Below are 57,671 nucleotides of genomic sequence, written 5' to 3'. Positions count from 1 at the left end.
GAGCGGCAGTGCAGCGGTTGCAGGCGGTATGGCCGGTGTCGGCCGCGCTGCAGGAGGCGCAGCCATGTCGCCGCTTCGAAAGGCGGCAGACAGCGCCAAAAGCAATTTCCGCGAAGGTGCACGGGCGTCGGTCGGCAATATGGGCGGACGCATCGTGCCTACACCGGGCAGCACGCCGTCCGATCCACAGCCCGAAAACGCCCCGCCCGCCTGGGCCAAATCCATGAAGCAGCGCCAGAGCCTCGGCCACTCGGCTTCACTCGCCGCTCACACTGTGCGCTCCGGTGACGGCCACGGCGCAGGCTCCTCCATCGACACCAAAGAGAAGGACTGACCTCTCATGTTCAAACGCCCCTCGATCCGATATGGCAAAACACCACAACCCGAGACGCCCTATCAGCGCGCGGCACAGGTCTGGGACGAGCGCATCGGTTCGGCCCGCGTACAGGCGAAGAGCTGGCGTTATGCCTTTTTCGGCGCCCTCGGCCTGTCGGCAACGCTGACAGGCGGTCTTATCTGGCAGAATGCGCGCGGCACCATCGTCCCTTGGGTGGTCGAGGTCGACAAGCTTGGCGAAGCGCGCAGCGTTGCGCCTGCCGATGCCGAGTTTGCACCCACCGATCCGCAGATCGCCTTCCACCTTGCCCGTTTTATCGAGCATGTCCGCGCCATTCCCGATGATGCCATTGTTGTGCGGGAAAACTGGCTCAGAGCCTATGACTTCGCGAGCGACAAGGGCGCGCTGGCGCTCAATGACTATGCGCGGGCCAATGATCCTTTTTCCGTGATTGGACGCGAGCAGGTGGCGGTCGATGTCACCAGCGTGATCCGTGCGTCGCCGCGCAGTTTCCGGGTGGCCTGGGTCGAGCGCCGCTACCGTGACGGTGCGCTCGCTGAAACGAGCCGCTGGACCGCGATCCTCGGTATCACCGTGCAGCCGCCCAATAATCCCGATGCGCTCACCAAGAACCCGCTCGGCATTTTCGTCACATCCATCAACTGGTCAAAGGAGCTCGGCTGATGTCCCGCTCGCATACTCTGTCTCGCAAAATCTGCGTCAGCCTGCTTGGTGCCGCTTCGCTGTCGCTGGCTTCCTCCGCGTCGGCTACCCCGGCACCTTCGGCGTCAGCCATGCAGGCGGCTTTTGTCGCGCTGGCAAAGTTGCGTCCGGCCACGGCAATCCGAGCACTTGAGCACATCAACACCCTTTCGCGGCAGACCTCCCCCACTGCCGCGCGCCGCTCCCCTGGCTCTGGAACTGCCCCTGATCCCGAGAGCCAAGTGGGAGCGGCAAACGATGCTGCCCGGATCCAACCCGAGGATGCAGGGTTCCAGAACGCGATCCAGCGCTATGCCTTTAGCGAAGGAGCGCTGTTCCATATCTATGCCAAGCCAGGGCAAGTGACCGATATCGCGCTGCAGGAAGGCGAGCAGCTGGTCGGCCCCGGCCCAGTTGCGGCAGGCGATACGGTACGCTGGATGATTGGCGATACGCTCAGCGGATCGGGCGCCACACAGCGGGTGCATATCCTCGTCAAGCCGACCCGGCCTGACATCACCACCAATCTCGTGATCAACACCGACCGGCGCACCTATCATGTCGAACTGCGCGCAAATGCGCGCGTCTACATGGCCTCGGTCAGCTGGTCCTATCCCGAAGACGAGCTGATCGCATTGCGCCAGTCCGAAGCGGAAGCCGTGCGCGCGGCGCCGATTGTGGATGGGTTCACGATCGAAAACCTCAATTTTGATTACCGGATATCGGGCGACAAACCCGATTGGCGGCCGCTGCGCGTTTTCGATGATGGTCAGCGCACGCTCGTGGAGTTCCCGCCCAATATTGCCCAAGGCGAAATGCCGCCCTTCTTTGTCATTGGCGAGGAGGGCGAGGCCGAACTGGTCAATTACCGGGTGAACGGGCGCTACCTGATCGTCGACCGGCTGTTCCATAAGGCAGAATTGCGGCTTGGCGCGGGACGCAGGCAGGTTCGCGTCAAAATTTCCAATCGGGCGCGGAGCGAGTGATGGGCAGCGAGCCTGATCCCGAACGGCCCGTCGACGCCGAATCCATCACCAGCCTGCGCGGCGAGGGCCCGCGCGTCGTGCGGCTGTCACGAAAGGCAATTGGTATCGCCAGCGCCGTCGGACTATCGCTGGTGGGCGGAGCCTTGCTCTATGCACTGCAGCCTGCCTCGCAAGGGGGCGAGGAGGAGCTGTTCAACACCGATGGTGTCGCGGTGGCCGATGGTCTGGCATCGGCCCCGAGGGATTATTCGCAGGTACCAAGGCTTGGACCGCCGCTTCCCGGCGATCTCGGCAAGCCGATCCTCGATGCGCAGGAGCGCGGCGCTGTTGCTGCATTACCGCCTGTCGGCGCGCAACCGCCCCCACCGCCGCCGCAGGGCATCAGCCCAGAGGAAGCGGCGCGTCAGCGGATTGAACAGGAACGCGAAGCCGCACGCGGTAGCCGCCTGTTTTTTGGCGGCGGAGCGCCCGCTGCCAGTCTAGCGCAGGCGCTCCCGCCCCCCGATCCATTGCCTGCATCAGCTCAGGCTTCGATTTCTGCCGCACAGCCTGCTTTTCTTGATCGCCCGGCCGAGCGCCGCACGGTTTCGCTCGAGCGGCTCGATGCCGCACCATTGGGGGCGCTGTTGCAGGCCGGTTCAGTCATTCCCGCTGCGCTCATCACCGGTATCCGCTCCGACCAGCCCGGGCTTGTAACCGCGCAAGTGACTCAAAACGTCTATGACAGCCTGACCGGACGCCGCTTGCTGATCCCGCAGGGCGCGCGCCTGATCGGCGAGTACGAATCCGATGTCGGCTTTGGCCAGCGGCGCGTGCTGCTCGCCTGGAACCGGCTTATCCTGCCCGATGGCCGTTCAATTGTGCTCGAACGCCAGCCTGCGGCCGACCCCTCCGGCTATGCTGGATTGGAAGACGGGGTCGATTACCACTGGGGCGGCGTCCTCAAGGCCGCGCTGGTCTCGACCTTGCTGGGCATCGGTAGCGAACTGGGTTCCGGCAGTGACAGTGATTTGGCGCGGGCGCTACGGCGCGGCAGTCAGGACAGCGTCAACCGTGCAGGTGAGCAGATCATCTCGCGCGAGCTCAATATCCGCCCGACGCTGACGATTCGTCCGGGCTTTCCTGTGCGGGTGCTGGTCACCCGCGATATCGTGCTGGAGAGTGGGTCGTGACTAGGCTCAAGCTATCTGACATCACCGACGAGAAGCCGGTCAAGCTGACCATCGAGATATCCGCACGGCTGCATCGCGATATGGTCGCCTATGGCGTGGTGCTGAATGGCGGGGAAGGACGCGATGCGCCCGCGCCAGAGCAGCTTATCGCGCCAATGCTTGAGCGGTTCATTGCGACCGATCGGGCCTTCGTGAAGGCGCGGCGCGCAGCTCAGCCTGCTGCGGTTAGCGGATAGCGTTCATCGAGCAGCTTGAAGAAGCGGGCGAGTGCGGGATTGTCGTTGTCCTCGCGCCACCAGGCTGCAAAATCGAGATGCGCAGCCCCGGTTGGGTCGGTTATCTCGCGGAACACGACATCGGGCCGGGCAGCACCGGTCGCGCTTTCGGGCACAACGGTAATGAACTTGCCGAAGGGCACTATCGCGGCGATGGTCTCCGCGCTCGCTTCCTGGGTGATGATGTTGGCCTTGAAGCCATTGCTCCCAAGCCGTTGACGGATCACTTCGGCGATCCTCGGTCCGCTTCGCTCCTGCGGCATCACGAAGACCGACTTGCGCAAATCGGTCCAGAACAGGCTTTCACTCTTGGCCAAGCGATCTTCCTTGGGCAAAACGACCATCAGCCGTTCGGACCACAGCCAGCGCTTGGTGACTCCGGGTTCCTCGATCTGGCTGGCATGGATGGCGATGTCGACGATGCGGGTTTGCAGCCCTGATAGCATGCGTTCCGGACTGGCTTCGAGTGCATCGAGTTGCACATCGGGAAAGCGTTCAAGCAGATCGCCAAGCAGAAGGCGTAAATTGCCTGTGCTGAGCGAGCCGGAAAAGCCGACCATCAGACGCCCGACCTCCCCGTATCTCACGGCCTTCGCCGTCGTCAGCAGATTGTCGGCATCGGTGACGATCCGCCGCGCGACTTCCAGGAAGGCCCTGCCGGTCTCTGTCGGCACAACGCCTCGGGTCGAGCGCTCGAACAGAGTGATCCCAAGGCGATGTTCGAGCGCCGATACCTTCTTGCTCAACGTGGACTGTTTCACATTTAGCTGCTTGGCCGCGCGCAGGAAGCTGGCAGTATCAGCTGCGGTTACAGCGAAGCGAAGCTGGCGCAGGTCGAGGGTCATCAGGTCCTATCTCCTCGCCTTTACAGTATTAAATCTGAGATTTGATCTGGGAGGGGATTGTTGGATTCCTCGGCTCCGCACATGATGATCCAGGTTTTTCGGAACGGGAGATGTCCATAAAGCCTGAGCCCCTCAATCTACATAGCGGCCCTCTGCTCTTGCAGCCGCATCTTGATCACGCCGAACACTGCGGTGTTGACGATCGTTGATCGTCGGATCGTCGGACATGAAAGTCCAAAGTTGGACCGTCCCGTCTTGATGAGCTGTTGTCAGAAGTGCGCCTGTTGCGTTGAAATCCATATATTCAAGCGCATCGGTCACAGTAACGCGCAATGCAAAGGGCACCTGCTCGGAGTTTCTGTAGTCGACATTTAGGAGATCGGCCGTTCTAAAGAAATCAATCGTCATACCGTTGCCCGCGACAAGCAGATAATTTCCGTCCGAAGTCCAAGCTACTGTTTCTGTTTTCTCGACAGACTTTTGCAAAGTACGAAGCAACTCGCCGCTTGAGGTATCGAACAGATAAACGAAACCGAAGGCGCCACCTACAGCCAGATACCGACCGTCAGGGCTAAACTTCGTGTTGATGTAGATGTTGTCTCGGCCGTAGGGTCCCGCTTCTGTGGGAAGTGTCCACTCATGGGCTACAACCCAATTCTGGGGATCGTCACTGTCAGTGCGATAGATGCGCGCTGTGTAATCACCCACTGCAGCCATTATGCGGTCGTCGGAACTGAAATCGACCTCGTTCACTGTGCCGGGGAATGAAAGAGTAGTCAAAAGCATGTCCGCCCGGCCATCGAAAACACGCACAACTCCTTCATCTTGAACACGTTCTTGGCCCGAGACAACGAAACGACCGTCATGGCTAACCGTCAGGCCGTCTATTCCATTCTGGTGTTGATGCCGAGCGATGAGATCCCCAGTTTCCGCATCGAACACTCTTAAGAATCCGTCCTCACTTACTGAGATGACGCGTGTGCCATCATGTGACCATGCAACGCGCTCTATCTCCTGAGGCACAGTGCGTGACCACAATTCAAAGCCATCAGAAACGCGGAAGACGCGAACTGTGTTGTCGAACTTCGTCCCCGTAGCGATGCGTGTCGATGCAGGATCAAATTCAGCACTCTCGACCGAACCATATTCCCCATTTACGTCAGCTAGCCTCGACCAGACATGGTTGAGAGCAAGCGGCCCGTCGCTTGCTACTGCAGATTGTGCGCACAGCGCTAACAGTGCTGCGACCCCGGCTGTCGCAAATTTCAAATCAAATTCCCTTCATAGAATTTATCAAACCTATCTTACCAATATTTGCCACCTGCAAAGCTTGCGGTCAAGCTGCCTTGAGTCAGTGCAAGGGGTCGATCTTGGATGAACCGTTGGCGAGGTGCATTCACATCATAAATTCATTAGATAAAACATGAAGTTCTTGTGACCTTAAAGCTGCTAACCGATGCTCAAAGCTCCTCTGGACCTTACTGTCCAATAGCGCTATCTGGTAAAGCCAATTGAGGCGTGGTGATGTCTTCATGAAATTGGCTGGAAAGCCTCAGGACCAGCATCAGTCGTAAAGGAGAGGCGTTTGATAGTCCCGCAAGTTTCAATTTTGCATTCTTCATGGTCGTCAGCGTCGAAACAGCGCGACATTTTGGAAGGTGCATTTTCTGACGCGATACATGCTGTCGACCCGGCAAATTGTCTTCGGAACTACCTTCAGCCACGGTCTGTAACAGGCAGGACAGTTGTGCTCGCTATAGGTAAGGCTGCCGTTTCCATGTCCGTAGCTGCTTACCAAATACTGGGAAATGAGGTCGAGGGGCTCGCACTCACCCGCTACGGTCACATCGGCACTGCCAGTCTTCCTCCATCATTAGAGGTAGTCGAAGCCGGACACCCGCTACCTGACCTGAACGGCGAGCGGGCCGCTGCACGCATTTTCGATCTGGCAAAGGGCCTTACTGAGAATGATCGCTGCATTGCGCTCATCTCGGGCGGTGGTTCTGCACTTTGTGCACTTCCAGGGCATGGCGTGACCTTAGCGGATAAGAGGGCTCTCGCAAAACTGTTGCTCGCTAGCGGAGCGTCTGTGCGTGAAATCAATTGCGTCAGGAAACACCTTTCGGCGTGCAAGGGGGGAAGACTGGCGCTCGCCGCCGCACCGTCTAGGGTCGAAACATACTGCATTTCTGACGTGGTTGGAGACGATCCTGCCCAAATCGCCTCTGGCCCGACGGTTCCGGACACGACATCTCAATCCGATGCAATCGCGATCCTGCGCAAAAACAAAATCGCGGCAACCGATACCGTCTACGCCGCGCTGAACGATCCTCGAAACGCCTTGCCTGCAAAGGACCATCCAGCTTTCGTCGCGGGAAAGGTGTCAGTTATCGCGGGTTCGTGCAACGCTCTTGATGCTGCCGCGCGCTTCGTGGCCAACCAAGGCTATAAGCCAATAGTTCTGGGAGGCGATATCGAGGGCGAAGCGCGCGAAGTTGGCCTGGTGCATGCCGGCCGCGCGCTGGAACTTAGTAAAAGCTCACAACGCTATGCCTTAATCTCCGGTGGAGAGTGCACTGTGACGTTGCAGGATCGCAATGGACACGGCGGGCCAAATCTCGAGTATCTCCTTGCGCTTGCCCTTGCTCTTGGTGGAGCGCCGGGTGTTTCCGCACTCGCAGCAGATACCGACGGTATCGATGGAAATAGTGAGGCGGCCGGGGCTTTCATCGACTTCAGTACGCTGGCTCGTGCCCGAGACATCGGGTTGGATTTGGGGCAAGTGCTCGAGCGGAACGCGTCATACTCTGCTTTTGCTAAGCTGGGTGACCTTCTGATCACCGGCCCCACCCTAACCAACGTTAACGACCTGAGGATCATCTTGATCGATGGCAAGATTACCTAAAATCGAGAGGAATGCCGGCAATGGCTATTGAAGAAACCGCGCGATCGCCGCGCCAGCTCGTTGGCTTGTGGGCAGGCCCGTTGGTCTTTGCTGCAATACTTTTCATTCCTCTGCCGATCGAGCTGCTTACACAGTTTACTGATGAGCAGATGCCGCCCGATCAGTCCGCCGCAGCCGCGCGTTCGGCGTGGGTCGTGCTCGCCCTCTTGGCTTTCATGGCTATCTGGTGGGTGACAGAAGCGGTGCCGATCCCAGTGGCCTCCTTGCTGCCGATGGTCGTCTTGCCGCTTTGGAACGTCGCAGGGCTTGGTGATGTTGCGGGAGAATACCTCCACCCTGTTGTCGTCTTGCTCCTTGCAGGCTTCATTCTCGCGCGTTCAATCGAGCGCTGGAACCTGCACGAGCGAATTGCGCTCAATGTGGTAGTGCGTTTCGGCAAGAGCCGGGCAGGCCTCATCGGCGGGTTCATGATGGCTTCTGCGGTCCTTTCCATGTGGATTTCCAACACCGCAACCGCCATCATGATGGTTCCCATTGCACTATCTGTTGCCGCCGCACTGTCTTCTCCCGAAGATGAGCGCGAGCAGTTCACTCTTGCGCTGCTCCTCGGCATTGCATTTGCTTGCTCTATTGGCGGGCTGGGCACCTACATTGGAACACCGACTAATCTCCTCATCAAGGATGCAATAGAGAGAAGCACTGGACAACAAATTACCTTCGTCGACTGGATGCTCTTCGGGCTCCCGGCGGTGATCGTTCTGGTGCCGCTGGCATGGGTGGTCCTCACGCGGATGGCGTTCAAGATCGACAGCGACAAATCTGAAAGCGGTAAGGCCACAGTGAAGAAGCGCCTCGAAATACTCGGTACATTGACCGTGCCCGAGCGGCGCGTACTGACTGTGTTTGCGCTGGTCGCCAGTCTCTGGGTTCTTGGCAGACCAATTTCTGAACTAGTCATTTTGGGCACTCAACCCTTTGCCGGATTAAGCGACCAGGTGACCGCGCTTCTCGGAGTTTTCCTGTGCTTTATTATTCCCGCCGGTTCGGCAAGCCAGCAAAATACTACTTTGCTCGACTGGCGCACAGCAGAATCGATTCCTTGGGGAGTAGTGCTGCTCTTTGGAGGAGGCATGGCTCTTGCGGCCTTCATTCGCTCTAGTGGGCTGGGCGATTGGATAGGCGGAGAACTCGAAATATTTGCTACACTTCCCGTGATTCTTTTGATCGCAATCGTCACCACCGTGATCATTTTCGTCACCGAAATCACATCGAACGTCGCCACGGCTGCAGCTTCCATGCCGGTTCTTGTGGCGCTGGCCGAGCGAACCGGCCTTGATGTCGTAATGCTGGCGGCACCGGTCGCGCTTGCGGCCAGCTGCGCCTTCATGCTGCCGATGGCGACTGGCCCAAATGCGGTGATCCACGCAACCGATCGCGTTCCGCTGCCGACGATGGCACGCGCAGGATTGCGACTCAATCTTGCCGCGATACCTGTCATCACCATCCTCGCCTATTTCTTGGCGCCGGTCACATTTTAGGTTTGGACAGGCGCACCACGCCCGTGTTGCAGAAACGTTACAAAAAGCGCCATGGAACAAAAAACGGTAAGTCAGGACTTTTCAAACCCGCCTTACCAATATAACAAGTGGTCAGATAGGTTCCGAAAAACGGGACGTGAATGGGAGAGTGTTATGTTTCGCAGCTTGCGTGCGCCTTTGTTTGCATCGGTATCGGGAGCGGCGATTGCCGTGCTCGCATCGCCATCTACTGTGATGGCGCAGGACAATCAGGAAGCGGCAACCTCTGAGGATCCGAACGTTATCGTGGTTGAGGGGCGTCGCGCCGCAATCGAGAGTGCCATCGACGCGGAGCGCGATGCGGATCAGTTGGTGTCGGTGGTTACTTCAGACGACGTTGGTCAGTTTGGTGATCCAACGGTTGCTGAATCCTTGCAGCGCATCCCTGGCGTATCGATTAACCGGTCCGGCGGCGAAGGTCAGCAAGTTTCCATTCGTGGTTTGCCGACCGAATTTGCAACCGTGACGCTTGATGGAGCGCGGCTTGGTTCGACCGACCCAGACGTAAACTCGACGAGCCTCGACTTTTTCTCTGCCGACAATCTGTCGCGCATTGAAGTGGTGAAGACCTTGCTCCCTGAAATGGAAGCAGACGCCATCGCAGGCACCGTCAATCTTAGGACAATTTCTGCCCTTGATCGTGGGCGCAACTCGTTTGGTGGGCGAGCTGAGGTAGCATATGGTGAAAAGGCCGAGGCGTGGAACCCAGAGTTTGCTGCCGAATTTACCAGAATAATCGATGCCGGAGACAACCGAATCGGGATCGCGGCGGCGGCCAATTGGTCACGCCGAGAGACGATTACCGATTCTCAAGAGGTTGGCGACGGTCTGAACTTCTTCCTCCTTAACGATGACGATGGCGATCTGGAATATATTCAGGGAGGCGATGCCGACAATTGCCAAGATGGTGATGTCGTGCTGGAATGCTATCTGATCCCGGTGGAGGCCGATCTGCGATCAGAAGAACTCGACCGCGAGCGTTTCTCGATCAGCGGACAGCTCGAATTCGAGATGGTCAACCATCTGTTTCAGGTTCGGGGCAGCTATGCCCGTGTCGACGAATCCTCATATACAAACCGCGCCACTTTCGATTTCTCACGCTCGGATGGCGATGTAGCAGAGGGCCTTGGTACAGACGATCCCGATGTCGATGAAATCGTGAGCTTTGGCCTTGAGGACGACGGTGAAGTCTTCGGTGTCTTTGAAGATGGGCGTGCAGAACGCCGCCTGCGCCCCGGCGATCAGACACAGGAAGTTTGGACTATCGGGCTTGAAGGTACGAGCACATTTGGCGATGTCTGGACGGCCAATTACGGTGCCAATTTCTCGCGCAACAACGAGGATGAGGATCGTATTGAGGGGCGTTTTAGATCTGATAACATCACGATGGCTTTCGCCAATCTGGGTCCGAATGGTGTTGATATCGATCTCAGTCGAGAGCAGTTCGATTTCGACGACGACGATCTCGACCCTACCGTGGGTGCAGGCTTCCCAATTCGGACGTCAAATATTGGAGGCGAAAACTTTGGCACACCTAATGAGACGTTCACGCGCTCACGCGATTCGTTCAATTCGTATTACCTGAATCTTGAACGCGAGTTTACGATGTTTGGGCGTGAATCGGCGATAAAGATCGGTGGACGATACAGGGAACGCACGCGTGAATATGATTTCACACGTATAGAATATCTGGTTGATCCGGATGTAACTCTTGCCGATTTTCCCAATTCGCCATCCGCCGACAGATCTAATCTCAATATTCCCATCGACGTTGAGCGCGGTGATGTTGAGGCGACCCTCAGGCAGCTAATCGAAAATGGGCGTGTCGCTACGGTTGCCGATCGCGGCGTTTTTATCACTATCCAGGATCTTCAAGACGATTTCATCGCAAATGAAGATGTCCTGGCGGGTTATGTTCAGTGGACCTTTAATCCGTTTGATCGGTTTCAAGTGATCGCTGGTGTCCGGGTCGAGAACACCGATTATTCCACCTCTGGTTCAGCCGTACGCCAGCTCGAATACGATGACGGAATTACCGACGCACTGCAGGCAGCACTGGAAAACGGGGGTGTGGCAGACGCTGCGATTGATCAATTCCTGGCAGGCCGTGAGCCACGCTCGGTCATCGAAGACAGAAGCGGCGGTAACTCATACACAGACTTCTTTCCTAGCGTGAACATTCGTTGGGAGCCGACCGATACGACGCAGGTCCGGGCGTCGTTCACGACCGGCATCAAGCGCCCTGAGTATCGTGAAGCGGCAGCGATTCAGTTTCTCAGCACAAGTGAACAACTTGACGATGATCTGTTTTGCGGTTTCGTGATCCAGAACTTCGGCGGCACCGGATCGCTCGATGAGTGCCCGGCAGATCCCTCCTCCTTTGGCGGAGTTCTTACAAGCGTTGCGCAGGCGCAAGCTGCACTGTCGGGCGCACGTGCCGAGGAGCTTGCTGACACTGGCCAACTGGCATTCGAAACAGAGGCTGATCCGGCACGAAATCCATTCCTTGAGCCTCTGACGTCGATGAACTGGGATGTTTCTTTCGGCTGGTATCCCAATGACAATACGGCGTTGTCGGCGGCAGTCTTCCACAAGCGGATCGAGAACTTCATCGTTCCTATCTCGCTGGCAGGGCAGGATGTGACACGGCTCGGATTTGACGTCGACGACGGCACCGAGAGCGGGCTGGGTATTTCAAGGATCACAACTTTCGCAAACGGCGACAGCGCGACGATCACGGGCCTAGAACTGAGCTATTACCAGGCTTACACTTTCCTGCCGGGTATCCTTGGCGGTCTCTTCACACAGGCCAATGTCACCTTTGCGGAGAGTTCGGCTTCGAGCGATCTCGTGGACCGTGACTTCCGCTTCCCCGACCAGTCCGATGTGATTGGCAATTTGTCCGTGGGCTGGGAGAACGAAGTTTTCTCGATCCGCGGTGCTGTTGCCTATCAGGGCGACAGGCTTCGCGGTGTCAATCTCGGCGGGCTGGATGACGGAAATGATACAGCTGGTGATGTGCTGGAAGACTCGCGCACACAGGTCGATATCAACGTGCGCTATGAAGTTTTCGATGGCGTGCAGCTGTATTTCGATGCTCAAAACATTACGGATGCTGGCGATCGCCGCTTCTTCCGTGGCAGCGACCAGACGCTGAACGGGCCGATTTTTTCGGCCTTGGAAGATTACGGACCGACATATCAATTTGGCGTTCGCGCTCGGTTTTAACGCGTCCCTCCCAGAACCGCGCGACTGACACTGTCAGTCGCGCGGTTCACTCCATGCATGCAGAACGTTTTCAGCCCATTGCTGAAATCAGAATGAGCGACGATGAACGAAGAATACTTAACAATCAGTCGTCGTACGCTTCTTGCTTCGTCTTTGCTAGCTGGTGGCTCGGTGATAGCAGCAGGCTGCGTCGCCAATCCCGTTCTTTTGGATGATCCGTCATGGCTTGATAATCCGTGGTCCCGTGCAGACCGTATCGTCGGCGAAATCGGCCAAGTTGAAATTCCCGCTCGGCAATTTGCTATCACCGAATTCGGTGCACTCGATAATGATGGCAGCGACGCGCGGCCCGCTATCCAATCGGCAATTGCAGCCGCTCATGCCGCTGGCGGTGGTCGTGTAATCATTCCCTCCGGGCTTTGGCTTAGTGACGGTCCCATCCACTACCGCTCGAATGTCGAACTGCACCTGGCAGAAGGAGCGCATTTGCGCTTTCTTCCGAACGTCGAGCAATATCTTCCTCCAGTCCGGACACGATGGGAGGGCACCGAGCTCTACACATATTCACCAATGCTCTATGCCGAAAACTGCGAGAATATCGCGCTTACCGGTTCAGGCACTGTGGATGGTCAAGGTGAGCAATACTGGCTTCCCTGGCGCGATACGCAGCGACCGATCCAGCGGCTCTTGCGCGATATGGGACGTGACGGTGTCCCGGTCGAAGAGCGGCTGTTCGTTGGAGAGCGCCGATTGCGCCCGTATTTCGTGCAGTTCAACCGGTGCCGGAGAGTTCTGGTCGATGGGCCGCGCCTGATCGATTCCCCTTTCTGGATGGTGCATCCGCTGTTTTGCGAGGATGTCATCATCCGCAATATCCGTTGCAAGTCCGATCACGTGAACAGCGACGGTGTCGATCCGGACAGCTCGCGCCGCGTCCTGATCGAGAACTGCGATTTCGATGTCGGTGATGACGGGGTGTCGCTCAAATCCGGTCGCGACCAAGATGGTTGGCGCGTCGGGATCCCCACCGAAAATGTCGTCGTGCGCAATTGCACATATAGTGGAAGCGCGGGCGGCGGAATGGCCATCGGATCGGAAATGTCCGGCGGGGTGCGCAATATCTTCGTCGATGGATACGACCTGCCGCGTGCCGTGCACACGCTCTATTTCAAAGCCAATCTCGATCGCGGTGGTCTGATTAGTGATATCTACATCCGCAACATAAATGCCGGAGAGACGCAATCCTTGCTCGTCTTTACGAATGACTATCATTCTTACAGAGGTGGTAACTATCCACCTCAGTTTGAGCGTGTTCTGATCGAATCAGTACAAGTCGATAGGACTGTTGTCGGAATCTCCATCGATGGTCACGAAAACGCTCCGGTTCGTGATGTCGTCATTCGCAATCTTACAATGGGCGAAGCGGAGTTTCCGCTCAAGGTTAGCAATGCTGAACGCATCACTCTTGACCGCGTGCTAGTCGGTGGCCGCGCGCTGACGATGGCCGACGCTATACCGGTCGATAGTGGACAGCTCGGGGGCTACTAAACCGTGAGAGTATCTGCGCGCACCAAGTCGGTTTTCTTGGGCAAGATCGCCGACCCGTCCTACAAACCGCAAATTGGTAAAAATTGGTCATACAAGTTATTGACCCTCCTCGACCAATGCGGCAGTAGAGCAGCAAGAGGCCAGACCAAAAATAGATAATGGAGCTAGCGAGATGGCAGGAAAGCGTCTTTACGAACGGATCGTCGAAGCGTTATCCGGCGAGATACTCGGCGGACAATATGAGATTGGCCAGCGACTGCCATCTGAGCGGGACTTGTCGGATCGTTTTGAGGTCAGCCGACCGACCATACGAGAGGCGCTGATTGCGCTGGAAATTGACGGATTGGTCGAAGTTGTCACTGGCTCGGGCGTCTATGTTCGGTCGCTTAGGCGCCGCGCGGGAGGCGCGTCCCCTCGTGATGTAGGCCCATTTGAATTGCTTGAGGCGCGCGCGTTCATTGAGGGGGAAGCAGCTGCGCTTGCAGCGCAGCATATCACCGACGAAGAATTGAACACGCTTCAAGCTCTTGTTGCCGAGATGGAGGCGGAGAACTTGCGCGATGTCGTGATGTCGGAGGATGCCGACCGGCGTTTTCATATGACTATTGCCGCTGCCACCAAAAATTCAGCGATGGAGCAAGCGGTCGAAGCGCTGTGGGCGGCGCGAAACCAGTCGCTTCAGAACGTGCGCTTTCTCGAGAAGGTGCGGGCAGAAGGCGTGAAGCCCCGGATAAACGAACATATGGCAATTGTGAGCGCCCTCAAGCTGCGCGATGCTGGTGCTGCGCGCGCGGCCATGCGGACGCATCTTCGCGGCGTGGCCGATATGGTTTTCGAGGCGACCGAAGCCGAAGCGCTTGAGCGCGTGCGCACAGAAATCGCCGGTGAGCGGCGCAGATTCCAGCTTGGAGAGTAACAGACGTGGCACAGCTTAAGCTACATGCAGATCGCCTTTTTCCGTCTGATCCAGAAACGCGCAAGATCGCGCGCCGACTCTATGAGAAGGTCAGCGAATTGCCGATTATCAGCCCGCATGGCCATACGGATCCGTCCTGGTTTGCCGGCAATGAAGCCTTTCCCAATCCCGCAGACCTGCTGATTACGCCAGACCACTACGTGTTCCGGATGCTGTACAGCCAAGGCATTCGGATGGAGGATTTGGGCGTGCCGCAGATCGACGGTGGCGACCCTGTTGATCCGCGCACAGTCTGGCGTATTTTTGCCGACAATTACCACCTGTTCGATGGCACGCCTTCGCGCATATGGCACGACTGGGTTTATTCTCAGGTGTTCGGATTGACAGAAACGCTGTCTGCCGAGACGGCCGATCATTACTACGATGTCATTGATCACAAGCTGCGGCAGGATGATTTTCGACCGCGTGCCTTGTTCGACCGGTTTAACATTGAAGTGATCGCCACCACAGAAGACCCCCTCGATCCTCTGGTGCATCATGCCAAATTGCAGGACGATGGATGGGGTAAGAAGGTCATTACCGCCTTCCGTCCCGACAATGTTCTCGATCCCGATTATGAAGGGTTTGCCGAGAACATCGCGCGGCTTGGCGAGATCACCGGCTGCGATACCACTGACTATCAAGGATATATCGATGCGCTGATGGATCGCCGCGCCTTCTTCAAGCGTCACGGCGCGACGTCAAGCGATCACGGTCATCCCACTGCGACGACAGCTGACCTCACACGCGCCGGGGCAGAAGCTCTGTTTACGAAAGCCCGTAAAGGCGAGTGCTCGCCAGTCGAGGCCGAGACTTTTCGCGGACACATGCTGGTGGAGATGGCGCGCATGAGCCTGGAGGACGGGCTCGTGATGCAGATTCATCCCGGAAGTCATCGCAATCACAACCGACAGGTTTTCGAACGCTTCGGGCGCGACAAGGGTGCCGATATCCCGACGAAGACGGATTACGTAACTGCGCTGGGGCCGCTGCTTGACCGGTTTGGCAATGAGCCGGGCCTCACCATCATCCTGTTTACTCTGGACGAAACGGTCTATTCGCGCGAACTGGCTCCGCTGGCAGGGCATTATCCGGTGCTCAAGCTGGGGCCGCCATGGTGGTTCCATGACAGCCCTGAAGGCATGCGCCGCTTCCGCGAGCAGGCGACCGAGACTGCCGGCTTCTACAATACGGTCGGCTTTAACGATGACACTCGCGCGTTTCTGTCCATACCCGCCCGGCATGATGTTGCGCGGCGCATGGATTGCGGATTTCTGGCCCGTCTCGTCGCTGAACACCGGATGCGCGAAGAGGACGCAGAACGGGTCGCGTACGACCTGACCTACAATCTCGCCAAGGCAGCTTACCGCCTGTGATCGCGCTCGACCGCCGTTCCCTGTTGCGCGGACTTGGCGGCGCCATTGGCGGCGCCAGTGTGGCCCTGGCGGCGGGCTGTGCGCCGATGGAGGGTCAGTTGCTGCGCGCGGTCGATACCCATCCGGATGGCTACCCTACGGTCGAGGCAGTGAAATATATGGGGCAATTGCTTCGCGAAAGGAGCGGGGGTCGACTCGGTATTGAGCATTATGCTGGCGGAGTCCTCGGTCAGGAGCGTGACGCACTTGAGATTACGATCTTTGGCGGGATCGATCTCAACCGGGTCAGTCTTGCGCCGCTCAATCCGATTGTACCGGAGACTCTGGTGCCTGGCCTTCCGTTCCTGTTTAGTTCGACGCAGCATATGCGCGCAGCGATGGACGGCGAGCCTGGACGGGCGATCCTTGATGCGCTTGAGCCGCACGGCCTGATCGGCCTATGTTTCTACGACAGTGGCGGGCGCAGTTTTTACACCACGAAGCGACTGATCGAGCGCCCAGAAGATCTGCGCGGGCTGAAGATACGGGTGCAGAGTTCCGACCTCTTCGTGGAGATGGTGCGGGCTTTGGGCGGCAATCCGACGCCGATGGACTTTGGCGAGGTCTATCAGGGGCTGATGCAGGGCACAGTGGATGGCGCGGAGAACAACTGGCCGTCCTACGAAAGCACACGGCATTTCGAGGTTGCCCCGTTCTATAGCGAGACGCGCCATGTCATGGCGCCTGAAGTGCTGACCATGTCGGCGATTACGTGGAAAAGAATATCTGCCGCTGATCGAGCGCTCATTCGCCAGTGCGCGCAGGAAAGCATTCCTGTCATGCGCGAGCTCTGGGATGCGAAGGTCGAGCAGTCGCGGGCTGCAATCGTCGCCAGCGGTGTGCGCATTGCCGCTCCCGATCCCGCTCCCTTTCAGGCTCTGGTGCAACCCGTTTGGGACCGGTTCGTCACCACGCCGACCATGCGCAAGCTGGTTGACGATATCCGCGCAATGGACCCGGCATAATGACGGCGCTTTCCATTCTGCTTAGCCGCCTATCCTTGTGGTTCTCCGCATTTGGGCTGGTGTCGATGACCGTTATCATCGGCTGGCAGGTGATCGGCCGCTATTTGCTGGCCAGTGCCCCTGCCTGGGCCGAGCAGGCCGCGTTGTTTCTCATGTTGTGGTTCATACTGTTTGCCGCTGCTGCCGGGGTGCGCGAGGGTTTTCATATCCGGCTGTCGCTAATGCAGGACAGCCTGTCCGAGCCACGCCGCCGGTTTCTGGCTATTGTGTGTCATGCCGTTGTCGGCGCCTTTGGGCTGGCGATGACTTATGGCGGCGGCCAGTTGGTGATCGAGACCTGGCAACACATGATCCCTACGCTGGGCCTTCCCAGAGGCCTTGGCTATGTACCGCTTGCCATTGCTGGCTTGCTGATTGCGTTTTTTGCCTTGGAGCACATTCTGGCCGAACGTTCGGACAGGAAGGTAGAACCGCTGTGGAGCTGACTTTCCTTCTTGTCCTGCTGGCCATCCTGCTCGCGATCGGCGTCCCCGTTGCCTTTGCCCTCGGAGCTGCGTCGCTAGCCACTTTCGTGCTGCTCGATATCCCCGTGGTCGTGTCCTTTCAGCGTATGGCTGGGAGCATGAATGTCTTCACCTTGATGGCTATTCCCTTCTTCGTTTTTGCAGGCGATCTGATGGCGCGAACGGGCATCGCAGAGCGGCTAGTGCAGGTAGCTGAGGGCGCATTCGGGCGGGCACGCGGCGGGTTGGGACAGGTAGATGTCGGGGCCAGCATGATGTTCGGCGCGGTTTCTGGCTCTGCTGTCGCAAGCGTTTCTGCGATGGGCTCAACCCTCATGCCGATGATGAAGGAAAAAGGATACGACGCTGACTATGCCGTCAATGTGACGATTACCGCAGCGATCCTGGGGATTTTGATCCCGCCTTCGCATAATATGATCATCTACGCCGCAGCATCACCTGTCAGTGTCAGTGTGGGCGATCTCTTTCTCGCGGGCATCCTTCCCGGAGTGCTGGCCGGGGCAGCGTTGATGCTGGTCGCCTGGCGGGTGGCCATAAAGCGCGGCTATCCTTCGGGCACGTTCCCCGGGTGGAAGAAGTTCACGCGGGCGTTTGTCGCTGCGCTGCCCGGTTTGATGACTGCGCTCATCATCGTCTTCGGCATCTTGCTAGGCATTTTCACGCCCACAGAAAGCTCCGCCATCGCGGTCATCTACACAGTTCTGGTGGGCGTGTTCGTCTATCGCTCGCTGGGCTTTGCTGGCTTTGTCGAAGCGGCCAGCGGGGCTGTGCGAACTACCGCGATGGTGATGCTCATCATCGGCACGGCAGGGATGTTCGGCTGGCTTTTCGCCGTGCTGCACGGGCCGGAAATGCTTTCGGGCGGCCTTACTGCGATCTCGCAGGAGCCTGCCATTATAATGTTGATGATTTTGCTTGTCCTGCTGGTCCTTGGTGCTTTCATGGACATGGCGCCGCTGATCATCATCACCACGCCGATCTTCCTGCCAGTCGCCATGGCCACCGGCGTGGACCCGGTCCATTTCGGCATCATCATGATGCTCAATCTGGGCATTGGCCTGGTGACACCGCCTGTCGGCTCTGTCCTCTTCGTCGGCTGCGCAGTGGGCAAAGCGAGGCCCGAGGATGTCGTGCGGACGATCTGGCCCTTCTATCTCGCGCTCATCGGCGTGCTGCTGCTCGTCGCCTATTTCCCACCCCTCACTCTATGGCTCCCGGAGCAGTTCCAATGACTCGCCTCGCTTCCGCAACGCTTGACCGCCTTCCGGCGAACGCGCGTGTTCATGCTTACGACCGCGCGCAGCCCTGCGGCGTTGTCCACCTTGGCACCGGCGCGTTTCACAGGGCGCATCAGGCTGCCTATTTCGACAGGCTGCTGGCACACGGTCACAGTGGCTGGATGATCCGCGGGGCGAGCCTGCGTTCTCCCGGCGTTGCCGACCAAATGAATCCGCAGGACGGTCTTTTCACTGTTCTGGTCCGAGAGGGCGGGAATGAGCGGATGGAAGTGGTTGGTTCCATTGCCGAAGTGCTGGTTGCAAGACATGACCCGGCTGCACTGGTTCGCGCGCTTGCCGACCCCGATGTGGCGCTCGTCACGCTGACGGTGACAGAAAAGGGCTATTGCCTTGATCCTGCAACGGGCGATCTGAAACTCGACGATCCTGCTGTTGCGGCGGATATCGCTGATCTGAGCGCGCCTGCTACCGCTCCCGGTTTTCTGGTCGCGGGTCTGGCCGCGCGGTGGAAAGCGGGGGGCGAGCCCTTCACCGTGCTTTCCTGCGACAATCTTCCCGAGAACGGCCAGCGTACGAAAGCGGCGGTTCTGGCATTCGCGCGCGAGATCGATGCCGATCTGGCTGATTGGATTGCGCAGATGGTCGCCTTTCCATCTTCGATGGTCGACCGCATCGTTCCCGCGACCACGCAAGAAGATATCGACAATTTTGAAAGCGCCACAGGGCTTCGTGATGAGGCATTGGTAAAGACAGAGCCTTTCACCCAGTGGGTGGTGGAGGACAGCTTTTGCAATCGGCGTCCCCCGCTTGAGGATGTCGGGGTGCAATTGACTGACGATGTGGCAGCATGGGAGATGGCCAAGTTGCGGCTGCTCAATGGCGCCCATTCCGCCATTGCCTATCTGGGCGGATTGGCCGGGCATCGCTATGTGCATCAGGCCATTGCCGCTCCCGGTTTTGACCGGCTGATAAACAGACTCTGGGACGAGGCCCAGGCAACGCTGTCTCCCATTGAAGGGTTCGACCCGGCAGCATATCGGGCGCAGCTTGGCGAACGATTTGCCAACGGCGCTCTGGGGCATTTGACGCACCAGATCGCGATGGATGGCAGCCAGAAAATACCGCAACGCTGGCTCAATACGATCCGCGCTTATCGCACTTTTGGCCTGGGTATTCCGGCAGCGCTGACGATGGCGGTGGCTGGCTGGATGCATTGGCAGTCCGGCAGCGGTGACAATGGAATATCGCATAAGGTTGACGATCCGCTTGCAGAGGCGACCGCTAATGTCTTGAAAGAAGCTGGCGGCGACCGAGAAGCGGAGGTGCACAACCTGCTCGGCATGGCCGCGATTTTCGGCAAGGACCTGCCCCTTGACCCGCCCTTCGTGCAGCAGCTTGTGCAGGACTATATCCAGATCGCCGAAACATCCGCAGCGAGTACAGTTGCCGCATTTAGCGATCCCGCAAGCGCGGAGGACTGAGCGGTGCCAGAGACCCGAATCCTGCGTATGCACGCTGAGGACAACGTTGCACTTGCCCTTTCTGGCATCAGTGCCGGGGACACTATGCCCGACGGCACGCGTGCCAAAGAAGCGGTTGCGTCCGGGCACAAGATTGCGATCGCGCCCATCGCGGCAGGCGACCCTGTGCTAAAATACGGTCAGGTGATCGGCGTAGCCAGCGCGGATGTGGCCAAAGGCGCGCATGTTCATGTCCACAACGTGAGCGCGGATGTTGCGAATGTGCGGCGTTCGGTGAAAACTGACACCTCGCGCCATGCCGAAAAGCGTGCAGCTTCCTTCCGAGGGTATCGCCGCGCATCAGGCAAGGTCGGCACACGCAACTACATCGGTATTCTGACCAGCGTGAACTGCTCGGCCACGGTCGCGCGCGCCATTGCCAACAGCTTTCCCGCCGCCTTGTTCGAAGGCAATTCAGCCATCGATGGCGTCGTAGCGCTGACGCACACAACGGGATGCGGGATGACGCCATCGAGCGAAGGCACAGAGAATCTGCGCCGCACGCTTGCAGGCTATCTGCACCATCCAAACTTTGCCGCCGTGCTGGTTGTCGGCCTCGGCTGCGAAATGATGCAAATGTCCGGTTTTGCTGATGAAGCGCAGGCGGCACGCGACGGCGTTGTCGTCCGTACACTGACGATCCAGGATGAAGGCGGCACGCTTAAGACGATCGAGGCCGGGCGCGCCATCGTGCAGGAGATGATCGAAAGCAATGCGGGCCTTGAGCGGGAGGAGTTTCCCGCCGAGCATCTCGTGCTCGGACTTCAGTGCGGGGGTTCGGATGGCTGGTCAGGCGTTACGGCAAATCCTGCATTGGGCAGGGCGGTTGACTTGCTGGTCGCTGCGGGAGGGACGGCCATCCTTTCCGAAACGCCGGAAATCTATGGTGCCGAACAATTGCTGTTTGCCCGCGCCAAGACAGAGGAGGTGCGCCAGACGTTGCAAAGCCGGCTGGACTGGTGGGCCGAATATGTGGCGCGCAATGGCGCGGAGCTGAATAACAATCCTTCACCGGGAAACATCGAGGGCGGGCTGACCACGATTCTCGAAAAGTCGCTCGGTGCCGTGGCCAAATCTGGCTCTATGCCGTTGCAAGCTGTCTATCGCTATGCCGAACCGATTGCGGCGCACGGCTTCGTGTTCATGGATAGCCCCGGCTATGATCCGTGTTCGGCAACTGGCCAGATGGCGTCTGGCGCCAATATCCTCGCTTTTACCACCGGACGCGGATCGGTGTTCGGATCGAAACCGGCACCTTGCGTAAAGCTCGCCACCAATCGCGTCATGGCGCAGCGCATGTCAGAAGATATGGATCTCGATTGCTCGCCGGTGCTCGAAGGCACCAGCCTCGATGACATGGGCGAGCAGATCCTCGATCTAATCCTGCGGGTCGCATCGGGCGAGAAATCAAAATCGGAAATGCTGGGGCTGGGTGATCTTGAATTCGTGCCTTGGCAAATGGGAGCTGTAGTATGATGAAAGCCAAACCACTCCTTGTGGCCCTGGCGCTGGGCGCATGTGCGACCGGTCCCAATGCGCCATCTTTGGCGCAGGAGCAGGCACCCTCGTCTGAACGCAGCGCCGAAATCACACGTGCGATAGAGGAAATGTCTGTCTTTGCAGGAGATACGCTGCTTGCCGAGGATGGCAGCGGGCGCGCTGACTACTCCGTGATCGACAGCGAGTGGATTACTTATGAGACACATTGGCATACCGGACAGCTCATATGGGGCCTGCTGGAGGCGGGGCTTGTGCTGGATCGTCCCGATCTGGTCGACAAGGCCCGGCGCGGCGGCGATTGGTGGGTTTCGACCGAATTCACCGGCGATCATCCGCTTGCCGGACTGGTCTGGGCCGCGCACGGTGATCATTTGGGCGATCTTATCAACTGGACAACAATCTCCGATGGTACGCCCGGATTGTTTGCCCTGTCGCGCGCAACCGGCGATGCGCGCTATGCCGACAGCGCCGCTCGCTCAGGCCAATGGTTGTGGGACAACACCCGCGTTCCTGACGAGATTCCGGGGGGCGAATGGCTCTTCTACAACATCATCGAGCCGGAGACCGGTCTGGTTTATCGTGACTGGGACGTGCACACGCAGGGCGTGCCACGCGATCCCGAACGCGCCGCGCGCGAGACACCACCGATCAACCGCATGGCCCGGCCCAATATCGAGGGATTCCTGTTCGAAGATATGTGCCGCCACACAGCGGAGGAGGTCTGGTGCGAGCGCTTCCTGGCGCAGGCTGACAGCGTTCTCGAACGGCAGCATGAAAGCGGACTGTGGCTGCAATTCGAACCTAACAACGAAGATGGGAGCCAAATCCATCCTCGCTTCAATGTGTGGAATGCCGAAGCGCTGCTGCAGGCTTACGAGATTTCCGGTGACCGCAAATACCTCGAAGGAGCAGCGCGCACTGCGCGCTGGGCGCAAAGCGTGATGCGCGACGACGGCACTCTATATTACCGAACCAGTATCGATGGGGAATCCAACCGCGCCGAAGTGACCGGTTCTTCGGTAGCCTTCAACGGCCTGCTGATGCTGCGTTTGAAGGATTATGGCTACAGCGAGTTCGACGAGACCATCGATACTTTGGCGGACTGGATCATTCGCAATCGCTTCGCCAGCGATCATCCCGATCCCAATCTTGCTGGCGCAGTGATCAACACCAGACAAAAGCAGCGCGATGGCGGGCTCGAATTGCTCAACCGCGATGTCGGGACAACATTCGCATTGCGTTTTCTCTCACTCTATCTGCGCGACCTGCGGGGCGAGGACGTGAACGCCTATCTGAACGGACGTACACCATGAAGACACTGACCCGCCGAAACGCCCTGAAAAGCGGCATTGCCGGAGCGGGTGTAGCCGCAATCCTGCCGGTAGCCGGGCAAGCTTTCGCACAGGAGCCGGATCCTATTGCCGCAAGCCTCCCCGGAAACCTTCCCGGTCGCGAGCGGCGCGCTCTCGATGGGACGTGGAGATACATTCTCGACCCCTTTGATGTCGCAGGTCGCAAGCCGACCGGGCGGCGGTCGTTTTGGCAGAACCGGATTGAGACGGCGGAAACCGGTCTGATCGAATACGAATGGTCATCCAGCGATCAAATGACCATTCCTGGCGACTGGAACACGGCTGAGCCCGAATTGCATTATTATGAAGGGCCGGTGTATTTCCAGCGCGAGATCAATGCCGGGCCGCGACCTGGCTTGCGCCAGTTTCTTTATTTCGAGGCGGTAAACTATGCCGCGACCGTGTGGTTGGACGGTGCCGAAATTGCCCGTCATGAGGGCGGCTTCACACCCTTCGCGGTTGACATCACCGACATCCTTGCGCGAACCGGCGCCGGCACGCACAGTCTGGTCGTGCGTGCGGATAGCCGCCATGGCCCGGAAACCGTGCCCGGCCTCGATTTCGACTGGAAGAACTGGGGCGGGATCACGCGGTCAGTATGGCTGGTCGAAGTGCCGGTCACTTTCATTCAGGATGTCTATTCAAGGCTGGAAGGCGATCACCTGCTGGTGGACGTCCAGCTTGATGGTCCCTCCAGCGCCAACGCCGAGGTTTCGATTGCACTCACCGGCGATGGCAATGCGTCCAGCGTATCGACCGATGGCGAGGGGCGTGCGCAATTGCAGTTCGACGTAACCGGGCTGCAACGCTGGTCGCCCGACAATCCGCAGCTCTATGAACTAACGGTCTCCACCGCATCTGACCGATTGGTCGAGCGCATCGGCCTGCGCAAGATTGAGACACGGGGCCGCGAAGTATTGCTCAATGGCGAACCAGTTTATCTGCGTGGCATATCGATGCACGAAGAGGCTTTTGGACCCGAAGCGACGCGCGAAGTCAGCCAGGCCGAGGCGCGGGCACTGCTCGCCGAAGCTAAGGCCTTGGGCTGCAATTTCGTACGCCTTGCGCATTATCCTCATGCGGAACACGTCGCCCGGTTGGCGGACGAGATAGGACTTATGCTGTGGGCTGAAATTCCGGTCTATTGGGAAGAGATCGCATATGATTCGCCACGTACTTTGGCTCTGGCACGCCAAATGATGCGCGAGCTTGTCATGCGCGATCGTTCGCGTGCTAGCGTGGTCATGTGGTCTGTTGCCAATGAAACGCCGCAAAGCGATGCACGAACGCGCTTTCTTGAAACCGTGATTGCCGATGTGCGGGCACTTGATCCCAGCCGATTGATCACCGCCGCGCTCAACAAGAATGTCGATGTGGGCGGCGTGCGCGATGGTGAAAAGGTGATCGAGGTGCGCGACCCACTGGGTGCCAGCCTCGATGTCGTTGCAATCAACCAGTATGAAGGCTGGTATGGTGAGCGCACACCGGGCGAGATTGCCCAGGTTTCCTTCCGGAATACCTATGACAAGCCGCTGATGTTTTCAGAATTCGGCGCAGGCGCGCTTTACGGCCATCGCGGCGCGCGTGAGGAGCGCTGGACCGAGGATTATCAGGCCTGGCTATACGAAGAGACCTTGAAAGTTGTTGCAGAGACGCCGGGCTGCGTCGGCCTTGCCCCGTGGTTGCTCAAGGATTTCCGTTCGCCCCGGCGCTGGCACGGCCGGTTTCAGAATCTGTGGAACCGCAAAGGCCTCGTCTCGCCCGAAGGGCACCGCAAACAGGCGTTCTTCGTGTTGCAGGAGTATTATCGCATGAAGGCCTCTTCGGCATGAATTTCTCTAAGACAATTGGTTCTTCTGCACTTTTGTTAGCAAGCTGTGCGTCGTTGCCTTTGGCAGCGCAGCAAACGGAGGATGCCTCAAGTGCGCGCTGCGATATCCGCACGTTCGGAGCGATTGCAGGCGATGGGTTACCCGACACTGCTGCGATCCAGGCAGCTGTGGCGGCATGTGAAGGTGTCGGAGGCACGGTTGTTATCCCGCAGGGTGAATGGTCAACAGGCACTGTTCGCCTAGGCTCGAACATGACGCTATTGCTCGAGCAAGAGGCTGTCCTGGCTTTGCATCCGGATATTGACCTTTTTCCTGAAATGCCGGTTTCGCGCGACAATGGCTCTGCAATGGTGCGCGCGGCGCTCCTTGCAGACGGCGTAGAGGCATTGCGGATCGAGGGTGCAGGCCGGATTGAAGGCAATGGCGAAGCATTCTGGGACGATAGCTTCTATGAAAGTGGCCTACGTCGTCCCACACTTCCGCGCCCCGGCCCGGTTATCGAACTGGCCAATTGCAGCGATACGCATGTTTCCGGCATTTCCATGACCAATATGCCAGCCTATGCGATACGATACCATCGCTGCGACGGTGTCAGCGCCACAGGCATTACGATCCGCAACGATCCGCGCAGCCCAAACACTGATGGTATCCAGCTGCGCGACACGTCCAATGCCGTTATCAGAGGGGTCGACATCCGCACTGGCGACGACGCAATCGTGCTCAAATCAGGTGACCGGATCGTCGATAATATTCTGGTCGAAAACAGCTATCTGGAAAGCGATGATGCCGCGCTGAAATTTGGCACCGGATCGCGGGAAGGGGTGACCAATTCGGTCTTTCGCAACATCGAAATTCGAAATTCACGCTATGGTATCGCGCTGTTCATGATCGATGGCGGCACTCACGCAAACAATCTGTTCGAGAATATCGTGATTTCAACTGGGGGCCGCAACTCGCGGCAATTCCCGATCTTTCTTGATATCGACAGGCGCGAAGCGGATCGCTCGCTTGGCCGGATCGTCGATACGACCTTTCGCAACCTTGCGATCGAAACCAGCGGGGCGAGCCTCATCGCCGGAAACCCCGACGCGCCGATCGAGGGGTTGATATTGCGAAACATCGTGCTCACCATTCGGGATCCTTTTGACGTTACCGTGCGCTCCGCCAAGCCTCGCGGGAACATCAACATCGAGGGTCAGTCCGGGAGCGTCGATTATTCGACGGCGAACGCACACTTCGCATTCGGTCATATTGATGGTCTCAGTCTGGGTGCGATCAATATTGCGGTAGGAGATGATGGCGGCCATGACGATGGAGGGCGGCAAGACTTCTTCTTGCAGGACGTCACGCTGACCCTTCAAAACTAGTTCGGGCCTTTAACAAAAGGGTCTCATCATTTGGAGGCTAAAGGCCTTCGAAGAGTTGGCTCTTCAGCAGGCAGCCCGCGTACGATGTCAGGTTCTCCATAGGTAATTGTTGCGCTGTCGACCTTGGGGGGACTTCCAAATCTTCCTTGAATTGGTAAGATAGGTATCTTGGACTTGACAGACCAATGTTCAGAGTGAACACATCGGTGCAATCCCGCAACTTCTGGCAGACGGGTATCGAAAGGATAAGTTGCAATGGAAATAAAGTCGGCGCGGGTGATCGTCACTTGTCCGGGGCGAAATTTCGTCACGCTCAAGATAGAGGTCGAAGGCGGCTTGACTGGCATTGGCGATGCGACTCTCAATGGCCGCGAAATGTCTGTGGTTTCCTACCTGGAAGATCACCTTTGCCCAGCGCTCATAGGCAAGGATGCGCGCCGCATCGAGGATATCTGGCAGTATTTATATCGTGGTGCCTACTGGCGAAGAGGTCCGGTAACCATGCGCGCAATTGCCGCTGTCGATGTTGCCTTGTGGGATATCAAGGCCAAGGCGGCGAACATGCCGCTTTACGACATGCTGGGCGGCAAGAGCCGCGAGAAAATCATGGTGTATGGGCATGCCAATGGGGCCGATATCGATGAGACCGTGGAGGCTGTTGGACGCTATATTGACCTGGGTTATAAGGCGATCAGGGCTCAGACAGGCATTCCCGGCGTAAAGGATGCCTATGGTGTGGGGCGCGGGGATCTCTACTACGAGCCTGCGGATGCCAGCCTGCCAAGCGAAACCGGCTGGGATACGCGCAAAGCTCTCAATACCATCCCCCGGCTGTTTGAAAAACTGCGCGATACCTATGGCTTCGATCACCATCTCCTGCACGATGGCCATCACCGTTACACGCCGCAGGAGGCGGCAAATCTGGGCAAGATGCTGGAGCCGTATCAATTGTTCTGGCTGGAGGATTGCACGCCGGCGGAGAACCAGGAAGCTTTCCGCCTGGTGCGCCAGCATACTGTTACGCCGCTCGCAGTGGGGGAAATCTTCAATACCATCTGGGACTGCAAGGACCTCATCCAAAATCAGCTGATTGATTACATCCGCACCACCATTGTCGGCGCTGGCGGGATCACTCATCTGCGCCGCATAGCCGATGTGGCCGCTTTGTATCAGGTACGAACGGGATGCCACGGTGCTACCGATCTCTCTCCAGTGACGCTCGGCGCTGCGGTCCATTTTGATAGCTGGGTGCCAAATTTCGGCATTCAGGAATATATGCGACACACGCCGGATACCGACGCGGTTTTTCCGCACGATTATCACTTTGACGATGGATACCTAATGACCGGCGACAGGCCCGGGCACGGGGTGGAAATCGACGAAGAACTCGCCGCCAAATATCCCTACAAACCGATGCAACTTCCTGTTGCCCGGCTTGAAGATGGCACGATGTGGAACTGGTGAGGTCGTGCATTCCGAACGAACCGGGGGAGGCATCGTCTGTTTTGGCGAGTGCATGATCGAATTGAGCAGGGCTTCGCAAGGCGACCTGTGGCGAATGGGCTTTGCCGGCGATACGGCGAATGTTGCTATCTATAGCGCGCGCCTCGGCGCTCCGGTTTCCTTCATGAGCGCGATTGGCTCGGACATGCAAAGCGAAGCAATGCGGTCCTTTCTCATGAGCGAAGACATTGATTGCCGGACTTTGCTCAAACATCCCGAGTGCATTCCAGGGCTCTATGCCATCGATACAGATGCGGCTGGGGAACGCAGCTTTACCTATTGGCGCGAGAGATCGGCCGCCCGGAACTTCTTCGGCATAGCTGGTGCCGAAGAAGCGCTTGCAATAGCCGCCAGAGCGGACCTGCTGTATTTGTCGGGCATCACGCTTTCGTTGTTTGACGAGATTGGGCGCCAGCGCGTCGTGGACCTGGCCGCGTCGGTCCGTGCCAATGGAGGAGGCGTCGCCTTTGATGGCAATTACCGCCCCAGCGGCTGGGAAGATGCATCGACCGCGCGCCGTGCCTTTGCCGCCATTGCACCCTATTGCACCATCGCATTGCCGACATTCGAAGACGAGGTTGCGCTGTTCGGCGATGCCGATCCGCACGATAGTCTGGAAAGATGGCACGAAATGGGTGCCCGGCTAGTCGTCCTTAAGCTCGGAGGGGAAGGCGCACTGGTTTCCGTTGAAGGTTCATCGGTGCAGAAGATCCCCTGTCCGGAGCGTCGCAATGCAAGAGATACAACCGGCGCGGGGGATTCCTTCAATGCCGGATTCCTGTGTTCGCTGCTGAGCGAGCGTGATCCCCTTGCGGCAGCCCATGCTGGCAACAAGCTAGCAGGGAGCGTCATTATGCATCCCGGGGCCATCATCCCTACAGAGGCGATGCCGGCATGATCAGCCCACAACGAAACGCCTTGCGCAGCTTTCATGACTTGTCCGGCATTTGGCGTGTTGCATTCGCCTCTTCAGGTGAACAGCCGGACTGGGAAACAGGCATTCCGGAAGACAGGGCGCTTGCGATCGCCATCCCGGGAAGCTGGAACGAGCAACTAGCCGAAGCCGGTTACATGAATTTCTGCGGCACGGGATGGTTCGAAACCGAGATTTTCTTGCCCGCAACCGGCGATGGACGCGAGTTGGTTCTCCGCTTCGGCTCGGTCGATTATTACGGCGAAGTCTGGCTTGATGGTCGAAGGCTCGGCGAAAGTGGCGCGCCGATGCTGCCCTTCGAAGTTGCGATACCGCGCGATTTAGCGACAGGAAGGCAGGCAAAGCTGGTTGTGCGGGTCGACGCACAATTGCACGCCGATGAAGCAACTCAGGGCATTGCCAAGGCGACCTATACCGAGGAAGGGCGACCGCGCGACGAATATCTGCCTGCCGTCCGATTTGATTTCTTCCCTTATGGCGGCATCAACCGGCCGACCTATCTGGTCGAGAGGCCTCTTGCGGGCCTTGCCCATTGGCGCGCGACCTCGGATATGACCGGGGTCTCGATTGACGTTTCCGCCGATGCGGGAACTACGATCACAGCGCGACTGATCGATGACAAGAATGTGATCGAAGCAAGCGCGGCATTGTCACAGCAACAAACCGCTCGGCTGCGACTTTCCCCGCAAGAGCCGCGCCTTTGGAGCCCGGACGATCCGCAACTTTATCACCTTGAGATAGACCTGCTCGATGCTGCGGGCGCTGTCATCGATATGGCAAGCCAACGTATTGGCCTGCGCAGCTTTGAGATCGAGGGCGCCCAGTTCTTGCTCAATGGCGCGCCGATCCAGCTCAAGGGCTTCGGCAAGCACGAGGAAAGCCCGCTGCACGGGCGCGGTTTAAACCTCCCACAACTGGTCAAGGACTTTCACCTGCTGAAATGGATCGGCGCTAACTCGGTACGCACCTCGCATTATCCCTATAGTGAGGAATTCCTCGATCTTGCCGATGAATTTGGCGTGCTGGTGATCGATGAGGTGTTTTCGATAAATCTCGACTTCCGCCGGGTTAATTCGGATACTCTAAACCGGCACAAGCAGGCCATTAGTGAATTGATCGCACGGGATGCCAACCGAACTTGTGTAATCGCATGGTCGCTCGCCAACGAGCCGGGATATCTTGGCGAGGCAGAGTATCGCGAAAAGTCTGGCGAGTATTGGGACGACCTTTTTGCCCATGCCCGCGCACTCGATCCCTCCCGCCCGATGACGCACGCGAATGTCGGTTATGCCGGCAATGATGATCCGGCATTCAAGCGATCGGATTTCCTCGGCATGAATCGCTACCATGGCTGGTACTCAAACCCGGCCCAGATAGGCGAAGCCGTGGCGGCGTTGCGAGCAGATCTTGATGCCGTATCGGAGCATGGCAAGCCGGTAATGCTGCTCGAATTTGGCGCTGATGCCCTCGCCGGGCAGCACGCAACCCACGATCAGCTGTTTACCGAGGAATACCAAAAGCACTTCATCGAGGCCTATTGGGCCGAGCTCGACCGCCATCCGTCGGTCGCTGGCGGCCATGTCTGGAACTTCGCAGATTTCCGGACCGCGCAACATGGCCGCCGTGTGGTCTACAATCTCAAAGGCGTGTTCACCCGCACGCGCGAGCCGAAAATGGCCGCTTGGGCACTTAAAGATTTGTGGAGTGACCCGGCATGAGCGAAATTCGACCTCTCGCACGCCGCAATATGCTTGGCTGGGCCGTCGGCGACTTTGGCTTCAACATTTTCTGGCAGACGCTCAACCTGCTGCTGCTGCCTTTCTATACCGATGTTCTCGGCTTGAACGCGGCTTTGGCAGGGACAGTCTTCCTGATTGCGAGCTTATGGGATGGTTTCGCCGATACTATCATTGGCGCTATCGCTGATAGGACTAGAAGCCGTTGGGGGAGCTATCGGCCTTACCTGATCTTCGCCTCTCCGGTGCTGGTCGTGTCTTTCATGCTGGCATTCCTCACGCCGGCCTGGGAGCAGGGTGGGCTGTTTCTTTATGCTTTGCTCAGCCAGGTCTTTCTGCGCACCGCCTATTCGCTGGTCTCGATCCCCTACAGTTCGCTTTCGGCGAGGATTTCCCAAGACTCTGGTGAACGCTCGAGCATGGCGGGCTGGCGAATGTTCTTTGCTTTCTCCGGCGGCGCGTTCGTCACTTTTGTGATGCCGCAATTGGTGCAATCACTCGGCGAGGAAACGCAATCAACGACTTATGTTCTGGCGGCAGGCCTTACGGGCCTCATCTCGTTGCCCTTCTTCTGGGTTGTATTCGCGAACACAAGCGAGCCAGAGCGTTTGCGCGAGGCCAATCCTTCAGGCTTCAGCGTGGCCGCGTCTGTCGAGGATTTTCGCGCCACAGTGCGTATGGCCATGGCCAATGGGCCGCTCGTGCGCATCTTCGGCTGCATCATCGTTTCAAGCCTAGCGTTCACCATGACCAACAAATGCCTGGTCTATTACGTCACCTATTATCTTGAACGTCCCGATCTAGTGCCGCGCATTGTGCCTTTCGCTCTGGTCATCAATTTGCTCTTTGCACCGTTCTGGGCGTGGGTCGCGCGGCGGATCGACAAGCGTACCACTTGGCTTGTCGCTAACGTCCTGAGCGTGGTCGCGTATACGCTGTTCTTCTTTTCGACCTCGCGCGATCCTGTGGTCGCTAGCTTCTTTATCGCGCTCATCTCGGCGGGCAATATCGCTTATCAGGTGTTGTTCTGGGCCATGCTGCCCGACACAGTGGAATACAACGCATGGAAGACCGGCCAGCGTCACGATGGCAAGGTCTTCGGCATTGCTTCCTTCGCAAAACAGCTCGCTCTGGGGATCAACGGCGCGCTGCTCGGCGTGCTGCTGATCTGGATCGGATACACTCCCAATGTCGAGCAGAGTGAAGAAACATTGCTCGGGCTCAAGGCGATCATGGCTCTGATACCGCTTGCCGGCGTGCTGCTCTCTGGCTGGCTGATCTGGGGCTACCCTCTCACCCGAGAATCACATCGAGCAATCGTGGAAGGAACGTTTGATGCAACGCGGTAACACTCAGATTGATCGACGCACGGTGCTGCGCAACCTGGCGCTCGGCGTTGGTGGCGGCCTTGGACTGGCTTCGGTGCCTGCCTTCGCGCAAATGGCTGGCAATGTCGGAAACTTCGAGATTGCGTCCGTAGAAGCATTCGCAGTTCCCCGAGCGATCTTCGTGAAGATTACCGCGAATGACGGTACAACGGGTTGGGGCGAAGCGGGTCATTCCGGCGGGAGGCTGGTAGCCGATGTCATCCGCCGCGAAATCGCGCCGCTCTACGAAGGCGAAGACGTGTTCGACGGATACGGTCTTTGGGCGAAAGGCTATTACGAAGTAGACGAGCTTGGCCCCGGCGGACTGGCAAGCCAGGCCCTCGCCGGCGTCGATTGCGCGTTGTGGGACTTGCGCGGTAAATTGCTGGGTCTGCCAGTCTGGGCATTGCTGGGCGGGAAAGTGCGCAACAGTTTTCCGGTCTATGGCTCGTTCAGTCGCAGTCAAGGCAGTGATGGACTCATGGGTCCGGACGAAGCGGCACGCCGCGCTGCAGAAATGATGGAAGAGGGGTTTCGCGCGATCAAGGTGCGTATGGCAATCCGCGAAGAAGGCGTTGATCCTGTAGACGATCCAACAATGCCGGTCGCACGTGCTGTGCGTCAGGCCATAGGCGACGAAGTGCCGCTCTATGTGGATGCCAACAACGGCTATCGCGCCGCGCGCGCAATCGTCATCGGCAAAGCACTGTATGAAGAACTCGGCGTTGAAGTCTTCGAAGAACCCTGTGCGATGCATCATTATGCCAGCACAAGAGCGGTTTCCGATGCGTGCGATATCATGGTGGCGAATGGCGAGCACGAATACACACCCTTCGCCTTCCGCGATCTGATCGAACAGGCGCGGCCTGATCTGCTCAATCCCGACGTTTCCAAATTGTCAGGCCTAACGCCGGGCATCATGGTAGCATCGATGGCTTATGTGCACGATCTGCCGATCTCGGTACACAATGCGCGCCCGACGCTGCTGTCGGCAGCGCATACGCATTTTGTCGCTTGGGCGGAAACCGCCAACCGGACGCAGGAACACCCCGGCGCGATCCGCTTGGCGAGCTTGTGGGACTATTTCGAAGACCGGATGCTTCCAGTGGATGGGATTATGCAGGTTCCTGAGACACCCGGACTGGGCCTCAGACCTATCGAAGAACGCATCAGAGCCGATGCAAGCTAGGCCGCGATGAGCTAGAGAAATAACAAAGATAGAGAATAAACTTCGGCGAATTGCTCACGCAAGATAACCATTTGATTTTCCCTACTCATTTGGAAGGCGCAACTCAATGTTGAAAGTGTTCATTATCTCCGCGTCAGTAGTCCTCGCCGTCAACTTGCCCGCGCATGCTGCGGAATGCCCCGTAGATCAGGTCCGCGCAGATGTTCCCATCGAGGGTCCTGCGACAAGCACCGGTGTAGAGGTGCTCAACGAGGTTGCGATCCCGCTCGAAGATTCAACAGGTCTGTTTGGGGTTCTGCAATACCGGCGCGTCACCATCGAACCGGGTGGGACGCTCGAATTGCACAGCCATGATGTGGTGCCGGGCTTCGCATACGTGCTGACGGGCACCGCGCTCGAGTACCGTTCCGATTGTAGCGTCCCAATTGTTCGCACAGGAGGCGACATCGCGACCGAGCCTTCTTCGTTGACGCATTGGTGGCGCAACGAAGGTGAGACGCCGGTCGTATTGCTTGTAAGTCACGTCGTGCGAGACGGAGCCGAGTAAAGATATTCGCCTTTGTCTTGGCCGCTATTCTTCACCAATCTTGAATCGCTCACGTTGTGCCGCGACTTTGGCTCTGGCTTGTTCGATCGCCTCAGTTTCAGTTGAATCCAGAAGATACTGCAGCACTCTGCCAAGATGGTCTCGCATCGCCTTGCGCGCGGCGGCCGGGTTGCGATCGCGCAGTGCATCGAGCATCTTTCGATGCTCCTCGATCACAGGTTTATGACCCTTGGCGCGCGATTTCTCGAATGTCAGTGCGCATTGCGGAGAACGGTTGCGGATTGTCCATAGATGCTCCACCGCAGCTTGCATCGCGGTATTGTGGCTGCAACCTGCAAGATACGAATGAAAGCGCTCGTCCACGGTTTCGCCGGCACCTGCCCCCGATTTGTTGGCCTGCTCCATTTCCGACAGCAGGCGCTCTAATTCGTCCAACTCTTCATCGGTCACATTGCTCGCAGCAAGGGCTGCGGCCTCACTCTCGATCAACCGCCTCGCTTCGGTAAGTTCGAAAGCTCCGATGTCGCGTTTCACACCTTCTATTGTGGGCGTCTTGCTGAGAACATAAACCCCGGATCCCACACGCACTTCGACAAGGCCTTCGATCTCAAGTGCGATGACGGCCTCTCGCACAGTCGGTCGACTGACATGAAACATCGATGCCAATTCCCGTTCCGCTGGTAAGCGGTCGCCTGGCTGAAACTCTCCGGATGCGATTAGCCTGATAATTTTTTCGGCCAGTGCCTGATAAAGGCGTGTGCCCGAACGTGGAGCGCTTGTGTTCATCGTGTCAATTTGTCCTGACCAATCGTGATTTGCAAGGCATTGCGATTTTCTTGACTAAGGAAACGCGGAACAGCCTGCTACATCAATCGCAATTGCACCTGCGTCACCTGCGTTTTCCCAATCGGCTGCAAGCATTGTCCGGACTTCAATTCCTGACGAGCTGAAATCTCGCACTGCCGCCGCAACACGGTGTCGCTGTCGGTGCTTCCGGAATCGTGTGGCAGTCCGTCTCTCAGCTTAGTTGCGAACTGCAAGTCCGTGAGCGACGTCTTACCGAAGGCAACCGAGTGCATCTGCAATCTTGATACCCACCCGATCAGCTGCCGCTTTCATCGGGTCGTGATCAACATGGGCATAAATCATGGTTGAGCGCATATTCGCATGTCCGAGTATCGCACCAGTCATCGCCAGCGCCTCGCCGCTTGATGTTGCTATAGCTCCCATAGTGTGCCGCAAGGTATGTGGCGTGACATCAGTGAGGCCAGCCTTGCTGACGATCTTGGGCCAAAGCTTCTTGGTCCCTTGAAAGTAGCCTTCGCCACATTCGGCAGGAAAAACATAGTCGCTGGCGTAGCTCCGGGAAATTCCTTTGAGCAGCCCGATCGCGGCTCCTGCCAAAGGACGAACCGATTGCCCGGTTTTGCTATCGGCCAAGGTCAGCAGGCCCCGCTCGAAGTCCACTTCGGACCACTTGAGCTCCACGATTTCCTGACGGCGGCAACCGGTCAGTATCCATAGCCGTGTAATGATGAGTGCTTTGGAGTTGAGACCCTCTTTCTCCAAAGCATCACAGGCTTCGCCGAGCTTTCTGACCTCAGCCAGAGAGAGAAAGCGCGTACGGCGGCCATCCGTCTTTCTGACTACTGCTTTGTCGCAAGGGTTTACCTCTACTAATCCGCGCCTCACTGCGAAACTATACATCGCTGACAAATCCCTGAAGACCTTGCGGGCGGCCCCAGGACCGCCGCGCACGAGGATGCGCTTGCGTGGCCCCACCTTCTCATCCTTCCGCGATTTCCCGGATTCAACATCTCTGAAGAAACGCTCGGTATCGCCAGCAGTCAGCTCGGTAATCCGTTTGTGGCCGAGCAGCCGGACCACATGATGACGCAAGCGCCCGATCGTATATTGCTTGGTCAGGGGTTTCATCGGCTCACCCTGCCGAACGCCGCGCTGGATATAGCAGCCCTCTGCTTCATAAAGATCAACCAGCGCGGCGACCTTCATCTCCACTCTCTTGGAATTCCGCGCGGCGGCGGGGTCTTCGCCAACAGCAATCTGGCCCAGAACCTTCTTGGCCTTCTTGCGCGCTTCTTCGACGGTGAGATTGCCAAACCGGCCAATCGTCACATAGCGTTGCGGGGCAGTGCGACCGCCGCCATCTGCGCGGTATCGCACGACGAAACTCTTGGTCCCGGTAGGCTCAATGCGAACGGCAAAGCCCGCTAATTCGCTATCCCAGACCGCGTAGCGTTTGGCTGTGGGCACCGCAGTATCGACAATTGTCTTTGTCAGCCGAACTTTTGAACTTGCGGGCATTGGCACGATATCCGGTTGGCCTCGGTCAACACATGGTCAACACCATGAGTGTAAACTGGCGGTTGGCTCTAGGATATCTGTAGCGTAGATGTTGCAAATAATCTATAATTATATCAATCTACTATGGAGCAATCTAGCGCACTGCAGAGTAGGTTGGAGAAAGGCTTGTGGCAAGATTGCCAAGGTTGGGGTCGGGCGTTCGAATCGCCTCGCCCGCTCCATTTCCCATGCATTCTGGAACTCGATCGCGCTTTTCCCGCGCTCTATCGGCTTGTGGGCCTGCGCTTTCTGCCCGGATGTGAGCGCGAAAGGTTGCGGGCGCCAAGCGGTGAAGCTCGCTTGGCACTTGCAAAGCTCCTATCGGTTCGACCGTTCCGGGCTTTGCTGAATTTCTCCCAGATGGCGCTGGCGGGTCCATCCGGTGACGGTGTCGACAACGACAGAGCGCAACCAGCGATGCGCGGGGTCTGCCTCGAGCCGGGGGTGCCACAACAGGGAGATCGTGAAAGGGGGTGCCTCGAATGGCAAGTCGGACACGGTCACGCCCGCCTGAAGGCCCCGTGTGTGGATACCGGGGGCCATGGCGATCAGTTCGGACTGTCGGGCCAGGGCAATGGCAGCCGCATGGTTGGCGACGATGGCGCAAGGAGCTTGTTCGATCCCCGCCTGCAGCATTGCATTCGCGACGAAATGCTCTTCCATTTCTTCTCGATACAAGCCGACATAGCCGAACCTGCCAAATGCGTCCGCATCGAGCGGCTGCGTAGCGGCTGGATGGCCGCTCGACAGTACCGCGACATAGCGATCCTCGAACAGGCGGCGGCCCCGGACCTCCGGGCCGATCCGGTCGGACAATACCGCTGTCTCCAGATCGGCAGAGCCATCGCGCAACATCGAGCTGCTCTTGTCGGTTTTCTGAAGAAAGGTCAGGCGACACAGAGGCGCCTCCTTCGCTACCGCCTCGATCAGTAGCGGCCCGAATGTCTCCGCAAACCCTTCACGGCACCTGATGGCGAAAACCCGTTCCAGTGCCGTCAAGTCGAGAGAACTGCCTGGACCCAGCAGCGCCCCAACCTCGTCCATCACCCGGGGCAATTGCTGTTTGATTTGCGCTGCGCGAGGGGACGGGACGAGTCCCCGACCAGCCCGCACCAAAAGCGGGTCGCCGGTAACATCGCGCAATCTGGCCAGTGCGCGGCTTGTCGCGGACGGGGTGATGCCCAGTCGCCTGGATGCCGCGACGACACTTCCCTCCTGCAAAAGCGCCGACAGGGCGTGAAGCAAATTCAGGTCGAGCTTCTGCATGGCCGCGAAGTAGCAGCGTCATACATGACCTTCAATGCACTATATAGATGCAATTGTTGCGCCTTGTGCCATGTATGGGTGCCTCTACCTTGCGAGCAACACCGGCGATCGGGCGCTTTCACAAGGGCACCGCCAAGGTCGGCCATCGTCCAAGCCCTCCGAGGTCGTCCAAGCATGCCACTGCTACCCCCAGGTCCGGATCGACCGGCGGAACCGATCGCGGGCTACGAAGACCTCCGGTTGTGGGCGGCCCTGCTGGCAATCCTCCTTGCGACATTCATGAGCGCGTTCGCCGGAACGAGCGCTCATAGCTGGCAGGCCGTGGCCGCGAGCGGCATGTCGATCGGATTCAAAGGTGCCAATCATGCCGCCAAGGCCATGGTCCTGATGGGGGTGGAACTGTACTCCAATCCCGATTTGCGGGCGCAGGCGAAGGCCGAATTCACCGAATTGCTGGGGCCTGACTATACCTATGAATCGCTGCTTGGCGATCGGGAGCCGCCGCTCGATTACCGTAGGTGACGGGGCTGGCTGCTCACGAAAGCAGGGGTTTTCTCGCATGGGTTGCGAGAGGACCCCTGGCTAAAATCGAGAAACGAACCGCGTCGGTGTGGGGGAACGCAGTGGACACCAAGCAGCGCCCGGGGCGGCGGATCTATAACCCCATCCCCTGATCCACGAACACCTGATGACGATCCGTATCTCCAGGCCTCTCGCCACCCACCTTGTCTTGGTCATCCCCCGGATCCGGTAGGACAGCTTCGGCCCCTGCCTGTTCCAATCTCAGCCGCCCTTCGCGGCCGGATCCTCGTCTGAAACCTCGCCCGACAGGCGGGGCCTTGCTCCCGCCCCCACGCTTGCGGCCTCTTGCCGAGCTGGACGATCCTCCATACTTCAGGCATCACAGACCGCCTGGGTGCCTTTGGATTCCGGCATGGCCGTCCATCTGAAGGCCGGGCGATCGTGCGCGAAGCGAAGTGTGAGAGAGTGACCCGCGCAGTGAGCGACGATCCCGACGATGATGGCCTGCAGGCGGTTTTCCTCGCCAACCGGCAAGTCTTGCTGCGCTTTCTCCTCGCGCGTGGGGCTGCCGAGGATGCGGAGGACATTCTGCAGGAAGTATGGCTGAGGATCGCGCGTAGACCCCCTGGTCCGGTTTCGGCGCCGCTATCCTATCTCTATCGCACAGCCAACACGGTGATGATCGACCGCTATCGTTCGGCAAAACAATCGGCGCAGCGCGAAAAGGATTGGGTCGAGGCCGGCTCGGGGCCGATGCCCGGTATATCCGACAGCCCTTCGGTCGAGCGCGTAATCGCCGGGCGGCAATCCACTCGAAAAGTGGAGGAAGTGCTTGCTGGATTGCCGAAACGCGCCACGGCGATTTTTCGGCGCAGCAGGATCGACGGGGTCGCCCAGCGCGCAATCGCCGAGGAGTTCGGGATCAGCATCAGCACGGTCGAGAGCGATTTGCGCAGTGTCTACCGGGCGCTCGCCGAGCTTCGGGAGCGGTTCGATGAGGAATGATCGCAGCGACTCCGTCCTTATGGCAGGAGTGATACTTCATGACGCTTGATCGCACCATATTCGGCGAGGCCACCGTCTGGGCGGTCAGGACCTCTGATCCCGAATTCGGCGACTGGCCGGCTTTTACCGATTGGCTCGAGCGCTCGCCCGAGCATGCGGCGGCCTACGACCATGTCATGGCGGCAGTGGAAACCGGATCGGCAAGCGTCGATACCGTGCCCGCCAACGATGTCGATCAAGGGGCTTCCCGGCGTGTCGGCCGCTGGCTGGGTCCCGCCATAGCCGCCTGCCTGGCGCTCGTCGCGGCGCTGTGGATCTGGCCGTTGGGCGGGGCGGGATCGACCTATCGGACGGAGCCGGGCGAGATGCAGACGATCGCGCTGGCCGATGGCAGCACTATCGTTTTGGCGGGGGATACTGAACTCGTCGTCGATCCGGACCGAACTCGTTATGCCCGGCTGGAGCAAGGGCGCGCCCTGTTCGAGATCCGTCATGACGAGAGTAACCCTTTCCGGGTCGATGTCGGACGCGCGTCTCTGGTCGATGCGGGCACGATATTCGATGTCAGCATATTGCGATCCGATGTCGGTGTCGCGGTATCCGAAGGGGCTGTGATCTATAATCCTTCAAAGGAGAACGCGCGGATCGAGCCCGGCCAACGGCTCACATTCGATCGCGGCGACAGCACCTACCGGATATCGGACGTGCCTCTGGCCCAGATCGGCGAATGGCGCGAGGGACGGTTGACCTTCCGCGATCTGGCCCTCGCGGATGTCGCCGCGGAAATCTCGCGGGCGAGCGGAATAGCCTATACGGTTTCGGGGAGTAGCGGCGACCGCCCGGTTTCGGGGAGCATCGTCATCGAGCCCCTGCGTGCGGACCCCGCCGCGCTGGGTTCTCTTCTCGGCGTCGAGATCGAGCGGCGGGGAGATACCTGGATGCTCTCGGCACGCTGACCATGCGCCCCTGGCCCGTCATTCTTGCGGCCTGCGTAGCCTGCTCTTCCGCGTCCGCGTTGGCGCGGGAACAGGCGATCGACGTGCCTGCCGGCACGGTCCCGGAATCGGCCATCGAGATGGCGCGGCAGACTGGCACGAGTATCGTGGTGAGCGATCCCGTCCTGACCAAGCGACGCACGCCGCGAATTCGCGGACGAATGAGCGCTCGCCAGGCCATCCGGCGCCTGGCGGAAAGCGCGGGGGCACGAGCGGTTGCGACGGGCACCTCATCCTGGCGGATCGAGCCGCGCCCGCGACGCACCGCTTCGGTCGGAAGGTCCAGGCCTCCGGATCCCCGGCGCCGTGCTGTCCATCAACCGCCGCCGCCTGCGGTTCCTCCGACACCGATCGTGGTGGTGGCGAGCAAGCGCGACACGCGTCTCGACGAGCTCGCAGCCCAGATAAGCCTTATCGATGGCGAGGATCTGGCCCTGGGCGGCACGGGCGGGACGGAAAAGATTACCCAGCGCGTGGCAACGGTGTCCTCGACCTATCTCGGGAGTGGGCGCAACAAGCTCTTCATTCGCGGGATTGCCGATTCCAGCTTCACCGGACCGACTCAAGCAACCGTGGGCCAGTACCTCGGCGATATGCGGCTTAGCTACAATGCACCCGATCCGGACCTGCGTCTTTCGGATCTCGAGCGGGTCGAAGTGCTCGAGGGGCCTCAAGGAACGCTCTATGGCGCAGGCTCTTTGGGCGGCATCATCCGGCTTGTTCCCAATGCACCGGAACTCGACAGCCTGTTCATGCGTGGAACGCTGGGCAACGCCTTGACGCAGTACGGTGCAGCAAGCGTCGATGCGAATATGATCGCCAACATTCCGCTTGCTCCCGGGAAAGCGGCGTTGCGGATGGTGCTCGATGCGGCCAGCGAAGGCGGTTACATCGACAAGCCCCTGCTTGATCGCGACGATGTCAACCGCACGCGAACGCTCGCCGGTCGCGCGATCATGCACGTCGCGATCGCTCCGGACTGGGCGCTGGACGTGATCGGCCTGGCGCAATCGATTCATGCTGCCGACAGCCAGTATGCGGCGCGGAACAGTCAAGACTATGACAGCCTGGCGCGTGTGCGCGAGGGCGCGGACGCCGACTATTTCCACGGCCAGCTCGTGGTGTCCGGGCGTATCGGCGTCCTTCACGTCCGCTCGACCACCGGCGCAGCGAGGCAGGACGTCCAGGAGCGCTACGACGCGACCATGCCGGGCGACGAGGATCGGGTATTCGTCCAGCTCAACGATACGCGCATGATTGCCCACGAGACCCGTATTTGGCTGCCGATCGAAGACCGGCGTTTTGGCTGGCTCGCCGGGCTGAGCCTCGTCGACAACAGCGCCCGCCTCAACCGCAGGCTCGAGCAGGACCGCGAGCGCTCCTCTGCTACCGGCGCGCGTAACTCGCTTACGGAAGGCACGATCTATGGGGAAGCCTCCTACCGGCTGCGAGACGGCGTCATAGCGACATTGGGAGCCCGTTATACGCGGGCACGGCTGGGCGGCGCAGCGGAAGACGTGGCCCTGGCATTGGCGGTCGCGGGAGCTGCCATTACGGAAGAGCGGGATCAGTCCGCGTTCCTTCCCGCAGGATCGCTCGTGGCCAGGCTCGCTCGTGCCACCACTCTCTATATTCGCTATCAGGAAGGTTTCCGGCCCGGCGGGCTGGCTATCGAAGGCGAGTTCGTCCGCCGCTTTCGGCAGGACCATGCCCGCACGCTGGAAATGGGCGCGCGGTACGGGCGCGCGGGCATCGATCCGTTCGACCTGGCGGTGAATGTAGCGCACACGCGCTGGAACGACATTCAGGCCGATTTTATCGATAATCTGGGCCTCCCCAGCACGGACAACATCGGCGACGGCCGTGTTTGGACCTTCAGCGCCTCGGGCAGTGTCTTTCTGACCGACGATTTGCGCCTGACCGGCGGCGCGACCATCAATCGCAGCACGATCGACGAGCCGACCCGCTTCTCCTCCCCTCGCATCTCCCATGTGCCCAATATTGCCGAATTCTCCGGACGGATGGGTCTGGAATACTCGCGATCCGTCGGCCGGGATCTCGACCTCGATGCCCGGGTGTGGGCCAGCTACATCGGTAAGTCCCGGCTCGGAGTAGGGCCGGAGCTCGGCGATCCGCAGGGCGATTATGTCGATAGCGGTATGCTGGTCCGCATCGGCAATGAGCGGTTTGGCGGGACACTTTCGGTCACGAATCTCGCCGGGACCGAAGGCAATCGCTTCGCTCTCGGGACGCCATTCGCCGTACTGCGCGAGCAGGTGACGCCCCTGCGCCCGCGAACTATTCGGCTGGGCGTCGATTTCTCGTTCTAAGCACACGGCCCCGCAGTCTTCCCGGTGAGGGGGGTAATTTTCTTCAAGGCATCCCGCATCTGGCTCCGTCCTCCCATCATTCAGACGGAGGAATTGCATGCATCGTTACCTGCTGGCCGGTACCGCCTTGGCGACTCTAGCCGCCCCGCTCGCGGCGCAGACGCTTGTCGAGGGGAAGCGCACCCAGCCGATCCGCACTTCCCAGCTTAACGATGGAACCGGCGATGCGGTGAAGGTGACCGACACGGGTTCGATCGAGCTTACCGCCGGATCGGCGATTATCGTCGATTCGGATCACGATGCGGTGAATGAGGGCAAGATCGTGGTCGCCAATGCGAATGGCGCAAGCGGCATGGAAGTGGTCGGCGATCGCCAGGCCGATATCGTCAACGCGGGTACGATCACCATCGACGAGACCTATACGCCCGAAGATATCGACAACGACAAGGATCTCGACGGCCCCTTCGCGGTCGGGCGCGACCGGGCTGCCATTCGGGTTCGCGGAAACCTGACCGGCGACATTCGCCACACCGGCACCATTACGGTGGAAGGCAATGAATCCGCGGGCATCCTGGCAACGGGCCTGCTCGACGGCGATTTCGTCCACGATGGCGAAACCAGCGTCGTCGGCGACGATAGCGTGGGTGTCGGGCTGGACGACGTGACCGGCAATATCCGTCTCGCCGGAAAGATTACCGCAGTCGGCGCAGGTTCCCAGGGTGCGCATCTCGGCGGCGACATCGACGGCGCGCTCGTCGTTCAGGGCGATATTTCGGCAACGGGTTATCGCTACACCGCCTCGCCTGCCGACCCCTCCAAGCTCGATGACGACGACTTGCTACAGGGTGGTAGCGCCCTCGTAATCGAAGGCGATGTAGGGAAAGGCATTCACTTCGCCGTCGCGCCACCCGATGCCGACAAGGACGATCCGGATGAGGACAAGGACGGGATCGAGGATGCGAAGGAAGGCAGCGCGAAGGTCGTCTCCTACGGAGCTGCACCCGCGGTCGTGATCGGAGCCGAGGATCGCGACATCGCGATTGGCGCGGTTCCCGCGACCGGGTCGGGTTTCGCTCTGATTGTCGATGGCGATATCGCAGGCCACGGGGTCTATGCCGGCGTCGACGGCAATGGACTGGCGATCGGCGGACGCGGCGGCGAAGTCGCGATCGAAAACGGCATCTCGGTGGCAGGGTCGATCAAAGCGACCTCGAAGGACGCGAACGCGACAGCTCTACATTTCGGAGACGGCGCATCAACCGGCGAGCTGCGCGTCTCCGGGACTATTTCAGCGGTGACCGACCAGGGGGCGGATAGCCGCGCGACTGCCATAGCGATCGATCAGGGAGCAAGCCTTCCGCACCTGCGCAACAGTGGAACGATCAAGGCCACATCCGGCAGCGAGGACGGCACTGCCATTGCCATTGCCGATCAAAGCGGTTCGCTTCGCCTCGTCGAAAACAGCGGCAAGATCGTGGCGACCGGCGCCGAAGCCGGCTCGGGGCGCAATATCGCCATCGACCTGATCAGCGTCACGTCCGGCGCCACGATCCGGCAGACGACGGTCGGTTCGGGTGTCGAAGCGCCGCTGATCAAGGGCGACATCCGTTTCGGAACCGGCAGTGACCTCCTCCGGATCGACGATGGCGAGATCGCCGGCCATGTTGCCTTTGGTTCGGGACAGGACCGGCTGCTGATGGCGGGAGACGCGAAGTTCGCCGGACGCGTGGATTTCGGTGGCCAGGCGGATGAACTGGCCATGGCGGGCACTTCCTCATTCGCCGGGCAAGCGGATTTCGGGGGAGGCGCCGCCTCGGTGACGCTTTCGGACAAGGCCTCGTTCTCCGGACGCCTTTTCAACAGCCAGAACGTCGCAGTGGCAATCGAAGGCGGAACGCTCGACCTCGTCGCACCGACAATGATTGCCTCGCTCGATGTCGGCTCGAAAGGGGTCATTGTCGCCACCCTGAGCAAGGATGCCGACAAGGGCAGCGCCATCACCGTCGGCGGTAACGCCAGTTTCGAGGACGGTGCAAAGCTCAAGCTGCGGCTGACCGATATAGCGGATGCCGAAGGCACCTATACCGTGATCCAGGCGGGAAGCCTGACCGGTGCCGATCAACTGACGACCGATAACACGCTCGTTCCCTTCATGTACGAGGCCGCTCTGGCAATCGAAGACGCCGCCGGTCTGCTGACAGTCGATATCGAGCGCAAGCCGACCAAGGACCTGGGGCTGAATCGCTCACAGAGCCTTGCCTATGACGCGCTTTATACGGCGCTGGCCAAGGACGAGGACATCGCCGGGGTGTTTCTCGCCATTACCGATGAAGCGCTGTTCCGCGCGACAGTGGCCCAGGCCCTACCGGATCACGCCGGGGGAACTTTCGAGGGTCTAAGTCTCGGCATGCGTAGCTTTGCCCGTCGACTGGCTGATGGCGACGGGCCTATCGAGCCTACGGGCAAGTTACGTCTGACATTCGCGGGTGCCGGCTGGGACTCCCGCAAGGATGTCGAGGAAAGCGCCCGCTACGATCTCGACGGACTCGGGTTCTCGGGAGGCGCCGAATTGGCCACCGGGCTTGGGACAATCGGCGCCAGCGCAAGCTGGCTGTGGAACGGTTACGACAGCGGCCCGGATAACCGCGTCGTCTCGAACACATATGAGGCGGCGCTCTATTGGCGCGGCGACTGGGGCGCATTTTCCTCCTTCGCGCGCGGTTCTTATGGCTTCTCGGATTTCGAGGGCTCGCGTCGGTTCCTTGGCAAGAATGGCGACGAGGAGATTTCCCGGACGATAGATCGCAACTGGTCGGGGAATGTGGCGTCGCTCATGGCCGGGGCTTCGGTCGAGGCCGGCACCCAGTACTTCTTCATGCGGCCTTCGATTATCGTCGATTACATTCGCCTCGACGAAGACGGGTATGAAGAGACCGGCGGGGGCGAGGCGCTGGATCTTTCCGTCGAGGACCGCACGAGCGACGAACTCGGCCTGAATCTGGCGACCGCATTGGGCTTTGACCTGCTCGGCATGAGCCGGGGCGACGATATGTGGTTGCGTCTCGAAGCCGAAGGGGGCTGGCGCGAAATCCTCGCGGGTGAGCTCGGAGGGACGACCGCCCGCTTCGGCGATGGCGACAGTTTCACCCTGCTGCCCGATCAACGTTCCAGCGGCTGGTTCGCCCGCTTGCGAGGGTATGGAGGCGACGAGTTTTACACTGTCAGCGGCGAATTGTCGGCCGAGGAGAACAACGACAAGATCGGCTACGTTTTGCGGGCTTCGATCAACTTCGCTCTCTAACGCACCATTTCGAATAGGATCGGCCGGCCTAGTCCCCTCGACGCCCGTACTCGCGGGCCGGTCGTATCCTGGCCCGGACGCCCCCTGAAGGCGTCCGGGCCATTCTGCCTCGCTTGCCCCGGCATGTGGTGCACACGGCGCGCGGTTTTCCCGCGGGGCGGGGGGGGGTAATCGATGCGGGCACGAAACAGGGCCGATCGCCTATGGGCGGGACCGGAGAATGCGCCGGTCATGGCGAGAGCCTTGCCGCATCATGCAGCGACCGCGCTCGGCAGTCATCGAGGCGGCAGGCACCGCCAGGGATCGCGAACCGTCGCGTGGATATGGTACTGCGCTAGAATACTTTTTCCACGCCGGAGCTACCCTTCGGTCCGCCTGAATCGAAAGTACCAAACTTCGTGGCCGTAGACTGTGCGCGCCTTGTGTTCGTAGCGTGTTTCGGGCCAGCCGGAGGGGCGGTTCTGCCAGCTTCCGGGGCCATCGACGATCCATTCGAATTGATCGGCGAAGCGGCGCATCACCATCAGGGCGTGGCGCAGATAGACAGGGTGATCGGTGCCGAAGCGGAACTCGCCGCCCGGCTTGAGCTTGTCGGCGATCATGCGAACCGGCCCGTCATTCATCATCCGCCGCTTGGCGTGCTTGTTCTTGGGCCAGGGATCGGGATGGAGCAGGTAGAGCATCGTCAACGCGCCGTCGGGCACGCGGCGCAGCACTTCCAGCGCATCGCCATGGTGGATGCGGACATTGGCCAGGGTCCGGTCGCGCACATGGGTCAGCGCCTGCGCCACTCCGTTGACGAAGGGTTCGGCGCCGATGAAGCCGTGATCGGGCAGCATGTCGGCACGCTCGGCCAGATGCTCGCCCCCGCCGAAGCCGATCTCGAAATGCAGCGGGCGCTCGAAGCCGAACAGCGCTTCGGACGTCACCGGCCCTTCGCTCGGCACCGAGATCTGCGGCAGCAGCTTGTCGACCAGCTCCTGCTGTGCCGCGCGCAGGGGTTTGCCCTGGCTGCGGCCATAAAGCCGGTTGAGCGTGGTCGGATCGCCTTCCTTGAATGCTGACATGCGGCGCGCCGTAGCGCCATCATCCCCATGTCGTCCAGATGCCGTACGCGCTGGTGACGCTCAGCGCGATCCCGACCAGGATCAGCATCAGCTTGGGGCTGAAATGCTTCGCCGCCAGTGCCCCGAAGGGTGCCGCGGCGATCCCGCCGACGATCAGGCCCAGCGTGGGCCCGGCGATATGCGATATGCCCAGATGATAGGCGAAGCTGACCGAGATGGAGAGTGTCAGGAAGAATTCGACCGAATTGACCGTGCCGACGACCTTGCGTGGTTCGGCTCCCTGGACCAGCAGGTTGGACGTCACCACCGGGCCCCAGCCGCCACCACCGGCGGAATCGAGGAACCCGCCTACAAGGCCCAGCGGCGCTACATATCTGGCCTGACGCAGCTTGGGCGGGTAGAGCAGGCCGCGCACGAGCAGCCACAGGCCGATACCAGCGAGATAGAGCAGCACGAAGGGCTTGATCGTATCGCCATCGATCGATGCCAGAACGTAGCTCCCGATCAGCCCGCCGATAATGCCGGGTATCAACAGCCGGAAGAACAGGGCTTTGTCGATATTGCCGCTGAGCAAATGGCTGATGCCCGAGGTCGCAGTGGTAAAGCATTCGACGAGATGAACGCGCTGCGAGGCCAGCGCGGGGGGCACCCCCAGCAGGCCGACCATAAGCGTATTCGTGATGACGCCAAAGGCCATGCCCAGCGCGCCGTCGACCATCTGGGCCGCAAAACCGATCAGGATGAAGGGGGCAATCACCCCCAGATCGATACCGAACACCTCCATGATCGGGGGCTCGCCTTTCGCAATTGTCGCTGACGGCACTTACTGCGCTTCGCCGAGCCGGGCGAGATAGAAAATCTCTGCCGGGCTGGGGGGTTGAAGCGGTGTTGCGGGAACGGCTAGGCGGCAGCGCATGCAAGGACTTCTCGACGATTATTCCGAACTCGCCCTGTGGCTGCAGTCGCTGATCGCTCTCGCGGGCCTCGCGGTCGTCGCGCTGGCGGTGAACTGGCTGATCAAGCGCGTTCTGCTGCGCGCTGCCGCGCCTTATCTCGACAAGCGCAGCGACACTGTGGATCGCTCGGTCGCGTGGCTCGCCACCGTGATCCCGCTGCTGATTGTATCGCGCGGGATTGCCGTGGTACCCAATCTGCCGGCGGAGGTGGTGACGGTCACGGTCAATGTCGTGAAGGCGCTGATCGTGCTGTCCGTGGCGATGGCGATCAGCTGGGCGCTCAATTACGCGAACGAGCTCTATGCGCGCCGACCCGAAGCGCGCAGCCGCCCGATCAAGGGCTATGTCCAGGTGGTGAAAATCGTCGTGTTCTGCGGTGCGGCGATCCTGATGATCGCGGTGTTGATCGAACAGTCGCCGCTGCTGCTTCTGTCCGGTCTCGGCGCCATGGCAGCGGTACTGATGCTGGTTTTCAAGGATACGATCCTCAGCCTGGTCGCCAGCGTTCAGCTCACCAGCAACGATATGCTGCGCGTGGGCGACTGGATCGAAATGCCGAGCATGAATGCCGATGGCGATGTGATCGACATCGCGCTGCACACGGTCAAGGTGCAGAATTTCGACAAGACCGTCACCACCATTCCGACGCACCGGCTCATTTCCGATGCCTATCGCAACTGGCGCGGGATGAGCGAAAGCGGTGGCAGGCGAATCAAGCGGGCGCTGGTGATCGACCAGAACGCGGTCCGTTTCCTGAGCGGAGACGAGGTTGCCGGGCTCAGGCGCTTCCGGCTGCTCGACGAGTACCTCGCCAGAAAAGAGGCCGAGATAGCGGAGTGGAACCGCCACGAATTGTCCAGCGATTACGACGAAATCAATGCCCGTCGCATCACCAATATCGGCACCCTGCGCGCCTATGTGATTGCCTACCTCAAAAGCCATCCGCGTATCGCGGGCGGGGGGTTCACGCTGATGGTGCGTCAGCTCCCTCCGGGGCCGCAGGGCCTGCCGCTAGAGATCTACTGTTTCACCGATACGGTCGACTGGGGCGAATATGAATCGATCCAGGCGGATATCTTCGACCATCTGATTGCGATCCTCCCCGAATTCGAACTGCGCATTTTCCAGGAACCCAGCGGCCTGGATTTCGCGCGTATGGCGGAACACAAATAGAAAACGCCCGGCAGCCGAAGCTCCGGGCGTCTCTCGCTGTCCCGTCCAGGGGTGAGGGGGTCAGGCCGCCTCGGCCTCTTCGTTCGGATCGCGCAGCACGTAGCCGCGCCCCCAAACGGTTTCGATATAATTCTCGCCGCCACAAGCATGGCTGAGCTTCTTGCGCAGCTTGCAGATGAAAACGTCGATGATCTTGAGCTCGGGTTCGTCCATGCCGCCATACAGGTGGTTGAGGAACATTTCCTTGGTCAGCGTGGTGCCCTTGCGGAGCGAAAGCAGCTCCAGCATCGCATATTCCTTGCCGGTCAGATGGACGCGGGCACCGTCGACTTCGACGGTTTTCGCATCGAGGTTCACCGCCAGCTTGCCGGTCCGGATGACCGACTGGCTGTGGCCCTTCGAACGGCGGACCACGGCATGGATGCGGGCGACCAGTTCTTCGCGATGGAAAGGCTTGGTCACGTAATCGTCGGCACCGAAGCCGAACGAACGGATTTTGGAGTCCATTTCGGCGATGCCCGAAAGGATCAGTACCGGGGTCTGCACCTTGGCGACGCGGAGCTTCTTGAGCACGTCATACCCATGCATGTCGGGCAGGTTCAGATCGAGCAGGATGATATCGTAATCATACAGCTTGCCGAGATCCAAGCCTTCCTCGCCGAGGTCGGTCGAGTAGACGTTGAAGCCTTCGGTGGTGAGCATGAGCTCGATCGCCTTGGCGGTTGTCGGCTCGTCTTCGATCAGCAGTACACGCATCGGAACTCCCCTGAATGGTCCCTAGTGTCGTTCGGTAACGCCCCGGAAAGAGGTGTTGCCCTGTATTAACCACATCACATCTGAACGAAAAAGGTTAACGCGGGGTAAAAATCGTTAACTTTTCGAAGCGGCCATCCGGGCCTCATAAAGCGCGCAGCTTCTTTTCGCGGCGGCGTTGGGCACTGGACCCGATGCCGATCGCCTCGCGATATTTGGCCACCGTGCGGCGCGCCAGATCGTACCCCTCGCCATTGAGCAGATCGGCGAGCTTCTGATCCGACAGCACTTTTTTGGGATCTTCCGCGTCGCACAAAGCCTTGATGCGCGCCTTGATCGCTTCGCTGCTCGCGCCTTCGCCATCGGCGGCGGCGACCCCGCTGGTGAAGAAATATTTCAGCTCGAAGGTTCCGCGAGGGCACGACAGATATTTGTTGCTGGTCACGCGGCTGACCGTGCTTTCGTGCATCTCGATCTTCTCGGCCACGTCGCGCAGGGTCAGGGGGCGCATGGCGGTAACCCCTTCGCGAAAGAAGCCTTCCTGCCTCTTTACGATTTCGGCCGCGGTTTTCAGGATCGTCTTCTGGCGCTGGTCCAGCGCGCGGATCAGCCAGTCGGCTTCGCCGAGCTGTTCGTTGAGCCAGCTTTGCGAGGCCTTGTCGCGCGCGCCGCTTTTGAGTTCGAGATAGTATTCGCGATTGACCACCAGACGCGGGAGGCTCGCCTCGTTGATGCGGATGTCCCAGCCTTGCGCACTCGGCGTAATCAGCACGTCGGGCACGATCGCCGATTCGGTGCCGCCGCCGAAGGCCAGCCCCGGCTTGGGATCGTAACCGCGCAGTTCGGCGAGCATGTCGGTGAAGTCCTCGTCATCGACTTCGCACATGCGCTTCAGCCGGGCGATATCGCCCTTCACCACCAGGTCGAGATTGTCGATCAGCCTCGCCATGCAGGGATCGTACCGGTCCGCCTCCTTGGCCTGCAGTGCCAGGCATTCGGCCAGAGTTCGCGCGCCAACGCCGGTCGGATCGAGCGACTGGACGGTCTCCAATGCGCGTTCGGCTTCGGCAAGCGGCACACCCAGCTCCTCGGCGATTTGAAGCAGGTCGGTGGGCAGATAACCCGCCTCGTCCAGTTCCCCGATAATCCGCATGGCGATCAGCGCCTCGCGTGAATCGCGCGCCACCGCACCGACCTGTTCGGTCAGATGATCGGCCAGCGTCCGCCCGGCGGCGGAGCGGTTTTCGAGATCGGGCAATTCACCGCCGGCCATGCCGATATCGGCACGGCTCCAGTCGCCGGCTTCCCCTTGCGCCATATCGCCCGGCGCGGCTTCGGGATCGATGGCGTGGTCGGCGACGTCGAGCGCATTCTCGCCGCCGAATTCCGTCGCGCTATCGGGTTCGGTGACATCCGGTGGCGTCTCTTCGCCGGCCTCCCGGCCGACCTCTCCCATCTCTAGCAGCGGATTGGCATCGAGCACTTCGCCGACGAAGGTTTCGATTTCCAGATTGGACAGCGCCAGCAGCTTGATCGCCTGCTGGAGCTGCGGCGTCATCACCAGCGTTTGAGTCTGCCGGAGGTCCAGCCTTGGGCTAAGCGCCATGGTTCAATTCCGGGCGTGCCTGCGCGTCACAGAGTGAATCCCTCGCCTAGATAGAGGCGGCGTACATTTTCATCCGCCACCAGCGCTTCGGGCGTACCGGCAAACAACACCTGGCCACCATAGATGATGCAGGCCCGATCGACGATCTCCAGCGTCTCGCGCACATTGTGGTCGGTGATCAGCACACCGATACCGCGCGTTCTGAGGTCTTTCACCAAATCCCGGATATCGCTGATCGACAGGGGATCGATCCCGGCAAAAGGCTCGTCGAGGAGCATGATAGAGGGCTTCGCCGCCAGTGCCCGCGCAATCTCGCAGCGGCGCCGCTCGCCGCCGGACAGCGCCATGGCCGGACTCGCCCGCAACCGCGCGAGACCGAATTCGTCGAGCAGGCGCTCGAGCTCCTGCGCGCGCGTGTCCGGATCGGGCTCGACCATTTCGAGCACACAATTGATATTCTGCTCGACCGTCATCCCGCGAAAAATGCTGGTTTCCTGCGGCAGATAGCCGAGCCCCAGGATGGCGCGGCGATACATCGGCAGATTGGTAACGTCTTCGCCATCCATGAGGATACGCCCGGCGTCCGGCCGCACCAGCCCCATGATCGAATAGAAGCATGTCGTCTTGCCTGCCCCGTTCGGCCCGAGCAGGCCGAGAACCTCCCCCTTGCCGACGCTGAGGGAAATATCCGTCAGTACGGCGCGCTTGTCGTAGCTCTTGGCAATGGAGATAACTTCGAGCCCGCCCTGCGGAATGGGCGGGGCGGCATCATGCACTGCGGCATTGTCCGAGCTTAATCCGATATCGGCCATGCACGGCGACATAGCACGCGAACCGGGCGTGAAAACCCCACGACCTTGCCTTTTTCGACGAACTGGCAGGATTCGTGCATAGGCGCCGGCGCCCGGCGCTTTCCCACATCCCATTGCCCGTTCGCGCAGGATTGCTTGCCAGCGGGCGGCATTTTTGAAACAATGCGATTCGGGCAGGAGAAACAGGGAGAGGCGCAGTGAACAAGGCGCTCGACGAAAACGATTTCGCAGGTGGTCGCTCATCCGCTCGCAAGCGGGATTGGCGCAAGGCGATGAGCGACAATGTGGCGCTCGCCCTGCTGGTTTACACCGCGCTGCAGATTTTCGTGACGGTTCATGCGATGAAGCAGGGATCGTCCTCGATCATGCCCTATCTCGCCCTCGTGGTTCTGGTCGCCGGCATCATTCCCGCCTGCCGCTGGTTCGAACGGCGCTGGATCGGCCTGAGCGACGAAGAGGCCGCCGAAATCGGTCTGAAACCGGCCTTCCGCCGCGACCAATTGCTGTTGTGGGCATTGGCGATCGGTTTGCCCTTCGCCCTCACGACTTTCTTCAACATCATCTTCGCCTGATTTTCGCGGCAGTTGCCAGCACCGCGGCCCGCGCCTACCTCGCGCGGATGATGACCCTTTTCGGCAATCGCCCATGATGGACAGCAACGCCGCACTCGACCGGTGCCGGGAACTCGTCGACCTTGCCCGTTCGATGGGCGCCGACGCAGCCGATGCCGCCGCGCGCGCCTCTTCTTCCGAAAGCGTCAGCGTGAGGCTCGGCGCGCTCGAGGAGGTCGAACGTTCGGAGAGCGAGGAGATCGGCCTGCGGGTGTTCGTCGGTCGCCGTTCCGCATCGATCAACACCAGCGATTTCGCACCCGACGGGTTGAAGCTGCTTGCCCAGCGTGCCGTGGAAATGGCGCGCCTGGCACCGGAGGATCCCTATGGCGGGCTCGCGCCACGCGACGCGCTTTTCAGCGGCGAACCGCTCGATCTCGACCTTTCGGATCGGTCCGAACCCTCGCCTGCGGATCTGCGCGAGGCCGCTCTCGCCACCGAAGATGCCGCGCGCGCTGTCGATGGGGTGACCAATTCCAACGGCGGCAGCGCGTCCTATTCGCGTTCGGTCTTCGCGCTGGCCACGTCCAACGGATTCGCGCGCGGCCATTCGGGTGGATCGCATACCCTTTCGGCGAGCGTGGTAGCGGGCGAGGGAGGCGATAAACAGACCGATTATGCCTATCGCACCCAGCGCCACCGCAGCGACCTCCCGGACCCGGCCGAAATCGGCCGCGAGGCGGGGGAGCGCGCGGTGCGCAAGGTGGGGCCCGGGTCGATCCCGTCGCGCAAAATGCCGGTCGTATTCGATCCGCGCGTGGGGAGCGGCGTGCTCGGCCACCTGCTTGGTGCGATCGCCGGGCCTTCCATCGCGCGCAAGGCGAGCTTTCTGGTCGGGCGCGAGACGGAACAGCACTTCGACGAAACCATCCGCATCGCCGAGAATCCGCATCGCCTGCGCGGCCTGCGATCGCGCCATTACGACGGCGAGGGCGTGGCGACGGTCGAACGCGCATTGGTGGAAGGCGGACGCATTACCGGCTGGCTCACCAATGTCGCCAGCGCCGCGCAGCTCGGCCTCGGCCTGACAGGTCATGCCAGCCGCGGCGGCGGCGGATCGCCGGGCATTGCCGTGAGCAATGTCGTCATGGAAACAGGATCGCAATCGGTCGCGGACCTCATCGCCGATATCGAAGACGGCCTGTTCGTGACCGACCTCTTCGGCCAGGGCGTCAACCTCGTCACCGGCGATTACAGCCGCGGGGCCAGCGGGCTGCGCATCCGCAATGGCGAACTGGTCGGGCCGGTCGCCGAAATCACGATCGCCAGCACGCTGCCGGACATGTTCCGCGCACTGGTGCCCGCGGACGATCTGGAACTGGTGCGCGGGGTGGATGTGCCGACCTTCCGCATCGATGGCATGTCGGTGGCGGGCCAGTGACGCGGCTTCTCGCCGTCCTTGCCCTGATCTGGGCGATGCCGCTGGCAGCCCAGCTCGACGCGCCGACCGAACCGGTCGAGACACCCACGCCCGTCCAGACCATCGCCGCGACACAGGAAGCGGGCGCCGACGAACAGATCGCCGAACGCATCGCCGGAATCTTCGCCGAATTGCCGGCCTTTACCGGCGTCGAGGTCGAGGTGAGCGAGGGCGTCGTCGCTCTTTCCGGCACTGTGCCCAAGGCCGAGGATATCGATCGCGCCGAGGCGATCGTGAACCGGATATCCGGCGTCGTTACGATCGAAAACGGGCTGGAGCGGGATTTGTCGGTATCCGCCGACAGCGCCGGTATTTCGGTTCTGGGCGAGCGCTGGAACGCTTTCGTCAGCGCGCTACCGCTGATTGCCGCCGCGCTCGGTGTATGGTTTCTCATCGCGGCGGCGGGCTATGTCATCGCCGGATTGGGGGCATTGTGGCACCGTATCGCTCCCAACAGTTTCCTGGCCGAACTGATCGCCAGCGCGATCCGCTTCGTGTTCTTCATCGGCGGTCTGGTGGTGGCTCTGGACATGATCGGGGCCACCGCTCTGCTCGGCGCGGTGCTGGGCGGGGCGGGCGTGATCGGCATCGCGCTCGGCTTCGCCATGCGCGATACGATCGAGAATTACGTCGCCTCGCTCATGCTCAGCCTGCGTCAGCCCTTCCGCGCAAATGACTGGGTTCAGATCGACACGTATGAGGGGCGGGTCATCCGTCTGACCAGCCGCGCGACCGTGCTGATGACGCTGGACGGCAATCACCTGCGTATTCCCAACGGCCAGGTGTTCCGCGCCGTGATTCTCAATTTCACGCGCAATCCGCAGCGGCGTTTCCAGTTCGAGCTGGGAGTCGATGCCGATGACGATGCCCGCGCCGCGCGCCAATTGGGGCGCGATACGCTGGCCGGGCTGGATTTCGTCCTCGACGATCCCCCGCCCGAGGCGCGGATCATCGAGGTCGGCGATTCGAATGTGGTGATCCGCTTTCTCGGCTGGGTCGACCAGCGCGAGACCGATTGGTGGAAGGCGCAGAGCCAGGCCATCCCCGCCGTGAAGCGGGCTCTGGAAGAGGCCGGGTTCGGCCTGCCGGAGCCGATCTATCGCCTGCGTTTCGACCCGCGTTCGGCCACGGTACCCTTCGCCACCGAAGCCACCGCCGGACCCGCCGCGCAGCGTGACGAGAAGGCGAAGCCGGTGCGCGAGATAACCGTGACCGAGACCGAAGAAGACGTTCGCCCGGCCGACGAGATTGCCGCCATGGTCGATGAGGAACGGCGCACGGGAGGGGAGCAGGATAAGGACCTGCTCGATACGTCGCGGCCGGTCGAATAGCTGCCGTTGGCAATCAAGGGGCGTGTGGCGGTGCCCCCTGGCTCGGCTTCCTCTTATTTTTCCGCCTTGTAGCGATCGACCGCTTCGATGACGATGCGCTTGGCCTCTGCGGCGTCGCCCCAATTGCCGATGCGCACCCACTTTTCCTTTTCCAGGTCTTTATAGTGGGTGAAGAAGTGCTCGATCTGCTGGAAAATGATCGAGGGCAGGTCCTTCGTTTCGGCGACATCCGAATAATAGGGGAAGGTGGTGTCGATCGGCACGCAGATCAGTTTCTCGTCCCCGCCATGCTCGTCTTCGAGATTGAGCACGCCGATCGGACGCGAGCGGACGACGCAGCCGGCGATGAAGGGCGAACGCGCGATCACCAGCGCGTCGAGCGGATCGCCATCGGGCGAGAGCGTGTGCGGAATGAAGCCGTAATTGGCCGGATAGCGCATCGGCGTATGCAGAATACGGTCGACGAACAGCGCGCCCGATTCCTTGTCGAATTCATATTTCACCGGTTCGCCGCCAGTCGGCACTTCGATGATGACGTTGAGGCTTTCCGGCACATTGTCGCCGGTCGGAATCTTGTCGATGCGCATCCGCTACTCTTCTCGCAAATTTCGGTTTCGCCCCTCTCCCCAGAAAGACTTCGCCGGGCGGATAGCGGGGCGGGGCGCAGGCGTAAACAGGGACTTTCGTCGATAGGCTGTAGTTGTCCTGTCCCGCTTCCTGCCCGCATCGGACCATCGCTATAGATTGCGGACCCGCGCAGTTCGCTCTAATCGCGCGCACCATGCCCAAAACACCCCAAGCCATTCGCGGAACCCAGGACATTTTCGGCGCCGATGCGGAAGCCTTCGCCTTCGTCGTCGAAACCTTCGAACGCGTGCGCAAGCTCTATCGCTTTCGCCGCGTCGAAATGCCCGTGTTCGAGAAAACCGAAGTGTTCAGCCGTGCGATCGGCGAGACGACCGATGTCGTCAGCAAGGAAATGTATTCCTTCGACGATCGCGGCGGGGAAAGCCTGACGCTGCGGCCCGAATTCACTGCCGGGATCGCGCGCGCATATCTCTCGAACGGCTGGCAGCAGCATGCGCCGCTCAAGGTCGCGACGCACGGGCCGCTGTTCCGCTACGAGCGTCCGCAGAAGGGCCGCTATCGCCAGTTCCACCAGATCGACGCCGAGATCATCGGCGCGGCGGAACCGCAGGCCGATGTCGAACTGCTGGCGATGGCCGACCAGCTACTGAAGGAACTGGGGATCGAGGGCGTCACGCTGCACCTCAACACGCTCGGCGATGGCGACAGCCGCGAAGCCTGGCGCGCCGCGCTGGTCGAGCATTTCCGCAGCGTGAAGGATGAGCTTTCGGAAGATTCGCAGGAGCGACTCGAAAAGAACCCGCTGCGCATCCTCGACAGCAAGGACCGCCGCGATAAGCGCTTCGTCGCCGACGCGCCCAAGATCGACGATTTCCTGACCGACGAGGCGAAAGCCTTTTTCGAGGCCGTGACCAGCGGCCTCGATGCAGCGGGCGTGAAATGGCAGCGCGCGGAAAGCCTTGTGCGCGGGCTCGATTATTACCGCCACACCGCCTTCGAATTCATTCCCGACGAGGGCAGCGAGGCGGCGGGCAAGCTTGGCAGCCAGAGCACCATCCTCGGCGGCGGGCGCTACGATGGCCTCATGGAAAGCCTCGGCGGCGCGCCGACGCCCGCAGTCGGTTGGGCCGCCGGGATCGAGCGGCTGGCGATGCTGGTGGGGGAGTTGGAAGAAGGGCGCCTCGAAGCAATGGTGCTGGTAGAAAATGATGCCGGAATGGCTGCGGCAATCGCGTTGCTATCCGATCTGCGAGCCGGAGGCGTCACCGCCGACATCATGGCATCGGGATCGCCGAAAAAGCGCTACGACAAGGCGGTCAAACAAAACCCGCAACATATTCTCAGGGTCGATGAACGCGGCTATCATGGAATCTCGGGCGAAGGGGATACCAGCAGGATCGTGGCTGCCATCAACCGGCACTCTGCGTCACCCTGAACTTGTTTCAGGGTCCATCTCGCCGATAGCGCCGTCGGTGAGGGGGCGGGATGGATGCTGAAACAAGTTCAGCATGACGGGGATGGGGAGATGCGCCGGTTCCATCCGTCACCCCGGACTTGATCCGGGGTGGTGCTTATCTTCAGCGTTGCCGGAGGAAGCACGATCCCGGCTCGGGGGCCGGGATGACGGAGGAGCGTGCGTGAATGGCGGTCGTTCAAGGTTGCCCGTGGTCGGAGGTGAAGCGGCGAAAGTCTTTCCTACCCGCCCCGTCCTTCGCTAGGGAGCTTTCTCGACTGGCAGGAACGCCAAGGGCGGGGGGGAGGCCCTGCGAACCGTCAACCGCCTTCCAAGAAAAAATGTTGCAGTGAATGAATACCTTAGCCAGAAAATTTGAAGGTGACACCCTGTCGCCTTCGTCACCCATCCGCCACCCGAACCACCCATGACCATTCCAGCCGAACGCCTCGACCAGATCGCCCATCGCTTCGCCGAGCTCGAGGCGCGGATGGCGTCGGGTACGCTCGAGGGCGAGGAATTCGTCCAGGCGAGCCGCGACTATGCCGAGCTGGAGCCGGTGGCGAAGGTGGCCGCCGAGGTGAAGGCCGCGCGCGAGG

Annotated in this window: 46 protein-coding genes and 1 pseudogene (1 of these 47 cut by a window edge); 36 read left to right on the top strand and 11 right to left on the bottom strand. The window is 60.0% G+C overall.

All coding sequences use genetic code 11. From position 1 onward, the window contains the following. The 5 genes in view from trbL to L5849_RS08430 are tightly spaced (at most 6 nt apart) and all read left to right on the top strand, a layout consistent with a single transcriptional unit that may run on beyond the window. Positions 1 to 334, top strand: partial view of a P-type conjugative transfer protein TrbL gene (gene trbL / locus L5849_RS08450; RefSeq protein ID WP_236925226.1) — the 3' end only. The gene continues 980 nt to the left of window position 1, outside the view; only the last 334 of its 1,314 coding nucleotides appear in the window; its start codon lies beyond the left edge, outside the window; its stop codon occupies positions 332 to 334. Positions 335 to 340: 6 nt separating this feature from the next. Beyond that, positions 341 to 1,021 (top strand): conjugal transfer protein TrbF, encoded by a 681-nt coding sequence (trbF, locus tag L5849_RS08445; RefSeq protein WP_236925225.1) that lies wholly within the window; start codon positions 341 to 343, stop codon positions 1,019 to 1,021. Beyond that, positions 1,021 to 2,025 carry a P-type conjugative transfer protein TrbG gene (gene trbG, locus L5849_RS08440; protein WP_236925224.1) on the top strand — a complete coding sequence of 335 codons (1,005 nt, stop codon included), beginning with the start codon at positions 1,021 to 1,023 and terminating at the stop codon, positions 2,023 to 2,025. Before trbF ends, trbG begins: the two co-directional genes overlap by 1 nt. Further along, complete coding sequence (locus tag L5849_RS08435; RefSeq protein WP_236925223.1) at positions 2,025 to 3,197, top strand: TrbI/VirB10 family protein; 1,173 nt, start codon at positions 2,025 to 2,027, stop codon at positions 3,195 to 3,197. The genes trbG and L5849_RS08435 overlap by 1 nt, the downstream gene beginning before the upstream one ends. Then, complete coding sequence (locus L5849_RS08430) at positions 3,194 to 3,433, top strand: DUF2274 domain-containing protein (protein WP_236925222.1); 240 nt, start codon at positions 3,194 to 3,196, stop codon at positions 3,431 to 3,433. Before L5849_RS08435 ends, L5849_RS08430 begins: the two co-directional genes overlap by 4 nt. Here L5849_RS08430 and L5849_RS08425 read toward each other — a convergent pair. Together L5849_RS08425 and L5849_RS08420 are read right to left on the bottom strand one after the other, a co-directional pair. Then, positions 3,409 to 4,317 carry a LysR family transcriptional regulator gene (locus tag L5849_RS08425; RefSeq protein WP_236925221.1) on the bottom strand — a complete coding sequence of 303 codons (909 nt, stop codon included), beginning with the start codon at positions 4,315 to 4,317 and terminating at the stop codon, positions 3,409 to 3,411. The two genes, L5849_RS08430 and L5849_RS08425, sit on opposite strands and share 25 nt — an antisense overlap. 132 nt (positions 4,318 to 4,449) lie before the next feature. Next, positions 4,450 to 5,586: a WD40 repeat domain-containing protein gene (locus tag L5849_RS08420; RefSeq protein ID WP_236925220.1), complete on the bottom strand. Its 1,137-nt coding sequence runs from the start codon at positions 5,584 to 5,586 to the stop codon at positions 4,450 to 4,452. 316 nt (positions 5,587 to 5,902) lie between these two features. Here L5849_RS08420 and L5849_RS08415 point away from each other — a divergent pair, with 316 nt between their 5' ends. From L5849_RS08415 to L5849_RS08320, 20 genes are all read left to right on the top strand, one after another. Further along, a complete protein-coding gene (locus L5849_RS08415) occupies positions 5,903 to 7,222 on the top strand; it encodes a glycerate kinase (protein ID WP_306664133.1) in 1,320 nt (439 codons plus the stop codon). A 20-nt stretch (positions 7,223 to 7,242) separates the two neighbouring features. Next, on the top strand, positions 7,243 to 8,760 hold the full coding sequence (locus L5849_RS08410) for a DASS family sodium-coupled anion symporter (protein WP_236925219.1): 1,518 nt from the start codon (positions 7,243 to 7,245) through the stop codon (positions 8,758 to 8,760). Between the two features lie 153 nt (positions 8,761 to 8,913). Beyond that, the gene (locus tag L5849_RS08405) at positions 8,914 to 12,027 is read left to right on the top strand and encodes a TonB-dependent receptor (RefSeq protein ID WP_236925218.1); all 3,114 of its coding nucleotides are present in this window, start codon (positions 8,914 to 8,916) and stop codon (positions 12,025 to 12,027) included. Positions 12,028 to 12,129: 102 nt separating this feature from the next. Then, positions 12,130 to 13,575 carry a glycoside hydrolase family 28 protein gene (locus tag L5849_RS08400; RefSeq protein WP_236925217.1) on the top strand — a complete coding sequence of 482 codons (1,446 nt, stop codon included), beginning with the start codon at positions 12,130 to 12,132 and terminating at the stop codon, positions 13,573 to 13,575. A gap of 172 nt (positions 13,576 to 13,747) precedes the next feature. Further along, positions 13,748 to 14,491: a FadR/GntR family transcriptional regulator gene (locus tag L5849_RS08395; RefSeq protein ID WP_236925216.1), complete on the top strand. Its 744-nt coding sequence runs from the start codon at positions 13,748 to 13,750 to the stop codon at positions 14,489 to 14,491. A 5-nt stretch (positions 14,492 to 14,496) separates the two neighbouring features. After that, positions 14,497 to 15,906 carry a glucuronate isomerase gene (gene uxaC, locus L5849_RS08390; protein WP_236925215.1) on the top strand — a complete coding sequence of 470 codons (1,410 nt, stop codon included), beginning with the start codon at positions 14,497 to 14,499 and terminating at the stop codon, positions 15,904 to 15,906. Next, complete coding sequence (locus tag L5849_RS08385; RefSeq protein WP_236925214.1) at positions 15,903 to 16,910, top strand: TRAP transporter substrate-binding protein; 1,008 nt, start codon at positions 15,903 to 15,905, stop codon at positions 16,908 to 16,910. The genes uxaC and L5849_RS08385 overlap by 4 nt, the downstream gene beginning before the upstream one ends. After that, entirely contained in the window at positions 16,910 to 17,395 is a 486-nt protein-coding gene (locus L5849_RS08380; protein ID WP_236925213.1) for a TRAP transporter small permease, read from the top strand. Before L5849_RS08385 ends, L5849_RS08380 begins: the two co-directional genes overlap by 1 nt. Further along, complete coding sequence (locus L5849_RS08375; protein WP_236925212.1) at positions 17,386 to 18,666, top strand: TRAP transporter large permease; 1,281 nt, start codon at positions 17,386 to 17,388, stop codon at positions 18,664 to 18,666. The genes L5849_RS08380 and L5849_RS08375 overlap by 10 nt, the downstream gene beginning before the upstream one ends. Next, positions 18,663 to 20,153 (top strand): mannitol dehydrogenase family protein, encoded by a 1,491-nt coding sequence (locus L5849_RS08370; protein ID WP_236925211.1) that lies wholly within the window; start codon positions 18,663 to 18,665, stop codon positions 20,151 to 20,153. The genes L5849_RS08375 and L5849_RS08370 overlap by 4 nt, the downstream gene beginning before the upstream one ends. A gap of 27 nt (positions 20,154 to 20,180) precedes the next feature. Further along, entirely contained in the window at positions 20,181 to 21,668 is a 1,488-nt protein-coding gene (locus L5849_RS08365; RefSeq protein ID WP_255704255.1) for a UxaA family hydrolase, read from the top strand. Continuing rightward, positions 21,668 to 23,005 carry a hypothetical protein gene (locus L5849_RS08360; RefSeq protein WP_236925209.1) on the top strand — a complete coding sequence of 446 codons (1,338 nt, stop codon included), beginning with the start codon at positions 21,668 to 21,670 and terminating at the stop codon, positions 23,003 to 23,005. The genes L5849_RS08365 and L5849_RS08360 overlap by 1 nt, the downstream gene beginning before the upstream one ends. Then, positions 23,002 to 24,876, top strand: a complete 1,875-nt coding sequence (locus L5849_RS08355) for a glycoside hydrolase family 2 protein (protein WP_236925208.1) — start codon at positions 23,002 to 23,004, stop codon at positions 24,874 to 24,876. The genes L5849_RS08360 and L5849_RS08355 overlap by 4 nt, the downstream gene beginning before the upstream one ends. Further along, complete coding sequence (locus L5849_RS08350; protein WP_236925207.1) at positions 24,873 to 26,243, top strand: glycoside hydrolase family 28 protein; 1,371 nt, start codon at positions 24,873 to 24,875, stop codon at positions 26,241 to 26,243. The genes L5849_RS08355 and L5849_RS08350 overlap by 4 nt, the downstream gene beginning before the upstream one ends. Before the next feature lie 255 nt (positions 26,244 to 26,498). After that, on the top strand, positions 26,499 to 27,707 hold the full coding sequence (gene manD / locus L5849_RS08345) for a D-mannonate dehydratase ManD (RefSeq protein WP_236925206.1): 1,209 nt from the start codon (positions 26,499 to 26,501) through the stop codon (positions 27,705 to 27,707). Then, positions 27,685 to 28,644: a sugar kinase gene (locus L5849_RS08340; protein WP_255704253.1), complete on the top strand. Its 960-nt coding sequence runs from the start codon at positions 27,685 to 27,687 to the stop codon at positions 28,642 to 28,644. Before manD ends, L5849_RS08340 begins: the two co-directional genes overlap by 23 nt. Then, positions 28,641 to 30,398 (top strand): glycoside hydrolase family 2 TIM barrel-domain containing protein, encoded by a 1,758-nt coding sequence (locus L5849_RS08335; RefSeq protein WP_236925204.1) that lies wholly within the window; start codon positions 28,641 to 28,643, stop codon positions 30,396 to 30,398. Before L5849_RS08340 ends, L5849_RS08335 begins: the two co-directional genes overlap by 4 nt. Next, on the top strand, positions 30,395 to 31,765 hold the full coding sequence (locus L5849_RS08330; RefSeq protein WP_236925203.1) for an MFS transporter: 1,371 nt from the start codon (positions 30,395 to 30,397) through the stop codon (positions 31,763 to 31,765). Before L5849_RS08335 ends, L5849_RS08330 begins: the two co-directional genes overlap by 4 nt. Beyond that, positions 31,752 to 32,972, top strand: a complete 1,221-nt coding sequence (locus L5849_RS08325; protein ID WP_236925202.1) for a mandelate racemase/muconate lactonizing enzyme family protein — start codon at positions 31,752 to 31,754, stop codon at positions 32,970 to 32,972. Before L5849_RS08330 ends, L5849_RS08325 begins: the two co-directional genes overlap by 14 nt. A 106-nt stretch (positions 32,973 to 33,078) precedes the next feature. Beyond that, positions 33,079 to 33,519, top strand: a complete 441-nt coding sequence (locus tag L5849_RS08320; RefSeq protein ID WP_236925201.1) for a cupin domain-containing protein — start codon at positions 33,079 to 33,081, stop codon at positions 33,517 to 33,519. A gap of 24 nt (positions 33,520 to 33,543) precedes the next feature. Here the strand turns inward: L5849_RS08320 and L5849_RS08315 are convergent, their stop codons facing one another. The 3 genes from L5849_RS08315 to L5849_RS08305 all read right to left on the bottom strand — a co-directional run bounded on the left by L5849_RS08315 (position 33,544) and on the right by L5849_RS08305 (position 37,149). Next, positions 33,544 to 34,305 carry a FadR/GntR family transcriptional regulator gene (locus L5849_RS08315; RefSeq protein WP_236925200.1) on the bottom strand — a complete coding sequence of 254 codons (762 nt, stop codon included), beginning with the start codon at positions 34,303 to 34,305 and terminating at the stop codon, positions 33,544 to 33,546. A gap of 270 nt (positions 34,306 to 34,575) precedes the next feature. Continuing rightward, positions 34,576 to 35,844 carry a site-specific integrase gene (locus L5849_RS08310; protein ID WP_236925199.1) on the bottom strand — a complete coding sequence of 423 codons (1,269 nt, stop codon included), beginning with the start codon at positions 35,842 to 35,844 and terminating at the stop codon, positions 34,576 to 34,578. A gap of 357 nt (positions 35,845 to 36,201) precedes the next feature. Beyond that, a complete protein-coding gene (locus L5849_RS08305) occupies positions 36,202 to 37,149 on the bottom strand; it encodes a LysR substrate-binding domain-containing protein (protein ID WP_236925198.1) in 948 nt (315 codons plus the stop codon). Positions 37,150 to 37,323: 174 nt separating this feature from the next. On the opposite strand from L5849_RS08305, the gene L5849_RS08300 reads away from it, so the two are divergent. The 5 genes from L5849_RS08300 to L5849_RS08280 all read left to right on the top strand — a co-directional run bounded on the left by L5849_RS08300 (position 37,324) and on the right by L5849_RS08280 (position 45,302). Continuing rightward, on the top strand, positions 37,324 to 37,671 hold the full coding sequence (locus L5849_RS08300) for a hypothetical protein (RefSeq protein WP_236925197.1): 348 nt from the start codon (positions 37,324 to 37,326) through the stop codon (positions 37,669 to 37,671). Between the two features lie 465 nt (positions 37,672 to 38,136). Beyond that, positions 38,137 to 38,676, top strand: coding sequence for an RNA polymerase sigma factor (locus L5849_RS08295; RefSeq protein WP_236925196.1), 540 nt, complete (start codon positions 38,137 to 38,139; stop codon positions 38,674 to 38,676). A gap of 38 nt (positions 38,677 to 38,714) precedes the next feature. Further along, positions 38,715 to 39,632, top strand: coding sequence for a FecR domain-containing protein (locus tag L5849_RS08290; RefSeq protein WP_236925195.1), 918 nt, complete (start codon positions 38,715 to 38,717; stop codon positions 39,630 to 39,632). Between the two features lie 2 nt (positions 39,633 to 39,634). Then, positions 39,635 to 42,001, top strand: a complete 2,367-nt coding sequence (locus L5849_RS08285) for a TonB-dependent receptor domain-containing protein (RefSeq protein ID WP_236925194.1) — start codon at positions 39,635 to 39,637, stop codon at positions 41,999 to 42,001. Between the two features lie 97 nt (positions 42,002 to 42,098). After that, positions 42,099 to 45,302, top strand: a complete 3,204-nt coding sequence (locus L5849_RS08280) for an autotransporter outer membrane beta-barrel domain-containing protein (protein WP_236925193.1) — start codon at positions 42,099 to 42,101, stop codon at positions 45,300 to 45,302. A 359-nt stretch (positions 45,303 to 45,661) separates the two neighbouring features. On the opposite strand, the gene L5849_RS08275 is transcribed toward L5849_RS08280, so the two are convergent. Together L5849_RS08275 and L5849_RS08270 are read right to left on the bottom strand one after the other, a co-directional pair. Continuing rightward, complete coding sequence (locus L5849_RS08275; RefSeq protein WP_236925192.1) at positions 45,662 to 46,369, bottom strand: tRNA (guanosine(46)-N(7))-methyltransferase TrmB; 708 nt, start codon at positions 46,367 to 46,369, stop codon at positions 45,662 to 45,664. Positions 46,370 to 46,388: 19 nt separating this feature from the next. After that, a complete protein-coding gene (locus L5849_RS08270; RefSeq protein WP_236925191.1) occupies positions 46,389 to 47,153 on the bottom strand; it encodes a sulfite exporter TauE/SafE family protein in 765 nt (254 codons plus the stop codon). Positions 47,154 to 47,283: 130 nt separating this feature from the next. On the opposite strand from L5849_RS08270, the gene L5849_RS08265 reads away from it, so the two are divergent. Next, complete coding sequence (locus tag L5849_RS08265) at positions 47,284 to 48,498, top strand: mechanosensitive ion channel family protein (RefSeq protein ID WP_236925190.1); 1,215 nt, start codon at positions 47,284 to 47,286, stop codon at positions 48,496 to 48,498. Positions 48,499 to 48,558: 60 nt separating this feature from the next. Here the strand turns inward: L5849_RS08265 and ctrA are convergent, their stop codons facing one another. From ctrA to lptB, 3 genes are all read right to left on the bottom strand, one after another. Further along, on the bottom strand, positions 48,559 to 49,254 hold the full coding sequence (ctrA, locus tag L5849_RS08260) for a response regulator transcription factor CtrA (RefSeq protein WP_050601718.1): 696 nt from the start codon (positions 49,252 to 49,254) through the stop codon (positions 48,559 to 48,561). A gap of 142 nt (positions 49,255 to 49,396) precedes the next feature. Next, on the bottom strand, positions 49,397 to 50,857 hold the full coding sequence (gene rpoN / locus L5849_RS08255; protein WP_236925189.1) for an RNA polymerase factor sigma-54: 1,461 nt from the start codon (positions 50,855 to 50,857) through the stop codon (positions 49,397 to 49,399). A gap of 26 nt (positions 50,858 to 50,883) precedes the next feature. Further along, positions 50,884 to 51,669 carry an LPS export ABC transporter ATP-binding protein gene (gene lptB, locus L5849_RS08250; protein ID WP_115417708.1) on the bottom strand — a complete coding sequence of 262 codons (786 nt, stop codon included), beginning with the start codon at positions 51,667 to 51,669 and terminating at the stop codon, positions 50,884 to 50,886. Between the two features lie 197 nt (positions 51,670 to 51,866). On the opposite strand from lptB, the gene L5849_RS08245 reads away from it, so the two are divergent. The 3 genes from L5849_RS08245 (at position 51,867) to L5849_RS08235 (ending at position 55,031) form a co-directional block, all read left to right on the top strand. Beyond that, a complete protein-coding gene (locus L5849_RS08245; protein ID WP_115415286.1) occupies positions 51,867 to 52,241 on the top strand; it encodes a hypothetical protein in 375 nt (124 codons plus the stop codon). A gap of 73 nt (positions 52,242 to 52,314) precedes the next feature. Next, the gene (locus tag L5849_RS08240; RefSeq protein ID WP_236925188.1) at positions 52,315 to 53,661 is read left to right on the top strand and encodes a TldD/PmbA family protein; all 1,347 of its coding nucleotides are present in this window, start codon (positions 52,315 to 52,317) and stop codon (positions 53,659 to 53,661) included. After that, on the top strand, positions 53,658 to 55,031 hold the full coding sequence (locus L5849_RS08235; RefSeq protein ID WP_236925187.1) for a mechanosensitive ion channel family protein: 1,374 nt from the start codon (positions 53,658 to 53,660) through the stop codon (positions 55,029 to 55,031). Before L5849_RS08240 ends, L5849_RS08235 begins: the two co-directional genes overlap by 4 nt. A gap of 53 nt (positions 55,032 to 55,084) precedes the next feature. Here the strand turns inward: L5849_RS08235 and ppa are convergent, their stop codons facing one another. Continuing rightward, a complete protein-coding gene (gene ppa, locus L5849_RS08230; protein ID WP_115415284.1) occupies positions 55,085 to 55,618 on the bottom strand; it encodes an inorganic diphosphatase in 534 nt (177 codons plus the stop codon). Between the two features lie 194 nt (positions 55,619 to 55,812). Here ppa and hisS point away from each other — a divergent pair, with 194 nt between their 5' ends. Continuing rightward, positions 55,813 to 57,054 (top strand): histidine--tRNA ligase, encoded by a 1,242-nt coding sequence (hisS, locus tag L5849_RS08225; RefSeq protein WP_236925186.1) that lies wholly within the window; start codon positions 55,813 to 55,815, stop codon positions 57,052 to 57,054. A 445-nt stretch (positions 57,055 to 57,499) separates the two neighbouring features. Continuing rightward, positions 57,500 to 57,671, top strand: a pseudogene (locus L5849_RS08220) (peptide chain release factor 1); the annotation flags it as partial.

The organism is Erythrobacter sp. SN021, from assembly GCF_021864455.1.
The sequence above is the reverse complement of the archived record's forward strand: the minus strand, read 5'-3'. Positions and strand labels throughout refer to the sequence as shown.

Coding starts and splice junctions, on each gene's coding strand:
- trbF (WP_236925225.1), top strand. CDS start 341: ATGTTCAAACGCCCCTCGATCCGATATGGCAAAACACCACAACCCGAG.
- trbG (WP_236925224.1), top strand. CDS start 1,021: ATGTCCCGCTCGCATACTCTGTCTCGCAAAATCTGCGTCAGCCTGCTT.
- L5849_RS08435 (WP_236925223.1), top strand. CDS start 2,025: ATGGGCAGCGAGCCTGATCCCGAACGGCCCGTCGACGCCGAATCCATC.
- L5849_RS08425 (WP_236925221.1), bottom strand. CDS start 4,317: ATGACCCTCGACCTGCGCCAGCTTCGCTTCGCTGTAACCGCAGCTGAT.
- L5849_RS08410 (WP_236925219.1), top strand. CDS start 7,243: ATGGCTATTGAAGAAACCGCGCGATCGCCGCGCCAGCTCGTTGGCTTG.
- L5849_RS08405 (WP_236925218.1), top strand. CDS start 8,914: ATGTTTCGCAGCTTGCGTGCGCCTTTGTTTGCATCGGTATCGGGAGCG.
- L5849_RS08400 (WP_236925217.1), top strand. CDS start 12,130: ATGAACGAAGAATACTTAACAATCAGTCGTCGTACGCTTCTTGCTTCG.
- L5849_RS08395 (WP_236925216.1), top strand. CDS start 13,748: ATGGCAGGAAAGCGTCTTTACGAACGGATCGTCGAAGCGTTATCCGGC.
- L5849_RS08380 (WP_236925213.1), top strand. CDS start 16,910: ATGACGGCGCTTTCCATTCTGCTTAGCCGCCTATCCTTGTGGTTCTCC.
- L5849_RS08370 (WP_236925211.1), top strand. CDS start 18,663: ATGACTCGCCTCGCTTCCGCAACGCTTGACCGCCTTCCGGCGAACGCG.
- L5849_RS08365 (WP_255704255.1), top strand. CDS start 20,181: ATGCACGCTGAGGACAACGTTGCACTTGCCCTTTCTGGCATCAGTGCC.
- L5849_RS08360 (WP_236925209.1), top strand. CDS start 21,668: ATGAAAGCCAAACCACTCCTTGTGGCCCTGGCGCTGGGCGCATGTGCG.
- L5849_RS08355 (WP_236925208.1), top strand. CDS start 23,002: ATGAAGACACTGACCCGCCGAAACGCCCTGAAAAGCGGCATTGCCGGA.
- L5849_RS08350 (WP_236925207.1), top strand. CDS start 24,873: ATGAATTTCTCTAAGACAATTGGTTCTTCTGCACTTTTGTTAGCAAGC.
- manD (WP_236925206.1), top strand. CDS start 26,499: ATGGAAATAAAGTCGGCGCGGGTGATCGTCACTTGTCCGGGGCGAAAT.
- L5849_RS08340 (WP_255704253.1), top strand. CDS start 27,685: ATGGCACGATGTGGAACTGGTGAGGTCGTGCATTCCGAACGAACCGGG.
- L5849_RS08335 (WP_236925204.1), top strand. CDS start 28,641: ATGATCAGCCCACAACGAAACGCCTTGCGCAGCTTTCATGACTTGTCC.
- L5849_RS08330 (WP_236925203.1), top strand. CDS start 30,395: ATGAGCGAAATTCGACCTCTCGCACGCCGCAATATGCTTGGCTGGGCC.
- L5849_RS08325 (WP_236925202.1), top strand. CDS start 31,752: ATGCAACGCGGTAACACTCAGATTGATCGACGCACGGTGCTGCGCAAC.
- L5849_RS08320 (WP_236925201.1), top strand. CDS start 33,079: ATGTTGAAAGTGTTCATTATCTCCGCGTCAGTAGTCCTCGCCGTCAAC.
- L5849_RS08315 (WP_236925200.1), bottom strand. CDS start 34,305: ATGAACACAAGCGCTCCACGTTCGGGCACACGCCTTTATCAGGCACTG.
- L5849_RS08310 (WP_236925199.1), bottom strand. CDS start 35,844: ATGCCCGCAAGTTCAAAAGTTCGGCTGACAAAGACAATTGTCGATACT.
- L5849_RS08305 (WP_236925198.1), bottom strand. CDS start 37,149: ATGCAGAAGCTCGACCTGAATTTGCTTCACGCCCTGTCGGCGCTTTTG.
- L5849_RS08300 (WP_236925197.1), top strand. CDS start 37,324: ATGCCACTGCTACCCCCAGGTCCGGATCGACCGGCGGAACCGATCGCG.
- L5849_RS08290 (WP_236925195.1), top strand. CDS start 38,715: ATGACGCTTGATCGCACCATATTCGGCGAGGCCACCGTCTGGGCGGTC.
- L5849_RS08285 (WP_236925194.1), top strand. CDS start 39,635: ATGCGCCCCTGGCCCGTCATTCTTGCGGCCTGCGTAGCCTGCTCTTCC.
- L5849_RS08280 (WP_236925193.1), top strand. CDS start 42,099: ATGCATCGTTACCTGCTGGCCGGTACCGCCTTGGCGACTCTAGCCGCC.
- L5849_RS08275 (WP_236925192.1), bottom strand. CDS start 46,369: ATGTCAGCATTCAAGGAAGGCGATCCGACCACGCTCAACCGGCTTTAT.
- L5849_RS08270 (WP_236925191.1), bottom strand. CDS start 47,153: ATGGAGGTGTTCGGTATCGATCTGGGGGTGATTGCCCCCTTCATCCTG.
- L5849_RS08265 (WP_236925190.1), top strand. CDS start 47,284: ATGCAAGGACTTCTCGACGATTATTCCGAACTCGCCCTGTGGCTGCAG.
- ctrA (WP_050601718.1), bottom strand. CDS start 49,254: ATGCGTGTACTGCTGATCGAAGACGAGCCGACAACCGCCAAGGCGATC.
- rpoN (WP_236925189.1), bottom strand. CDS start 50,857: ATGGCGCTTAGCCCAAGGCTGGACCTCCGGCAGACTCAAACGCTGGTG.
- lptB (WP_115417708.1), bottom strand. CDS start 51,669: ATGGCCGATATCGGATTAAGCTCGGACAATGCCGCAGTGCATGATGCC.
- L5849_RS08240 (WP_236925188.1), top strand. CDS start 52,315: ATGATGGACAGCAACGCCGCACTCGACCGGTGCCGGGAACTCGTCGAC.
- ppa (WP_115415284.1), bottom strand. CDS start 55,618: ATGCGCATCGACAAGATTCCGACCGGCGACAATGTGCCGGAAAGCCTC.
- hisS (WP_236925186.1), top strand. CDS start 55,813: ATGCCCAAAACACCCCAAGCCATTCGCGGAACCCAGGACATTTTCGGC.